A 56,570-nucleotide genomic window follows, 5' to 3' on the forward strand; every position below is an offset into this window, starting at 1 on the left:
TTGATAGGCCGGATGTGGAAGCCTGGTAACGGGTGGAGCTGACCGGTACTAATAGGCCGAGGGCTTGTCCTCAGTTGCTCGCGTCCACTGTGTTGGTTCTGAAACAACGAACCGCTGTTTGCTGGTTTTGATGTGTTTCATAGTGTTTCGGTGGTCATTGCGTTAGGGAAACGCCCGGTTACATTCCGAACCCGGAAGCTAAGCCTTTCAGCGCCGATGGTACTGCAGGGGGGACCCTGTGGGAGAGTAGGTCGCCGCCGAACAGTTTTTGTGGGGAAGCCCCGCACCCTTGTGGTGCGGGGCTTTCTCGCGTTCGGAGCGTCTAGTCTCGGACCATGCGCTACGAACTGGTCATCTTCGACAACGACGGGGTGCTCGTGGACAGCGAGCCGATCTCCAACACGATCCTGGCCGAGTACCTCACCGAACTCGGCCACCCCACCTCGTACCAGGAAAGCCTTCGGGACTACATGGGGGCCGCCGTGCACCGCGTGCACGATCTCGTCGAGGAGAGAACGGGCGGGAAGCTGCCCGACGACTTCGACGAGACGTTTCACTCGCGTGTTTTCGCGGCGTTCCGCCAGGAGTTGGTGCCGGTTCCGGGCGTCGAGGACGTGCTGGCGGGGCTCGTCGCCGACGGGGTGGCCTACTGCGTGGCGTCGTCCGGCAGCCACGAGCGGATCCGGGTCGGGCACCTCAAGACCGGGCTGGACCAGTGGTTCGAAGAGGACTGGATCTTCAGCGTGGACGACGTCGGGCGCGGCAAGCCGGCGCCGGACCTGTTCCTGTATGCCGCCGAACGGATGGGCGTCGCCCCCGAGCGGTGCGTCGTCATCGAGGACAGCCCGCTCGGTGTGCAGGCGGCGAGGGCCGCGGGGATGGACGTGTACGGGTTCACGTCGATGATGCCGGCGGACCGGCTCACCGGGGTGACGGGCCTCTTCTCCGACATGAGCCAACTGCGGGAAGTCCTCGCGTGATCTCTCTACCCACGGGTAGAGACTGGCCCTACGCTCGCCGCCATGACTGTGGCCATGACAGATGCGCGCCTGCGGCACGGCAGGGCCTCCCTCACGCTGAGCTTCTTCGCGCAGGGAGTGACGTTCGCTCTGCTCGTGACACGGATACCCGCGATCCAGGACCGGTACGGGATATCCGACGGACTGCTGCCGGCGTTTCTGGCCGCGGTGCCGATCCTCGCCGGTGTGGGCAGCGTGATCACCGAGAAGGTGGTCGCGCGGGTGCGGCCGGGCGTCGTACTCAGGTGGGCGCAACCCGTGGTGATGCTCGCGCTGGTCGCCGCCGGAGCCGGTGACGCGCTGTGGGAAGCGGCGCTCGCGCTCGGGGTGTTCGGGCTCGCCGTCGGGGCGCTCGACGCCTCCATGAACATGATCGGGGTGAGCCTCCAGCGGGCGTACGGGCGTTCCATCATGCTCGGGTTCCATGCCGCGTACAGCCTGGGCGGGATCGCCGGGGCGTCGATGGCGTGGGCCGGGGCGCACTGGGACCTCTCGCTGCTGATGTCGTACCTCCCGGCCGTCGTCGTGCTGCTGCCCGCCGCGTTCGTCGGCAGCCGGTGGTACGTCGAGGGCGGGGCGTCGGCCGCGGGACCGGGGGGAGAAGGGGCCAAGGACGCTGCCTCGGTCTCCTTCAAGCTGCTGATGCCGCTCTGTCTCGTCATGAGCTTCGCGTACATCGGGGACTCGACGGTCTCCAACTGGAGCGCGAAGTACCTCCATGACGTGCTGGGGAGTTCGGAGCAGCTGTCGACCGTCCCGTACAACGTCTACATGGTGACGACGCTGCTGGGACGGGCCGTCGGGGACTTCGGGGTGCGGCGGTTCGGGGCCGTGGCCGTGGTGCGGTTCGGGAGCGTGCTGGCGGCCGGCGGGTTCGCCGTGGTCGCGGCGGCCGGCGGGGCGTGGGTCGGGATGCTCGGGTTCACGATGCTGGGGTTCGGGCTGTGCGTGGTGATGCCGCAGACGTTCGTCGCCGCCGGGCGGATGTTCCCCGGCGCGAGCGAGACGGCCATCGCGCGGCTCAACGTCTTCAACTATGTGGGCTTCCTGATCGGTTCGCCGCTCGTGGGGGTGCTGGGGGACGCGTGGAGCTACCGCGGGGCGATGCTGGTGCCGATGGTGCTGGTGCTCGCGACGCTCGCGTACGCCAAGTCGTTCGACGCGCCGCCCGCCCGATACGGTGGCGGGCATGAGCGGCCGCACACAGCTGATGTGGGATGACGCAGTCACGGGATACGACTTCGGGGAAGGCCACCCGATGGACCCCGTGCGACTCGCCCTGACGATGGGGCTGGTGCGGGCGTTGGGACTCGACCGCGCCGTGGACGTGGTGGCGGGCAGGCCCGCCGGGGACTCGACCCTGCGCCTGGTGCATCGTGAGGACTACGTGGCGGCCGTGCGCGTGGCCTCCGCCGATCCGGAGCGGGCCGATCAGCGCTACGGGCTCGGGACGGTCGACGACCCCGCGTTCCGGGGGATGCACGAGGCGTCGGCGCTGATCGCCGGGCAGTCGGTGGCCGCGGCCGAGGCGGTGTGGCGCGGTGACACCGCGCACGCGGTGAACTTCACCGGCGGGCTGCACCACGCCATGCCAGGCGGCGCGGCCGGGTTCTGCGTCTACAACGACGCGGCGCTCGCCATCGCGCGGATGCTGGAACTGGGCGCCGAGCGGATCGCGTACGTCGACGTCGACGTGCACCACGGCGACGGGGTGCAGGCGGCGTTCGGGGAGGACCCGAGGGTCCTGACCGTGTCGCTGCACGAGCACCCCCGCACCCTCTTCCCACAGACCGGCTGGCCTCAGGAGACCGGCATCGGGGCGGGGGAGGGCAGCGCGGTGAACGTGGCGCTGCCCGCCGGCACGGGCGACGCGGGATGGCTGCGGGCGTTCCACGCGGTGGTGCCGGAACTGCTGGCGGACTTCCGGCCGCAGGTCCTGGTGACCCAGCACGGGGCCGACACGCACTTCGAGGACCCGCTCGCCCACTTCGCGGTGTCGCTGGACGCTCAGCGCGCCGTGATGACGGCCTGTCACGACCTCGCCCACGCCCATGCGGAGGGCGGGCGCTGGATCGCGCTCGGCGGTGGCGGGTACGAGGTGGTCGACGTGGTGCCGCGGTCCTGGGCGCATCTGGTGGGGATCGCCGCGCACACGCCGGTGGATCCCGAGTCGCTGATCCCGTCCTCGTGGCGGGACGAGGTCTACGCGCGGACACGGCGGTTGGGGCCGGCCCGGATGACGGACGGGCGTGCTCCCTCCTGGAAGCCGTGGGAGGAGGGGTACGACCCCGCGGACCGGCTCGACCAGGCGGTGCTGGCGACCCGGCGGGCGGCGTTCCCGCTGCGGGGGCTGCTGGCCTGAGTCCCCGTCGTTCCGTGTCGTGGGCGCGGGCGTTCTCGTACGCGTCGAGGCCCGTTACGCCAACCGTGGGGCATCACCCGGCTTTTGGCCCCCCGTTCGGGTGGTTGGGGAAGCATCGGCGGGGTGTTGAGCACCGGAGCGCTGCGTGCGCATCTGCTGAAGGCCCGGCTGGCCGGACCCGTGGCCACGACGCGGGAGGCGAGCCTGCGGAGCTATCGGCTCTTCGCGGCCCGCGATCCACGCATGACGCTCGGCCTTGCCCCCGAGGGGGACTGGGACGAGTCCGAGCTTCTTCGTCTGATGGCCGACAAGTGCGGGGTCTGTGACGACCCGGCCTTCGTCTCGGGCCCCGACGTGATCGATCCCGAACGGACTCTGGCGGGGCTGGAGGCGTTCGCCGGGCGGCTGTCGGAGGCCGCGTCGCGACGGTCGCCGGTGTTGTTCGGGACCGGGCACCCGCATCGGCTGCTCGGTTTCTACGCAGCGCTGGCAGACGCCGTGTCGGCGGCGGGATGTCCCGTCCTCACCCCTGCGCAGGGGCGATGTATCGACATGACGACCCGGTTCGGCGTACGTACGTGCCGCCTCGATTACGTACGAGGGGTCGCGATGGTGCGTGAGCCGGGCGCACGGAGTCCCGGTGACGGCACCGGCGCACACACCCACTCGCCGTTGCCGGTACGGGTCGCCCTGGAGGCGGCGGCGGTGGGCAGTGGGCGGCTTCCCGGACTGGTCGTCGGGGACCACGGATGGGTCTGCGGAGCAGGTCAGCTGGGCATCGAGGCGATCGGGCTGGCGGACACGGACGACCCCGCGCTGTTCGTCGGGGAGGCCGAGGGGCGGGTGTCGGTCGCCGTGCCGCTCGACGACGCCGTGCGGTCCGTCTCCTACCTGCCGCTCACTCGCTATGTACTCAATCGGGCGTGTCTGTCACAGTAGGCGGCCGGTCACCTCTCCTCTTCCCCACTCGCATCACCCGCCCCTAATCTGGGGAGTGAGCGCACAACGACGAAGAGTCACCGGAGGGGAAGCCGGTGCGCGTCTCGTGCGGAAGGTACAGGTGGGTCATGGCTGCTGGCAGCGAAAGGCCTCTCAACGAGGTCAAGTTTCTGACCGTGGCGGAAGTCGCCTCGGTCATGAGGGTGTCGAAGATGACCGTGTACCGTTTGGTGCACAGCGGTCATCTGCCGGCGATCCGGGTGGGCAGGTCCTTCCGGGTTCCGGAGCAAGCGGTTCACGAGTATCTCCGCGAGTCCTTCGTGGGGGTGGAATCCGCCTGATACCGGGGCGGAGTCCACCTGATATTCGCCTCGGATTACGTCCCTCACGCGGTGGCGGGTAGGCTAGGCCGACGTAGGTCGTGTGGGCCCAGACGCCCCGCACCGATCCCCGCTGGCGTGGGGATGTTCCGAGAAGTGAGCGAGGGTAGTCGTGGGCTCTGTTATCAAGAAGCGGCGTAAGCGGATGGCCAAGAAGAAGCACCGCAAGCTGCTCAAGCGCACGCGCGTTCAGCGTCGCAACAAGAAGTAAGCGAACGCGGTTCGTGATTCCGCAGCCCTTCCGCCGAAATGGCGGGAGGGCTGCGGCGCGTTGTCGAGAGGTGCCCGCATTCGGGCCAAGAGTCGTAGGAAGCCCGCCGCGAGGTCGTCGCGGGGCGACGTCCACCCGCTACGGTGACGGCCAGGTAGAACCTTTCGACGGAAGGCGCTGATCTTGGGGAAGGTCGTGCTGGTCACGGGAGCGGCCCGGCAGCTGGGCGGCCGTTTCGTGCGGCGCATCCAGCGTGATCCGGAGGTGGACCGGGTGATCGCCGTCGACGCCGTCGCGCCCCGGCACTCGCTGGGCGACGCCCGGTTCGTGGTGGCGGACATCCGTCGGCCCACCATCGCGAGGGTGCTCGCGGAGCACGCGGTCGACACGGTCGTCCATCTGGACGTCTCCGCGAAGTCGGCCGGTACGGGAGGCCGGACCGCGGTCAAGGAGACCAACGTCATCGGCACGATGCAGCTGCTGGGGGCCTGCCAGAAGGCCCCGCGCGTGCGGCGGCTGGTGGTCAAGTCCAGTACGAACGTGTACGGTTCCGCGCCCCGCGATCCGGCGGTCTTCAGCGAGACGACCCCGCCCAAGTCGCTGCCCAGCGGCGGGTTCGCGAAGGACGTGGTGGAGGTCGAGGGGTACGTACGGGGCTTCGCGCGCCGTCGGCCGGACGTCGCCGTGTGCGTGCTCAGGTTCGCGAACATCCTCGGGCCGGAGGCGGATTCGCCGCTCGCCGACTATCTGTCGCTGCCCGTCCTGCCGACGGTGTTCGGGTACGACCCGAGACTCCAGTTCGTGCACGAGGACGATGTCCTCGACGTCCTGGGCATCGCCTCGCGGGAGCCGACGCGCGGGACGCTGAACAGCGGCACCTTCAACATCGCCGGGGACGGGGTGCTGCTGCTCTCGCAGTGCGCGCGGCGGCTCGGACGGCCGACGATGCCGCTGCTGCTGCCCGCCGTCACCTGGGTCGGTCGGGCGCTGCGCCGGGTCGGCATGACGGACTTCTCGCCGGAGCAGATCCGGCTGCTGACCCACGGGCGGGTGGTGTCGACCGTCCAGATGCGCGAGACCCTGGGGTTCCACCCGGCGTTCACCACCGCGGAGACGTTCGCGGAGTTCGCGCGCGGTCAGGGCCCCGGTCTGCTCCCGCCGGAGGCGGTGGGACGGGCGGTCGACAGGCTGGCCGCCGCACCGTTCATCGGGGCGGCGGGCGGAGCGTCGCGGATCACCGGGGCGGGCGGCACGTCCCCGACCCCCAGCGCCGGCAGGCAGTAGAACCCCCGGCACCGGCAGGCAACAGAGGAGCGCATCGACGATGGCGGACGCCAAGGTCATTCCGTTCGACGACGACCGTTCGCGGGCGGGCGGCCCGCCGCGCTCCGCGCGGCGCAGGTCCACCGCGGGCCCCGGGGTCGGCACCGCGGCCGTCAGCGCCCTTCCGGGGCAGCAGGACGCCGAGTCGCCGCGGGAGGAGGATCCCGACGGATCCGAGCAGGCTCCGGAGACCGCGGACGGCTGGGAGCGGAGGGCCGCCGCCGGGCTCGCGTTCCTACGGCGGCGGGTCACCGGCGAGTACGAGGTCGACGAGTTCGGGTACGACGAGGAGTTGACCGACCAGGTCCTCATGTCGATGCTGCGGCCGTTGTACGAGAAGTACTTCCGGGTCGAGGTGCGGGGCATCGAGAACATCCCGTCGGACGGGGGCGCGCTCATCGTGTCCAACCACTCCGGCACGCTGCCGCTCGACGCGCTGATGCTCCAGGTGGCCGTGCACGACAACCACCCGGCGGGGCGGCATCTGCGGCTGCTCGCCGCCGATCTCGTCTTCGTGCTGCCCGTGGTGAGCGAGCTGGCCCGCAAGGCCGGTCACACGCTGGCGTGCACGGAGGACGCGGAGCGGCTGCTGGGCCGGGGCGAGATCGTCGGGGTGATGCCGGAGGGTTTCAAGGGCGTCGGCAAGCCGTTCGGCGAGCGGTACAAGCTTCAGCGCTTCGGCCGGGGCGGTTTCGTCTCCACGGCGTTGCGGGCGGGGGTGCCGATCATTCCGTGCTCGATCGTGGGCGCGGAGGAGATCTATCCGATGATCGGCAACTCCCGGACGCTGGCCCGGCTGCTCGGCTTCCCGTACTTCCCGATCACGCCGACGTTCCCCTGGCTGGGCCCCCTGGGGGCGGTTCCGCTGCCGACGAAGTGGACGATCCAGTTCGGGAAACCGATCTCCACGAGCGGGTATCCGATGGAGGCGGCGGACGACCCGATGCTGATGTTCAACCTGACCGATCAGGTGCGCGAGAAGATTCAGCACACCCTGTACAAGCTGCTGGTGCAGCGGAGGTCGGTGTTCTTCTGACGGGTTCTCCCGCCAGGTCCTTCGACAGGATGCCTTCGCCGGATCCTGACGAAGGGCCCATTCGGCGGCTCACCCCTCGATCTCCGGACCGGCTCGGGACGGCCGGCGATCGAGGGGTGAGGGACGGGTCACTCGTCCACGCGCTCGCTGTTGATGCCCAGACCCGGGAGCAGCCCGGGGAGGAGCGGGGGCAGCGTCACGTCCGGGGACGGCGGCGGGCTGATCCGGCCACCGGTGGACGGGTCGGTGCGCGGGGGCTGGGTGCCGAACAGTCCGTCCGTGCCACCGGAGAGCAGGCTCTCGGATGTGGCGCTGCCGGAACCGTCGGACGGGCCTGGCGTGGCGCCGTCGCTCGTCCGGTCGTGGGAGACGTCCGGCGCGGAGGGGGTGGTCCCGCCCGTATGGGACGGGGCCGTGTTCCGTTCCCCGGTGTCGGACCGCTTCGCGTCGTCGCTCCGGTCCGGGCCGCGGGGCAGCAGCGACTGCAGCGGCCCGACTTCCTCGTCTATGGCGTCGAACACCGAGCTGACCTGGTTGCCGACATCGGTCAGCTGGAGCGGCAGCTGGTCGCGCAGGCTGCTCCAGCTCCCGCGGTGCGAGCGGGAGAAGGAATCCAGGGTCTGGATCGGGCCGATGGCGCCGTCCCGTTGATAGGCCGCTCGGAGCAGGCGGTGGCCCTCGGTGGCGTCGTGCGTCATGCCGTTGAGCGTGCGCCGGATCTCACCGAGCTGTTCGTGGTCGAGGTCGCCGGAACGGGCGCGCTCCATCAGACGGCGGGCTTCGCCCAGCCGCGTCGACGCCTGGTCGAGGTAGACCTCGCCGCGGTCGGTGTCGCCGCTGGCCAGCCCGAGATGGATGTCCTCCATGCCGCGCTTGAGCCCGTACAGCGAATCACCTGGCAGGGCGTCGGAACTGGCAGCGGCCACTCCGCCGAAGGCCCCCGCCGCGACACCGACGGTGAGCCCGCCGGCCGCGAGCCCCTTCGACCAGCGCGAACGCGGACGCAGTTTCCGGAGCGCGGAGGCCCGATGGGCACCCTTCGTGCGCTGCTCGGGCACCGTAGGGCCCGCGGACGCGCCGCCTTCGGCGAACATGGCCTCCATGGCGGCGACGAGCTGGGCTCGCTGCACCACTTTGACTTCGGGATCCAATTCCGGCCGCGGTAGCTCACCGAGGCCGTTCGCCAGGGCCAACAGCGGCCCGTGGTCGGCCTGTTCGGCCGTTCCCTCGGGCTGTGCGGCCGCCTCGTCGCGGGGCGGCTGCTCCTCCAGGGCCTGGGCGAAGGCGTTCGCCCGCCGGTGCGCCGAAACGTTTGCGATCACTGGCGGCACCTCCTCTCGTCATGACGGTCGACTCCCCTGGGTGTCAGGAAGGTTGTACACCTTGAGCGCTTCCACACGAATGAGTGAGTGTCAGCGGACATGGGTGACGACAGGGGGCCTGCAACCGACACAACGAGGGGCGCGGCACATGGGTTACGCAAGAAGAGTGACCGGACTTTGTGTGAGGAAGGCATCGCCTGGCGTGATGTCGACGGGTCGGCCGGGCCGGGCGCGCGGCCGGACGAGGGGCTGATCGGGCCGGGACCCGCCGGGTGGGGCGGGATCGGTGATCGGGAGCGTGATCGGGAGGCTTCGTACGGGACAGGGGGGCCGAGGTGGTGCGGTGGGGACGGCCCGGTCGGGGCCGGGTGGTCGGATGGAAGGCTTCGGGAGGGAGGGTCAGCGGGCGTCGTCCGGCAGGAGCCGGGCCAGGGTGCGGACGGCGCGGTACTGCAGGGTCTTGATCGCGCCCTCGTTCTTCCCCATGACACGGGCGGTCTCGGCGACCGAGAGGCCCTGGAGGAAGCGCAGGGTCACGCACTCCTGCTGCTGGGGGTTGAGCCGCCGTACGGCCTGGAGCAGTGCGGCGTTGGAGAGGGATTCCAGGACGGAGTCCTCCGGGCTGCGCTCGACCTCGTTCGCGTCGAGCATCTCGCCGGTGGTCACCTCCAGGCGGAAGCGGCTGGACTTGAAGTGGTCGGCGACGAGGTTGCGGGCGATCGTGACCAGCCACGCGCCGAAGTCGCGGCCCTGCCAGGTGAACGTCGAGATGCGGCGCAGGGCACGCAGGAAGGTCTCGCTGGTGAGGTCCTCCGCCGTGGCCTTGCCGCCCACGCGGTAGTAGATGTAGCGATAGACGGTGTCGCTGTACTGGTCGTAGAGGCGGCCGAAGGCTTCGGCCTCGCCGGCCTGCGCACGCTCGACGAGCTCCATCATGCGCGCGCTGTCGCTGTCGGCGGTGGGACGGCGGACGGTGGACGTGGTTGTTGCGCCGCGGCTGCCGCGTCTTCCGACCGCCGCACCGCGTTCGGCCATGGCGTAGCACGGGCCGACTGGCGCAGGGGTGGCGAATGCGGGTACGGCGTACGCGGTGGGGACGAAGCCGCGCAAGCGGTTGACGACCGATGCGCGCAGCGTAGCCAGGCCCGAGGCGTCAACCCCGACGTGTGGGTACACGGGACTCCCAGAGGCAGAGCTTCCATCACGTGCAGTGCGAAACCCTCACTCGTCGTAGTGACTCGGGGGTTCCGGAATGCGTCTGAGGAGAATAACGCTTCGTACAGACAGTGCTACACCCAGTTGCTCAAATCATCGATTACGTCGCTTCTGTAGCGACTAATCGACGTATCAAGTAGCACATCGTGACCGGTTATTGATCGGATTACTTCGTGATTTGCCTGCGAGGGGAACCGGTTGTGGCCGAGTGGGGGTGTGTCGACTGGTCGGGGCGGTCGGCGGGCAGGGAGTCCCGATCGTGCCGCGGCCGGGCGCCGCCCGGCGGGGTGTCGCCCGATGACGGTGGCGGCTCGACGACTGACGAACGGTTGTGCGACCGGGCGGTTCGGTGAACGGCGGGGCGGCCGGCCGGGCGCGTCGGTGTCAGCGGCGGCGACGGTGCAGCGCGACGGCGGCGGCCGTGCCTCCCGCGAGGGCGCCGACCCCGGCCGCGGCGGGGATGCCGACCCTGGCCGCCTTGCGGCCCGTCCGGTAGTCCCGCAGTCGCCAGTCGTGGGCGCGGGCGTACTTGCGGAGCTTGGCGTCCGGATTGATCGCGTACGGGTGGCCGACCAGGGAGAGCATCGGGATGTCGTTGTGGGAGTCGCTGTACGCGGCGCAGCGGTCGAGGTCGAGGCCCTCGGCGGCGGCCAGGGCGCGGACCGCCTCGGCCTTCGCCGGTCCGTGCAGCGGTTCGCCGACCAGGCGGCCGGTGTAGACGCCGTCGACGGACTCGGCGACCGTGCCGAGTGCGCCGGTCAGGCCGAGGCGGCGGGCGATGATCGTGGCCGTCTCGACGGGGGCGGCGGTGACCAGCCAGACCCGTTGACCGGCGTCCAGGTGGGCCTGGGCGAGGGCGCGGGTGCCGGGCCAGATGCGGTCGGCCATGTATTCGTCGTAGATCTCCTCGCCGATCGCCATCAGCTCGGAGACGCGGTGGCCCTTGACGATGGACAGGGCGCTGTCGCGGGCGTCCTGCATGTGGTCCGGGTCCTCGACACCGGCCAGTCTGAACCATGCCTGCTGCCAGGCGAAGCGGGTCAGTTCGCGGCGCTGGAAGAACTTGCGCTTGTACAGGCCGCGCCCGAAGTGGAACAGGGCCGCGCCCTGCATGACGGTGTTGTCCAGGTCGAAGAAGGCTGCGGCCCGTTCGTCACCGGCGACGGGGAAGGGGGGTTCCTCGGGCTTCTTCTCCTTGCCCGTCCCTTTCTCCTTTTCCTTCTCCTTCCCCGGCTCCGCGTCCTTCTTCGGCTCGGCGGCCTTCGCGGCCTTCGTGGGCTTCGCCGTCTTCGCGCGGCCGGTTTCCTGGGCCTCGGGGGCCTCGACGGCCTCGCGGGCGGCGGTTGCGGAGGGCCGGTCGTCGTCGGGGTGTTCGCTGCGCAGGGCGGACTTCCGCGCAGCCTCGGCTGCGGCCTCGCCTGCCAGCACGCTCCGTGCTGTCGCGGGGCGTCTACGGGGTGTGAGCCATCCAAGAGCGGCCATGTCGTGAGCATAGCCATGTGCTCGGGCCCTTCCCGACCTGCCGGGATGCCGCGCCGTGAACTCTTGGTCGTTGCTTTGTCGAAGGAGGGGCGAAGAGGTGAAGGAGCCGGAAGGGGGTGTGGTCGGCGCACCGGACGTCTCGCGGGCGGGACAGGGGGCGGGCGCCGGACGGCATGCCGGGCGGGAGCGCGTCGTGGTGCGGCGCAGAATGAGGGCATGAGCGCCATGTTCCGACGTACGAAGAAGAACCCCGCCGAGCGGACGGTGACCCTCGTGGGCAAGCCGGGGTGTCACCTCTGCGACGACGCGAGGGAGGTGGTGCGGGAGGTGTGCGCGCAGACCGGCGCTTCCTGGGAGGAGAAGGACATCACGCAGGACGAGGCGCTGCACCGCGCGTACTGGGAGCAGATCCCGGTCGTCCTGATCGACGGCGAGCAGCACACGTTCTGGCGGGTGGACCCGGGGAGGCTGCGTGACGCGCTGGGTTCGTGAGTGAAACCCGGTTACCATCATGGGCGTTTTGAGTGGACTCGGGGGAGTGGTAGTGAGGAGTGTGTGCCGCTTTGCCCCCTTCGGGTCTGCAACGGTTTGACGCGGTCCCCGGTTCCGGGATTACGCGACGAAAGCGCGTGACCCCGGTCACGTTGACCGGACAAAACGGACACAATCTTTGTGCACACGTTCACAAAGACATAGCCTGCATTCGACGGGGCGGTCATGCGAAATACGGCCGCCTGCAGCCCCGCTCATACCGCAGGAGCACCGTGGCAACTGGCCGAACTCACCGACCGGCGACCCGTAGCCGAGGGATTCCCGAGGCCACCGTCGCCCGGCTTCCGCTGTATCTGCGCGCGTTGACCGCGCTCTCCGAGCGCTCGGTCCCCACGGTCTCGTCCGAGGAACTCGCCGCTGCGGCGGGGGTCAACTCCGCCAAGCTGCGCAAGGACTTCAGCTACCTCGGCTCCTACGGGACGCGCGGGGTCGGGTACGACGTCGAGTATCTCGTCTACCAGATCTCCCGTGAGCTCGGGCTGACCCAGGACTGGCCGGTCGTGATCGTCGGTATCGGTAACCTCGGCGCGGCGCTCGCCAACTACGGCGGTTTCGCCTCCCGCGGTTTCCGGGTCGCCGCCCTGATCGACGCCGATCCCGCGATGGCCGGGACGCCGGTCGCCGGGATTCCCGTGCAGCACGCCGACGACCTGGAGACGATCGTCCGGGACAACGGGGTGTCGATCGGCGTCATCTCGACCCCGGCCGGTGCCGCGCAGCAGGTCTGCGACCGGCTCGTCGCCGCGGGCGTCACCTCCATCCTGAACTTCGCGCCGACGGTGCTCTCCGTGCCCGACGGCGTCGACGTCCGCAAGGTGGACCTCTCCATCGAGCTCCAGATCCTCGCCTTCCACGAGCAGCGCAAGTCGGTCGAGGACACCGGTGAGGCCGGAGTCGGCCAGAGCACCGCCGGGGTCGCCCAGGACGTGTCCGTGCCGGCCGTGCCGGACGCGGAGGAGGCGCCGGTGCGTCCGGTCGCCGAAGGCCGTAAGGGACCTGACGGGGACATGCCCGCCGTGATGCCGGCATGAGTCTTCTCGTCGTAGGGCTGAGCCACCGCAGCGCCCCCGTCTCCGTACTGGAGCGGGCCTCGCTGGCGGGTGAGACGCAGGCCAAGCTCCTCCAGGACGCGCTCGCCGCCGAGCCCGCGGCCGAGGCCGCCGCGCTGGCCACCTGCAACCGCATCGAGCTGTACGCCGACGTGGACAAGTTCCACGCGGGCGTCGCCGAGCTGTCCACCCTCCTCGCCCAGCACAGCGGCGTGGGTCTGGACGAGCTCACTCCGTATCTCTATGTGCACTACGAGGACCGGGCCGTCCACCACCTCTTCTCGGTGGCGTGCGGGCTGGACTCGATGGTCGTCGGCGAGGGCCAGATCCTCGGCCAGATCAAGGACGCGCTGGCACGGGGCCAGGAGCTCCACACCGCGGGACGGCTGCTGAACGACCTGTTCCAGCAGGCGCTGCGGGTCGGCAAGCGTGCCCACAGCGAGACCGGGATCGACCGGGCCGGGCAGTCGCTCGTCACCTTCGGTCTCGAACAGCTCGCGGCGGGCGAGGACGTCGCCGAGTGGGCCCGGGGCAAGCGCGCCCTGGTGATCGGCGCCGGATCGATGTCCTCGCTGGCCGCCGCCACCCTGGCCCGTGCCGGTGTCGCCGAGATCGCCGTCGCCAACCGGACCCGGGCCCGTGCCGACCGGCTCGTCGAGATCCTGGGCCAGCCCGGCGGCACCGGAGTGGCCGCCCGCGCCGTGGAGATGGCCGCGGTCCCCGACGAACTGACACGTGCCGACATCGTCGTCTCGTGCACCGGTGCGACGGGCCTGGTGCTGACCGCCGAGGTCGTCGCCGGGGCGCTCGGCCTGCCCCACGAGCCGGTCCGCGCGGCGTCCGCCGGGGAGACCGCGCCCACCGGGAACGACGGCCCCGTCCGCCTCGCCCTGCTCGACCTCGCCATGCCGCGCGACATCGACGGCGCCGCCGGCCACCTCGACGGGGTGCGCCTCGTCGACATCGAGTCGCTCGCCGAGGCGTCCGCGGACGCCCCGATGGCCTCCGACGTGGACCAGGTGCGCACCATCGTCGCCGACGAGGTGGCCGCCTTCGGTGCCGCCCAGCGGGCCGCCCACATCACCCCGACCGTCGTCGCGCTGCGCGCGATGGCCGCCGACGTGGTCGCGGGCGAGATCGCCCGGCTCGACGGGCGCCTCCCCGGCCTGGACACGAAGCAGCGCGCCGAGATCACGCAGACCGTGCGCCGCGTCGTCGACAAGCTCCTGCACGCGCCCACCGTGCGGGTCAAGCAGCTCGCCAGCGAGCCCGGCGGCGCCGGGTACGCGGACGCGCTCCGAGAACTCTTCGACCTCGACCCGCAGACGGTCGCCGCCGTCTCCCGGGCAGACCTGAACGACCCGAATCGAGGGCGGTCATGACCGACAACTCACCCCTGGGCGCGGATGCCGCCAAGCCGCTGAGGCTGGGCACCCGGCGCAGCAAGCTCGCCATGGCGCAGTCCGGCCTGGTCGCCGACGCGGTCAGCGAGGTGACCGGGCGGGCCGTCGAGCTCGTCGAGGTCACCACGTACGGCGACGTCTCCCGCGAGCACCTCTCGCAGATCGGCGGCACCGGCGTGTTCGTCGCCGCGCTGCGCGAGGCGCTGCTCCGCGGCGACGTGGACTTCGCCGTCCACTCGCTCAAGGATCTGCCGACCACCCCGCACGAGGGCCTCGTCCTGGCCGCCGTACCGGTGCGCGAGGACCCGCGCGACGTACTGGTGGCGCGGGACGGGCTGACCCTCGGGCAGCTGCCGTCCGGTGCCCGCATCGGCACCGGCTCGCCGCGCCGCATGGCGCAGCTCAACGCGTACGCCCGCAGCCACGGCCTCGACATCGAGACGGTGCCGATCCGAGGCAACGTCGACACGCGTATCGGATTTGTACGAAGCGGGGAGCTGGACGCGGTGGTACTCGCCGCGGCCGGGCTCAGCCGCCTCGGCCGGACCGGTGAGGCGACCGACTTCCTGTCGCCCGACACCCTTCTGCCCGCTCCCGGCCAGGGAGCACTGGCGATCGAGTGCGCTGTCGGCAGCGCCGACCTCGTCGCCGCGCTCGGAGAGCTCGACGACCCGTACACCCGGGCCGCCGTGACCGCCGAGCGTGCCCTGCTCGCCGCCCTGGAGGCCGGCTGCTCCGCACCCGTGGGTGCGCTGGCGGACCTCCAGGCCGACGGACAGGCTGTCAACGAACTGCGCCTGCGCGGTGTCGTCGGTTCCACCGACGGTTCCTCGCTGGTGCAGATGTCCACCACCGGTCCCGTGCCCACGTCGCAGGACGACGCGGCGGCCCTCGGTCGCGAGCTCGCGGCCGAGATGCTCGCCAAGGGTGCGGCCGGTCTTATCGGGGAGCGAGCACTTTGAGCCCCACCGGCCCCGCCGCATCCGACTTTCCGGCCGTGTCCGCCCACGGGCACGTCACCTTCCTGGGTGCTGGTCCCGGCGATCCGGGACTGCTGACCCTGCGCGCCGTCGAGGCGCTTGCGAGCGCGGACGTCCTTGTCGCCGAGCCGGACGTTCTCGGTGTCGTTCGCTGCCATGCGCGGGCAGGCGTGAGCACACCCGAGCTGACGGTCATTGACGCGCAGTCAACCGCCGCCGGTGTCCCCGTTCTCAGGGATGCGGTCAATCTTGTCATGGAGGCAGCGAAGGGCGGCAAGCGGGTGGTCCGTGCGGTCCCGGGAGACCCGGGGCTGGACGCGGACGCCGGTGCCGAGATGCTGGCCTGCGCCGCCGCCGGTATCCCCTTCGAGGTCGTGCCGGGCATCGCCGAGGTCGTGGGTGTGCCCGCGTACGCCGGTGTGCCGCTTCGGGACGCGCAGGGCGCGGACGTCCGGTTCGTGGACGCGCGTACCGCCTCGGACCGCTGCTGGGGCGAGGTCGGCGCGAGCGACGCCACGGCCGTCATCTCGACGACGCTCGACTCGGTGGCCGCGGCCGCCGGTGAGCTGGTCGCGGCGGGCCGCAAGCCCGACACCCCGCTGACCGTGACGGTGGCCGGTACGACGACCCGCCAGCGCACCTGGACGGCGACCCTCGGCACGATCGCGCAGGTCCTGAAGCAGGCGAAGGTGTTGCCGTCGCCGGAGGGGCACCGCCCCGTCATAGCCGTGGTCGGTGAGCGCAGCTCCGCCGCCCAGCGCGACCAGCTCGCGTGGTTCGAGTCCAAGCCGCTGTTCGGCTGGAAGGTGCTCGTCCCGCGGACCAAGGAGCAGGCGGCGTCGCTCTCCGACCAGCTTCGTTCGTACGGTGCCGTGCCGCACGAGGTCCCGACGATCGCCGTCGAGCCGCCGCGCACCCCGCAGCAGATGGAGCGCGCGGTCAAGGGACTGGTCACGGGCCGGTACGAGTGGATCGCCTTCACCAGCGTCAACGCCGTGAAGGCCGTCCGGGAGAAGTTCGAGGAGTACGGGCTCGACGCCCGTGCCTTCGCCGGGATCAAGGTCGCGGCCGTCGGCGAGCAGACCGCCGCCGCGCTCGTCGACTTCGGTGTGAAGCCGGATCTGGTGCCCTCCGGTGAGCAGTCCGCCGCGGGTCTGCTGGAGGACTGGCCGCCGTACGACCCGGTCTTCGACCCGATCGACCGGGTCTTCCTGCCGCGCGCCGACATCGCCACCGAGACGCTGGTGGCGGGCCTCATCGAGCTGGGCTGGGAGGTCGACGACGTCACCGCGTACCGCACGGTCCGCGCCTCGCCGCCGCCGGCCGAGACGCGTGAGGCGATCAAGGGCGGCGGGTTCGACGCGGTCCTGTTCACCTCGTCGTCGACCGTCCGGAACCTCGTCGGCATCGCGGGCAAGCCGCACAACGTCACGGTCATCGCGTGCATCGGCCCGGCGACGGCGAAGACCGCGGAGGAGCACGGGCTCCGCGTCGACGTGCTGTCGCCGGAACCCTCGGTGCACAAGCTGGCCGAGGCCCTCGCCGAGTTCGGCGCGCGGCGCCGGGAGGCGGCGAAGGAGGCCGGTGACCCGGTGACGCGGCCGAGCGAGCGGCGTCCGGGGGCGCGGCGGCGCCGTTCGACGACGACCTGACGCGTACGAGTACCCGCTTTCGCGCCGACGCGTACGAGAACGCCTTTCGCGATGGCGCGGCAGGCGTACGGAACGGGCGGTCCGGCTGCTTCGGCGGTCGGGCCGCCCGTCGCCGTTCCCTGCGTTCGCGGCGTTTTTGGGGCGCTCCGCCCGGCGGGGCTGCCGCTGGTTTTTCCGGTACAGGTGTCGGTAAACCGGTGATGTGTACGGGTCTAGTCTCGAAGCATGACTGTGTACGGAAACTTCCCCGGCTCCCGCCCCCGGCGGCTGCGGACGACCCCGGCGATGCGGCGCATGGTCGCCGAGACACGGCTCGACGCGGCGGACCTGATCCTGCCCGCGTTCGTACGCGAGGGCGTCGACGCGCCCGTCCCGATCTCGGCCATGCCGGGGGTGTACCAGCACACCCTGGACACGCTGCGGAAGGCCGCCGCCGAGGCGGTGTCCGCGGGCGTCTCCGGGATCATGCTCTTCGGTGTTCCGGCGGACGAGAAGAAGGACGCCCGGGGCACGGCGGGCACCGACCCGGACGGCATCCTCCAGGCCGGTCTGCGGGCGGTGCGCGAGGAGGTCGGTGACGACCTCGTCGTCATGTCGGACCTGTGCCTGGACGAGTACACCGACCACGGTCACTGCGGTGTGCTGACCGCCGACGGCCGGGTCGACAACGATGCGACGCTGGAGCGGTACGCGGAGATGGCCCAGGTCCAGGCCGACGCGGGCGCCCACGTGGTCGGCCCCAGCGGCATGATGGACGGCCAGGTCGGGGTGATCCGGGACGCGCTGGACCAGACGGGCCACGAGGACGTGTCGATCCTCGCGTACACCGTGAAGTACTCCTCGGCGTTCTACGGGCCGTTCCGCGAGGCGGTCGGCTCGTCGCTGAAGGGCGACCGCAAGACGTACCAGCAGGACCCGGCGAACACCCGCGAGTCCCTGCGCGAGCTGGCGCTCGACCTCGAAGAGGGCGCCGACATGGTCATGGTCAAGCCGGCCGGTCCGTACCTCGACGTCCTGGCGAAGGTCGCCGACGCGGTGGACGTGCCGGTCGCCGCGTACCAGATCAGCGGCGAGTACGCGATGATCGAGGCCGCCGCCGAGAAGGGCTGGATCGACCGGGACGCGGCGATCCTGGAGAGCCTGACCGGCATCCGCAGGGCCGGTGCGCAGATGATCCTCACGTACTGGGCGACGGAGGTCGCGCAGCGGCTGGGCGGTCGCTGACGTTCCGCCCGGCGGGGGACGAGCGCCGCTGGGCACGGGCGCCTGCGCCGTGAACGAGCCCCTGGAGTACGAGGCGGGGGCGGGACCGGGCCGCGCCGCCTACGCCGGGTCGCCGGGGGTGCGGCCCCAGGCCGTGAGGACGCGGGCCGCCGAGCGGCCGAGTTCGGGGTCCCGGGCGAGGGCGCGCAGCACGTCGGCGCGGGCGTCGCTCGGGCCCGCCTCTTCGAGGGCGGCGAGGGCGTTGTAGCGGACCAGGACGTCTTCGCCGTCGTCGCCTGTGCCGTCGTCGCCCGCGCCGCTGTCCAGCATGGCGGCGGCCAGGGTCTTGTGCACGGCCGGGTCGTCGGCGTAGGAGCCGAGCGCATGAGCCGCGTACTGGCGGACCAGGTCCTCGTCCAGGTCGTCGAGCGCGGCCAACAGGGCCCGGGCGACCGTCCGGGCAGTGCCGGGATCGGACGGGGGCCACAGGCGCAGGACCGTGGCGGCCTCCACCCGGGCCAGGTCGTACTCGTGCGGGTCGGCGACGACGGATGCGAGGAAGGGCGCGGCCTGGACGGCGGTGTCGTCGGTGCCCAGTTCGGCGACGATCGCCCGTCGGCGGTCGTCGTCCGCGGGCAGGGCGCGGAACTCCTCGACGAGGCGGTGGAGATCGCTCGCGGGCTGCGGCATGGGCGGGGTCCTTCCGGGCTTCGGGAATCCGGCTCTGTCAGGGCCAGTCGACCATGGCCGTGAACACCAGCGTCGCGAGGAGCACGACACCGGGGGCGGCGAGGGCGAGGGCGAGACCGGCGGGCGGCCTGCGCCGCCGGAGGACCCAGCTCGCCACCAGGGTGATCAGAGCCAGCACCAGACCGCAGGTGAACACCGTCCACGCAGGCGCGAAGCTCGCGTCGAACCGGTGGGCCTCGGCCCCGTTGCAGGGATCGCAGGCCATGGGCGAGAGCCCGGCGTACATCAGCGCGACGCACGCCAGCGGAAGCGTCACGACCGTGGAGAGCAGCGAGGCGATCCAGGTGCGCGGCGGGCGGGGCGCGGTGATGTCGTCCATGAGGTTCTCGGTCATGTGTACGAGTCAACGCGGCTTCCTCGTGGGGCACATGAGTGCGGGTACTCATCGCGGCGCCCGGTGCCCGGCGTCCGGCGCCCGGTGGGGCGCCGGACGCACAGGACCTAAGGGCCTAAGACGGGTTCCGGCTCTGCGGGACGTCCTTGACGAAGACGATCCCGTCGCTGCCCGCCAGGTGGGCCGGGTCGAACGGGGCGTAGCCGAACCAGGGGGATACGCGGGGCGCGGGCCGTGTGTCGCCGAGGGCGGCGGCCAGCCGCGGGGCGTCGATGACGCAGCGGTCTTCCGGGAGTGCGTACAGGAGTCCTTCGACGGTGTCCGGGGGCGGGGTGCCCACGCCCTGGTGCCGGATCGTGCCGAGGGCCGTGGCCACGAAGGCGTACTCCTCGCCGAGCCGGGTGCTGACCAGTGCTCCGGCGCTCCACCACTCCACCGGCCCCTCCCACATCCGCATCGTGCTCTTCTCCCGCTGGAGATGGGAGTTGTGGGCGTGGACGAGTGCCGGGCCCCGAGCGGCGATGGCGAGGAGGTTGTGGGCCATCATCAGATCGCGCAGCGCGCACAGCCGGGTCATGCGGGCCGGGGAGGTGTCGGCCATCCAGTAGTGGTAGCGCAGCAGGCCGGTGGCGGTGCGCCCGTACAGGCGTGCTCGGTCCCAGTCGTCCCGCGAGGTCGCCGTGATCAGGTGCGGCGTCTGCGCGTCGAGCAGCGCCACCAGATCGTCGGCGAGCAGCCGCAGTCGACCGGCCTCGGTCGACTGCCCCACGGACTGGGCCGGGTCCGTCATCGCGGCGGGATCGGTCCACCGGTCGTCGGCGCCGAGCAGTCGGTCGAGCGTTTCCCCGGTGCAGGGGAGCAGGGCCGCGTCCACCCGGGCCGAGAGGTAGCCGTGGAGTGCGGTGAGGGCCTGCCGGGGGCTCGCGGCGCCGGTGATCTCCAACGGGCCGTCGAAACCGGCGAAGCGGAGCCGCTCGGACATGGGCCGGCCGTCGTTGTAGGCGCGCATCCAGCGCACGAGCTCGCGGTTGGCCGCGGAGGCCCCCCAGCCGTGGCTGAAGCCGTGCTCCATGACCTCGTCGAGGGTGCCCGTGCCCGAGGTGACGTAGTCGTCCACGACCAGGCCGCTCATGCAGTCGCTCTCGATCGTGATCGTCCGGTAGCCCTCCTCCTCGACGAACTGTCGGAAGAGCTCGTTGCGCAGGTCGAGCAGAGTGTCCTCACCGTGTGTGGGCTCGCCCAGCGCGAGCAGCCGGGGCCGGGTCGGGAGCAGCCTCATGACGGCGGCGGCCTCGACGGCATGGGCGGTGTCCTTGATGTCGGTAGCCATGCCTTAAACGGTATCGTTGAACCTTCGGTTGAAACTTTTCCGCGATATCGTCAGCATCATGGGGCGAAACCTTCAAAGCGGCGAACGACTCAGGCCGGTTGATCTGGCGCGCGGCCATGGTCTGTCCACGCAGGCGGTCAGGAATTACGAGGAGGCCGGCATCCTTCCGGCCGCCGGTCGCACCCCCCACGGCTACCGCACCTACACCTCGCTGCATGCGGGGGCCCTGCGCGCGTTTCTCGCCCTGGTGCCCGGCCACGGCCACCGGACGGCGACGTCGATCATGCGGGCCGTGAACCAGGGCGCGGTCGATGAGGCGTTCCGCCTCATCGACGAGAGCCATGCCCAGCTCCTCGACGACCGGCGGACCCTCCATGCCGTGGAGACCGCCCTGCGCGACCTGGAGCCCACCACGGGGCCCGAGCCCGGTGCCGGGACCGGGCCGGCCGAGGGGGCCGGGCCCGGCGGCACGTTCATCGGGCCGTTGGCGGGCAGGCTCGGGATCCGGCCCGCGACGCTGCGCAAATGGGAGCGCGCCGGGCTGGTGAGCCCGCGCCGCGACCCGCGGACCGGGTACCGCGTCTACGACGAGGCCGATGTACGGGACGCCCGGCTGGCCCACCAGCTCAGGCGGGGCGGATACCTGCTGGAGAAGATCGCCCCGCTGATCACCCAGGTGCGGGCGGCCGGTGGGCTGGAGCCGCTGGAGGCCGCCCTGAGCGACTGGCACGGTCGGCTGTCCGCTCGCGGGCGGGCGATGCTGACCGGGGCCGCCGAGCTGGAGGCGTACCTCCGCAAGCGCGGATGAGACTTCGGCCGCCGGCCCAAGAGGGGGCGTCGGCCGAAGAGGAGTCGCTGGTCGAAGGGAAGTCGCCGACCGAAGAGGGGCGTCGGCCGAGGAGAACGGGCGCGGACGAGACTTCGGCCGCCGGTCGAAGAGAACAGGCAAGCAGCACCCGCCGCACGCGCAGCCGCCCCACCGCCGCGTCGAACAGCGTCGTGTGACCCTCACCGGTCGTCCACGCCCGTGCCGTCATCCGACGGACACCCCGGCGAGGGGCGCCGACTACCCGGGACAGCACACGGCCGTCGGCCGGGCCGCGAAGCCGAGCCGGTCGGGCACCGGTGGTCGGCGCAGGAGCCGGGTCAGTCCCACCAGAACGACCAGGTGGACTGGTCGAGCAGATTGCTCCTGGCGTAGTCGTCGAGGTCGTAGGGCGGGCTCTGGTTGATGTTGTCCGGGCAGAACGCGAAGTGCTCGGCGGCGAGCGCCCGTGCCTCGTCCAGGGTGGTGGGCGGGCGGCCGACGGTGACGGTCAGGGTGTCGAAGCCGAGCATCAGCACCCGTATGTCGTAGCGGTCCTCCCAGGAGCGGAGCACCGCGCTGAGCCGGGCCACGTCGTTCTCGTAGTTGAGCGGGCCCGACCAGCCGATCGCCGTGAGGATGTCCGCGCTGCGCCGGGCCGGGACGAGCGCCGCCCGTACGCTCGGGAACCAGCCCTCCGGGCCGGTGCACATGTCGGCCGTCTCGGCGGCCAGGCCGTCCGGGGACCGGGTGGAGCCCGTGTCGGCAGGGGCGGGGGCCAGGCCCGGCCATTCGGCGTGTGCGGCGTCGAGTTCTTCGGGCGCGCACTCGGCCCAGTACTCGGCCAGCACCTCGGCGGCGTCGTGGTCGCCCGGGTACGAGGTGCCCTCCGGGTTGAGGTCCCAGTCCTCGAACCACTGGTCGTGCCGGCCGCCGTCGATCAGGACGGGCAGCAGCCCGAGGGGCCGCCCGGCCGCGCGCAGCCGGGACCAGTCCCCGGGGACCACGGGCGCGTCGGTGTACCAGAGCAGCGGTTCGTGCCAGGTGCCGTCGATCGTGGCATCCACCAGCGAGCCGGGCGGAAGCTGGAGCCCTGAAGCGGCCAGGGACGGGAGCGGGTTCGGGAGCGTCGCCATGGTGCCGAGCGTACGGGCGGCCACTGACATTGGCAGTGGTACGCGGTTCCGGAGCACGCCGCTCGACCGCGAGGGCCGGGGGCGGCGTGCGTCCGGTTCGGTAGCGCCGACTCGGTGTGCGTCCGGTCCGGCACACGTGCGTTCGGCGTGCGGTCTACGGGCGCGCGTGGCTCACGACGGCGAACAGGGCGCGTGCGGTCGTGCCGTCGGGCAGCGGCCAGCCAGCGGTGACGCGGCCCAGGGTCGCCTGTTCGTCGACCTCCTGGCCGGGCCGCAGAACGCGGTTGATGTGGATGGCCAGCCGATGGCCGTCGGCCGCCGTCGCGTCATCGGCCGCCGTCTCCACGTCCGCCGCCGTCTCCACGAGGAGGTCCGTGCCGTCCGGGGTGTCGGACACGGTCGTGGAGACGATCGCGGACGTGACGCGGACGGACTCCGCGAACGAGGCGGTGACGGACGGGTCGGGGGTGTGGCTCGTGCTCTGCATCTGTGCTTCGGCCTCGCCGATGACGAGCGCGAACAGCTGCGCGACGAGCACCGGGTCACGCGTGCCGTCGTAGACCCACCGAGTCCCCAGCTCTCCATGCTCGGTGGTGCCGATCAGGGCTTCGTCGGCGCCCGCGATCGGTGCGCCACGATAGCTGAACGGCACCTGGTACGTGACCGGTTGGTCCCCCGAGGTGTCGGTGACGGCCATGAACTCGATGCCGACCTCGCCCTCGGGGTCGTCCAGCCGGAACCCTCCGGCCTTCACCAGCTCGGGCTCGCCCTTGCCTCGGTACCAGGGCTGGGTGGGCAGCCAGGTGGTGAGGAGTTCCAGCTTGGTGGGCGTCAGCGTGGTGCGGTGGATGAATGCCATGGCCGGTGGGTCTCTCCTGCGGGATCAGTCGGTTCGCTGGTCGGAGGCGAAGTCGGCGAACGCCGCCCAGGTGGTGGGGGTGAGGGTGAGGATGGGGCCTTCGGGGTTCTTGGAGTCGCGGACGTGGATGGCGGCGGGGTGGGCGGCCACCTCGACGCAGGCACCGCCTTCGCTGCCGCTGTAGCTCGACTTGCGCCAGTCGTAGGCGACTTCGAGGCAGGCGCCGCCTTCGTCGCCGCTGTAGCTGGACTTGAACCACTCAAGTGTGCTGCTCATCGCTCTCCCAGCAGACGGTCCAACAGACCCACGGTGTCTTTGGGGTTGAGGGCCTGGGCTCGCAGCATCGCATATTTCTGAGCGAGGATGCTGGTCTCGTCGGGGTCGGAGACGAGCAGACTGCCGCGCGGGGTCTCGGAGTAGGCGATGTGCTGGAAGTCCGGGGTCTCCAGCAGAATGAAGGGGCCGTCGAGTCCCGCGTGGGTACGGCTGTTCAGTGGCAGCACCTGGAAGCAGATGCCGGGAAGTCCGGCGCAGGTCCGCAGATGGCGTAGCTGTTCCCTGTGCGCCTCGTCGTCGATGAGTTGGAGCGTCAGGACCGGTTCCCAGACGACGAAGCTGATGGTCGGGGGCGAGGAGCGGCGCAGGATCTCCTGGCGCTGGAGTCGCGCCTCCGTCTGGTTCGCGATCTCCTCCTCGCTGAAGACCGGGACGCGGTTGCGGAAGACCGCTTCGGCGTACGGGGCCGTCTGGAGCAGGCCCGGCAGTACCTGGTTGTCGTACCAGGACAGAGCGAGCGCGTCCTGCTCCAGGTCCACGTACTGCTCCGCCCACGCCGGGATCAGGTCCACCTCCGGCAGGTTGCCCACCGCCATCTCCAGCGCGCCCTTCGTGCCGAGCAACTGGTCGAGATGGCTTGCCAGATCGGGGAGGAGCGAGCGCCTGCCCTGCTCGATGGAGGCGATCGTGTCGACCTGATGGCCCACACGGTCCGCCAGTTGGGCTTGGGTCAGGCCGTTCGCGACGCGGTACAGACCGACGAGCTTGCCCACGAGTTTCATTGCCGACGCGTTCTTGCGCTGCCGCTTCCTGGGGTGCATACGAATCGAACTCCCACCGTTGTGCGTACGTCACGCGCGCACCGCCCGTACAAGGAAGGAGTACGAGTGTGCGTACTGTGGCAGCGTAGTCACAGGATGTGACTCTCGTTTCATGAATGAGACGATGCAACTCTCGTTGCTGCGCGAGCGGTTCTGTCGGCGGGAGCGCCGATCGGTGTCCGCCGCACGGGAGTTCGTGCGAGCCGCCGTGGCCGACTGGGGGTTCGGGGCGCGGCTGGACGACGTACTGCTGTGCGTGAGCGAGCTGGCCACCAACGCGCTGGTGCATGGAGTGCCGCCGGGGCGTGGGTACGTGGTGCGGTTGCTGCTGCGCGAGGGCGGGGCGGCCCTGCGGGTGGAAGTGCATGACAGCGGGGGCGGGGAGCCCGCGGTGCGGGAGCCGGGACCCGGACCGGCGGGGGAGTCGGGGCGGGGACTGCTGATCGTCGCGGCGGTGGCCGACCGGTGGGGAGTGGGGGAGCGTGACCCGGGCAAGGTCGTGTGGTGCGAGTTCGGGGTGTGAGCGCACCCGTGGTCTTGGGCCACGGGCAGGGTCGGCCTTTTTTGGGGAGAGGGGCGGACTTGTGGGCGCCCCTGGGGAAGCCACCCGATTTACCTTCGACAGGATTGAGTCGTCCGGGAGCATGGCGGTGCGAATTCAAGAATGTGAGTACAGATGTGTTGCAGTAGACAGTTGAGTTGCGTGAGGGGATCACGCCGAAATCTGCGGGAAAAGGATAGGGGTGCAGTGAATTATCTGCCCCGGGTGACCGTTGGGCGCAACGGTGACCGGCCCTCTCCCGTTCCCGCCGACGGGGCGACGACGGCGGGGCGGGAGAGGGCGGCGGTGTGTCAGCTCCTGGGCCGGGTGATCGACTGCGCGTGACGGAAGTGGTTCTTCGGGTCCCACTCCTGCTTGATCTGCTGGAGCCGGGCGTAGTTCTGGTGGTAGTAGAGACGTGCGTAGTCGGACTTTTCCCCGAGGCCGTTCGTGCCGAGGTCGATGTCGGGGTAGTTGACGTACGCTCCGTCGGTCGTTATGTCGTAGTGCTTGTCTTCCTTTCTGCTGGAGCTGACCTCCGGTATGCCGCCGGTCTCCTTGTAGACGTCGGTGTAGAGGCCGCGAAGGTAGCCGAGATGGGCCTCGTCCTTGCTCTCGTCCGTCCAGTAGGTCTGGTACTGGAGCTTCATGATCGAGTCGCGTTGCGGGACGGCCGTCTCGGCGGACTCGCGCGCGTTGATCCGGCAGCCGTACGAGTCGATCTGCACCAGGGTGTGTTCGAGATCGATACGGGGCTCATCCCGGGTCAGCCAGTCCCAGAAGGCCCTGATCTGCACCTTCGTGAAGGGCTTGCGGTGGTAGGCCGACTTGTACTTCCCGCGCTGGTTGGGCCCGGACCCGTTGAGCGTCATGGTGGCCTGGAACCACGGCATCTTGCGGTGCATGTCCGGGTAGGGCAGGAAGAAGCTGCCGACGGGGTGGAGCTGGGCCGTCGCCGAGGCCGTCATGCCGCTTTCGAGGTATTCGAGGAACTTCTTCAGGTCCGCCGGGTCGTCCTTGGTCCACTGGCAGGTCAGAGTGACGTTCTTGCTCGACTTGTGGGTGAGGCGGAACAGGACGAACAGGTGATTGAAGACGTTCTCGTCCTCGGCGCTGTGCTCCGCGAAGAACCTGCCGAAGTTGTCGACCAGCACATCGAAGTTCCGCCTGCCGTCCTCGGCCTTCTTGTGCAGGTCGTCCCAGCTCCAGGCCACGTTGCTGATCCAGACGTTTTCCGGCGGCTCGGGGAGGTTCGCGAAGTGGTAGCGCAGGATGATCCCGAAGTTCCCGCCGCCGCCTCCGGTGTGGGCCCAGAAGAGGTCCCGCTTCGCCTGGTCCCTGTCGTTCTTGTGAGCCTTCGTCACCTCGGCTTCCTTGCCGTTGCGCACGGTGACGACGTCGACCTGGACGAGGTGGTCGACCGTCAGGCCGTGCTCCCGGGACAACAGCCCGTACCCGCCGCCGCAGACGTGACCGCCCGCGCCGACCGAGTAGCAGGAGCCGCCCGGCACGGTGACCCCGAACTCGCGGAACAGGGTGGTGCAGATGTCCCAGTTGGTCGCGCCCGCCTCGACGACGTACGTGGGCTCGCCGAACACGTCCTTGCCCGCGTACACACGCCTCATGGGACTGAGGTCGAGGATGACGCCCCCGGTGTTGTCGACGAACCCCTCGTAGCAGTGCCCGCCGGCCCGGACGGTCGGCCGCAGGCCCTCGCCGAGCGCGCGGTTCAGTTGCACTACGGCGTCGTCCTCGTCCTGGATCAGCCGTATGTATTCCGGCCTGCTGCCGAATCGCTGGTTGAAACCCTGGCTCAGGGTCTCGTACCGGGTCTTGTCATCCGGGGTGATGCTCCCCGGAGGCGGAGTAGGCGTACTCCCGGCGGATGCAGCCGAGCCGATGTCCGCCCTGTCGGTCGAACCGGCGGATGCCGCGGTGGTCTCTCCGGCATTGCTTCCCGGATGCCCGCGACGAATTTTCTTTCCCCCCATGTTGCTACTCACTTCCTCGGTGTCGAAAAGCTGACATCCGCACGCTAACAACGGAGTGAGTGAGGGGACCTCGGTATGGATGAATACGGCAATGAGAGCAGCTTATTGTCCGGATCAGGTCGGTCGTACTGGCGAATCCCTTACTGTCGAGCCCGCTGCCAGAATTCTGCAATAAAGCTTCATTATCTGCGGTCGTTGAAACCCCCGGGCCGGATCCGCCCTGGGCAACTGCGTCAGCGGTGGAACCGAGGGGGGCTTTGGGCCCTACAGCTTCTTGCCGCACAGGACGCGCTCGTTCTTCAACTTGTCGGAGTCGATGAGCGGATTCTCGGTGAATACGGCGTCGGCCTTGTAGTCGCACGGATCGCTGAAGCCGCCCAGGATCTGGTCCTTGAGGATCTCGACGATCTTGTGGGTGGCGCCGTCCTTCCGGCCCTTGGTCCGGCACGCGGCCTCCGTGACCGCGTCCCCCTCCTTCGGGTCGCTGTGCACGCAGTCGCCGATCTCGATCCTGGGGCCGCCGCCTCCGCCCGGGTCGCCGGGGTGCGGCGGCTTCAGGTTGCGCATGCAGGCGTACCCCTCGCCGGTCGGCCGCGTGTGCTCCAGCGTGGCGAGGCTGACCGGTACGTCGATCACGAAGTCGGTGTTCCGGGCGCAGACCGTCTCCGAGAAGGGGAAGGCGCTGCCGCTCTCCAGCCGGAGGGTGACCTGTGCGGTGGCCTCGGGGGCGTCGCACGGGACCTCGCGGTACGCTCCCGACTCCTTGCCCTCGGGCGCCGCGCACTCCTCGTCGTCGAGGTACTGCGTGCCGTAGGACGGGTTCACGCTGGGGCTGGGGGTCGGGCTGCCGGACTCCCCGCCCGTGGCGTCGTGGTACCCGGTGGCCTTGCCACAGCCGGTGAGAAGTGCCAGCGACACGGTCATCACCGCTGCTGCCGCGATCGAAGTGGCCTTCGTGGCGCGCCTATGACGCGACGCCAGTGGTCCGTTGTTCGTTCCTGTATGCACGCCGTCCCCCTCGGGTCTCGATCCTTGGATCTTAGGATCTACTGCCCTTGGGGGAGCGGTGAGTTGTCGGCCCGGCCCTACGATTTTCGGCCCGGTGTGCGAGGGCTGCCCAGGAGGTGAGGGGCTGCGTCGCAGGCGAGCGGCTGGACCGCAGGTGAGTGCCTGCTCAGTAGGTGAGGGCGAGGTCCATCTCGCTCTGCCAGTAGGTGACGAAGCCGTTGTTGCCCCAGACGGTCTCGGCCGGGAGCTTCAGTTCCGCCGGGGAGCCCGTGGAGCCCGAGTTGCTCTTCCCGGTGAAGTACACCGTCAGGTGCGTGCTCTTGTTCAGGTCGGTGCCGTCGGACTCACCGAACAGCCCGATGGAGGCGTAGGCGGACTGGCCCGGCTCAAGGGCGACCACGGCCTGCGGGATGCTGTCGCGGAGGACCGGGAAGGCGGCCTGGGCGTCGTCGAAGCGGAGAGCCGGCGCGTGGTACGCGTAGCAGGGGCGGTTGCCCGTGTTGGTCGCGGTGAGCAGCAGGTGGTTGATGGGACGGCTCACCTTGCTGACGGTGACCTTGGTGTTGTCGCCGGTGCAGGTGACGGGGGTGCCGTTGGTGTTGCCCTTGGTGCCGCTGCTCGTCCCGCCGTTGCTCGTTCCGCTGCCGGAGTTGGAGCCGGAGCCGGAGCCCTTGGAGGTGCCGGCGGCGTTCTCGGCGGGGGCGTTGGGATTGCCGCCCGCGTCCTCCGCGTCGTCGTCGGCGGTCTTGCCGGTGTCCGTGCCGGTCGTCGAGGACTGCTGGTCGCTGCTGCTCGCTACCGGAGCGGCGGCGCCCGCCTTTTCGGCCGCGGCGTCGTCGTCGCCGGTGCAGGCGGTGAGGGACAGGGCGGCCAGGAGCGCGGTGGCGGCGAGGGCGGTGGTGCGGAAGCGGTTGCTGCGCATGGTGAAGGTACTCCCCGTGAGAATTGGTTCGAGCAGAGTCGAGTTGAGGTCTGTATGTGCGCTGAGGCCGTGTGCGGTGTGGTGGTGGGCCGCTCAGTGACGGCAGCTCAGGTACACCACGATCGCGGTCGTCACGATCAATACGCCGATGGCCACGGCATCGATGGGCTCGATGCGGAAGGGGGTTCGCATTGCGTCGTCCCGGTGGTTTCTGCGGTGTGGTCACAGATTGCGGGACGTCGGATTCCGGCCGCAACGCCGAATGGACCATTGGGGAAGCTGGAATGCCTGCGCGTACGCTGACCTGGGCAGATTCCACGTCCCTGGAACGGCGTTCCGGGACGGACGAGGAGGGGGAAGGCCGCAGTGGCGACGCCGGAGGCCGAGGATTTCGCGGCCCTGCTGAAGGAACTGAAGGGACGGTCGGGGCTCAGCTACGGGGTGCTCGCCGGAAGACTGCACGTCAGCACGTCGACGCTGCACCGGTACTGCAACGGGGACGCCGTTCCCAACGACTACGCGCCGGTGGAGCGGCTGGGGCGTCTGTGCGGGGCGAAGCCGGACGAACTGGTGGAGCTGCACCGGCGGTGGATCGTCGCCGATGCGGCGAGACGGCGCCCGGCACCGGCGGCCGAGTCCGCCTCCGCTCCCGTCTCGGCCCCTGCCTCGGCCTCGGCTTCCGGGACGGCTTCTGCTGTTGCTCCTGATCCGGCTCCTGCTTCCGGGCCCGTTTCCGGGTCCGCTTCCGGGCCGGGGACCGTTCCGGAGCGTGATGCTCCGGTGGTTGGTGGTACGGCTTCGGCCGAGGGGACCGACGCGCGGCCCGCCGAGAGCGGGGACCGGGACGGCGGCAGTGCGGGGGACGACGGGAGCGACATGGCCGCGACCGGGTCCGGGGCTGCGACCGGTACCGGTACGGCGGCCCGGTCCCGGCGGTTCCGGTCCTCGCCGCGCATGCGCGTCCTGCTCGCCGCGGCGGCCGTGGTCGCGCTCACCGTGCCGACCACGATGGTCGTCAGCAAGCTCTCCGGGACGGGAGACGGCGCGTTGAGCAACGCCCCTATGGTGGACGGGGTGAAGAACGACATGCCCGCGCCGCCCGCGGGGGAGGACAGGAAAGGGACGACCGCATCACCGGGTACGCCGAGTGCGTCGGCCACGTCCGGGGCCAAGCGGACCCCGTCCCTGAAGCCCGGGGGCGGGTCTTCCGGCTCCGCGTCGGCCGGGAGCGGCAGGGGGGCCGGGGCCGGTGGTACGCGGACGGGCGGGGGCCTGCCCGTGAGTGCCACGATCAGCTCGTACAACTGGGCGGCCCCCTGCGGGCAGTACTACGTCCTGGACCGGGAGCCGGAGAACGTGCCCCCGCCTCCCTCGCCGCAGGACGCCCGCGGCTGGGCGAGGGCGCTCGGCGGGGTGGACGGCGGGCACATGCAGCTCGAACTGACCCTGCAGGGGAAGTCGGGCGACGCGGTCGTGCTGGACGACCTGCATGTGCGGCAGGTCGCGAGGAAGGCTCCGCTGCCGTGGTCGGCGTACTCGATGGGGGAGGGGTGCGGGAGCGGCATCACGCCGCAGACCTTCGACGTCGATCTCGACGACAGCCGGCCGGTGCTCAGGCCGGTCGCGGGGGAGAAGGCCGGCAAGCCGGTGCCGCCGAAGGACTTCCCCTTCCGTGTGACGTCCACCGACGTGGAGGTCTTCGACCTCGACGTCCATGTCGAGGCGCACGACGTCAGCTGGTACCTGGAGCTGGACTGGAACAGCGGCGGCCGCAAGGGCACGTTGCGCATCGACGACGGCGGGAAGCCGTTCCGTACGAGCGCCATCGAGACCCGGCCGCTGTACAAATACCGGTACGACACGGTCCAGTGGGCGACCGAATGAACCACCGCGGCCGCCCACCGGGCTGGTGGGCGGCCGCGAGGCGGTTCGTTCCGCCGTACTGAGATTCGCGCCGGAAGCACTCGAAGACGCTCAGAAGCACTCGGCGACGCGTCGGAAGTGCTCGGAGACGCGTCGGAAGTGCTCGGAGACGCGTCGGAAGTACCCGGAGACGCCCGCGAGCGACGTGTCAGTGCTCGGAGACGCGTCAGAGGCGCTCGGGGGTCCTGATGCCGAGCAGTTCCATGCCCTGACGCAGGGTGCCGGCGGTGAGGTCCGAGAGGAAGAGGCGGTTCTCGGCCACGTCCTGCGGGACGTCGGACTTCAGCACCGGGCACTGGTCGTAGAACGTCGTGAACATCGACGACAGCTGGTAGAGGTACGCGGCCAGGCGGTGCGGCTCGTACGCTGCGGCGACCTCGGCCACGACCTCGCCGAACTGGTCCAGGTGCAGGCCCAGCGCGCGCTCGGCCGGGGCCAGCTCCAGCTCCGGGTGCGGCTGCGGCTTCAGCTCGCCCGCCTTGCGCTTGATGGAGCAGGAACGGGCGTGCGCGTACTGGATGTACACGCTGGTGTCGCCGTTCAGCGAGACCATCTGGTCCAGGTCGAACTTGTAGTCGCGGGCGGCCGACGTGGACAGGTCCGCGTACTTCACCGCGCCGATGCCGACCTGCGCGGCACGCTCCGCGATCTCCTCCTCGGTGAGGTCCTGGGCCTTCTCGCGCACGACGGCCGACGCCCGGTCGATCGCCTCGTCCAGCAGGTCCGCCAGCCGGACCGTCTCGCCCTCACGGGTCTTGAACGGCTTGCCGTCCTTGCCGAGCACCGTGCCGAACGCGAGGTGCACGGCCTTGACGTCCTCGTTCAGCCAGCCCGCCCGGCGGGCCGTCTCGAAGACCATCTTGAAGTGCAGGGCCTGCCGCGCGTCCACCACGTACAGCAGGGTGGACGCCTTGAGGTTCTGGACCCGGTCGCGGATCGCGGAGAGGTCCGTCGCCGCGTAGCCGAAACCGCCGTTCGACTTCTGCACGATCAGCGGCACCGGCTCGCCGTCGGTGCCCTTCACGTCGTCGAAGAACACGCAGAGCGCGCCCTCGGAGCGGACGGCGACGCCCGACTCCTCCAGCAGGCGGCAGGTCTCCGCCAGCATGTCGTTGTAGCCGGACTCACCGACGATGTCGGCGTCGCGGATCTCCATGTCGAGCTTGTTGAAGACCGAGTAGAAGTAGATCTTCGACTCGTCGACGAAACGCTGCCACATGGCGAGGGTCTCCTCGTCACCGGCCTGGAGCGCGACGACGCGGTCCCGGGAGCGGGCCTTGAACTCCTCGTCGGAGTCGAAGAGCGCGCGGGACGCCTTGTAGAGGCGGTTCAGGGAGGACATGGCGGCCTCGCCGTCGCCCTCGGCGCCCTCGTGGTTCAGCTCGCCCGGGTGCTCGATCAGGTACTGGATGAGCATGCCGAACTGGGTGCCCCAGTCACCGATGTGGTGCCTGCGGACCACCGTCTCGCCCGTGAACTCCAGGATCTGCGCCATCGCGTCGCCGATCACCGCGGAGCGGAGGTGGCCGACGTGCATCTCCTTGGCCACGTTCGGCTGGGCGTAGTCGATGACGGTGGTGCCCGCGGCGCTGTTGTACGGGACACCGAGGCGGCCGTCGTCGTCCGCGTCGCGCGCGGCGAGGGTCTCGATGATCGCCCGGTCGCTGAGCGTGATGTTGAGGAAGCCGGGGCCGGAGACCTCGATCTCCTTGACCGGGCCGCCCGCCGGGACGGCCGCGGTGACCTGGGCGGCCAGCTCGCGCGGGTTGCCCTTGAGCTTCTTGGCCAGGGCGAGGATGCCGTTGGCCTGGAAGTCGGCCCGGTCGCTTCGTCGCAGCAGCGGGTCCGCGGTGCCGGCGTCCGGCAGTGCTGCCGTCAGGGCGTCCGCGAGCTGCTGCCGGAGCGTGGAAGCGAGGGAATTGACCGAGGCCATGGGCTTGGATGCCGTTTCCGTAGGGGTACAGGGGCACAGTGACGCGGCACGATGGCTGCGAAGTATCACACCAGTATTCCACGGTGGGTGAACCCGTTTTCCGGCGTCGTGGCCGGGCGTCGTCGCCCGTTCGGCATCGGTCGCCGGTCCGGCGCCGGTCGGGCCCCGGACAGAGCCGTCCCCCGGCACCGGCCGGGCGCCGGGCAGGTCCGTGTTCCGGCTCGGGGCCGGGCGTCGGCAAAGCCGTTTTCGTGCTACTGGTGGGACCTGGGAGAATGGTGGACGTCCCGTACCGGTTCGACAGGGCCTTCCGGTCCCCGACCGGTCCCGTCCGTGCCGACCGGTTCCGAATGGCTCCGGCCGGTACTGACAGGTCACGGGTACTGGCAGGTCGTCGGCAGGTCGCTGGTACCGACCGGCCCCGGCAGACCTCGGCAAGTCCCGACAGGTCCCCCACAAGGGTCCCCGACAGGTTCCACAGAGGGTTTTGTCCCTACGAGTCCCACAAGAGAGAAGGACGTGCAGACCGTGGCTCAGAGTCAGAGCAGCACCGAGGCCGACTGGGTCTCCCGCTTCGCGGACGATGTCATCGCCGAGTCGGAGCGTCGTGCGCCTGGCAAACCGGTCGTCGTCGCGTCCGGTCTCTCCCCGTCGGGCCCGATCCACCTGGGCAACCTCCGCGAGGTCATGACCCCGCACCTGGTCGCCGACGAGATCCGCCGCCGCGGGTACACCGTGCGGCACCTGATCTCCTGGGACGACTACGACCGCTACCGCAAGGTCCCGAACGGCGTCCCCGGCATCGACGAGTCCTGGGCGGAGCACATCGGCAAGCCGCTGACCTCGGTGCCCGCCCCGGCCGGGTCCGCGTACCCGAACTGGGCCGAGCACTTCAAGGCCGCCATGACCGCCGCGCTGGGCGAGCTGGGCGTCGAGTTCGAGGGCATCAGCCAGACCGAGAAGTACACCTCGGGGGCGTACCGCGAGCAGATCCTGCACGCCATGAAGCACCGCGCCGCCATCGACGCCGTGCTCGACCGGTACCGGACGAAGAAGGACCCGGCGGACGCGGCGGCCAAGGGCGGCAAGGGCGGCAAGAAGCCGCAGCAGCAGAAGAAGGTCGACGAGGCGGAACTGGCGGCCGAGGCGGGTTCCGGCGCGGCCAGCGAGGACGACGGCAGCGGTGGCTCGGCCGGCTACTTCCCGTACAAGCCCTACTGCGGCAACTGCGAGAAGGACCTCACGACCGTCACGTCGTACGACGACGACAGCACCGAGCTGAACTACACCTGCACGTCCTGCGGCTTCGCCGAGACCGTCCGGCTGAACGAGTTCAACCGCGGCAAGCTGGTCTGGAAGGTCGACTGGCCGATGCGCTGGGCCTACGAGGGCGTGGTCTTCGAGCCGAGCGGCGTGGACCACTCATCGCCGGGCTCGTCGTTCGTCGTCGGCGGCCAGATCGTCCGCGAGGTGTTCGGCGGAGCGCAGCCGATCGGCCCGATGTACGCCTTCGTCGGCATCTCCGGCATGGCGAAGATGTCCTCCAGCAAGGGTGGCGTGCCGACCCCGGCCGACGCGCTGAAGATCATGGAGGCGCCGCTGCTGCGCTGGCTGTACGCGCGCCGCAAGCCGAACCAGTCCTTCAAGATCGCCTTCGACCAGGAGATCCAGCGGCTCTACGACGAGTGGGACTCGCTGGTGCGCAAGGTGGCCGACGGCTCCGTGCTCCCCGCCGACGCCGCCGCGTACAGCCGGGCCGTGGGCACGGCCGCCGGTGAACTGACGCGCACGCCGCGCCCGCTGTCGTACCGCACGCTCGCGTCGGTCGTCGACATCACGGGCGGGCACGACGAGCAGACGCTGCGCATCCTGAGCGAGCTGGACCCGGAGAACCCGCTGACCTCGCTGGACGAGGTCCGGCCGCGTCTCGACCGCGCCGAGAACTGGATCACCACGCAGGTCCCGGCCGAGGCCCGCACCATCGTCCGCGACGAGCCGGACAAGGAACTGCTCGGCTCGCTGGACGACCAGGGCCGGGAGTCGCTGCGACTGCTTCTGGAGGGACTGGAATCGCACTGGTCGCTGGACGGTCTCACCACGCTCGTCTACGGCGTGCCGAAGGTGCTGGCCGGTCTGGAGCCGGACGCCAAGCCGACGCCCGAGCTGAAGGTCGCGCAGCGGTCGTTCTTCGCGCTCCTGTACCGGCTGCTGGTCAGCCGGGACACCGGGCCGCGGCTGCCCACGCTGCTGCTGGCCGTGGGCGCGGACCGGGTGCGCAGGCTGCTGGGCGCGTAACCGTTTCGGGGTATCGCTGAACGCGGATCGCCGGGTGCTGAGGATTCAGCCCCGGCGATCGGCGTTCCCCGGCTGATCCGTGAGAACCGAGCGATCGCCGGAGTACGAGGCCGCCCGGTACGGGCGCACCTCCTATGTCAAGCGATGTGGTTCTCGGCCATCTCGTTGTCGAAGCGCTGCTTGAAGCCCGGCAGCATACGGCGGAGCAGGGCCGCGCCGCGGGGGTGATGGATGTTGTGCACGTCCGAGAGGTGTATGTCGAGGACCTCGGCACTGGGGTGGGCCTGGTGCGTGAGGGTGTACTCGGCGAAGACCTGGTACGCGACCGTTCCGAACTCGACCTCGGACTCGACCTCGGAGCCGGACTCGACCTCGGCCTCGGGCCGGGATCCGGTCTCAGGCCCGGACTCGACCTCGGGCCCGGATTCGGGTGCGGGTTCCTCCTGCTGCGCTTGGGCCGCTGCCTGCTGCTCTTCGGGGGCCGGTGCGGGCTGAGGAGCCTGCTGAGCTTGCTGGGTCTGCTGAGCTTGGTGGGTCTGCGGTGCCTGCTGGGTCTGCTGGGCCTGGTGGGTCTGCTGCGCGTGTTGGGCCTGCTGCGCCTGCTCGTCGTGCTCGGCCTGCGGCATCGGCCGGGAGGCCGCGGTGCGCGGCTCGGGCACGGCGCCGATCGTCCCCACGTTGCCCAGCGGACGGGTCCGGCCGCCGGGGCCGAGCGGGACCTGCACCGGCATGGGCTCCAGGCCCTCGACGTACGTCGGGTCGTACGCGCTCCGGTGCGCGTCGTTCGGCACCGGGGACGCCGCGAACCACGGGCTCTCGTGCGAGCCCGGGCCGTCCTGGGGCCACTCGCCGGCCGCCGCCTCGTCGCCGGGGCGAGCGTGCTGCGGTTGCTGCTGCTGCTCGTACTGCTGCGGGTGCCCGGGCTGCTGCCCGTACGCCTGCTGTTGCTGTTGCTGTTGCTCCGGGTGCCCCTGGTGCTCTTGGTGCTGCTGAGACGCGAGCGCCTGCGGGTGCGCCTGGGACTGGGGCCGCGTCTGCGGCCCGGTGTACGGCAGCTCGGGCGGGAACTCGTCCGGCCCGGCCGCGGACAGGGCGGGCGCCGGGGGCAGGAGCGCCGGTTCGATGCCCGCCGCGGCCAGCCCGGCCCCGGCGGTCTCGGCCAGCGGAACGCCGTACTTCGCCAGGCGCAGCGGCATCAGGGACTCGACGGGCGCCTTGCGGCGCCAGCTGCGGCCGAAGCGGGCCTGGAGCCGTGCCTGGTAGATCAGCCGGTCCTGTTCGAGCTTGATGACCTGTTCGTACGAGCGGAGCTCCCAGAGCTTCATCCGTCGCCACAGCCGGAAGGTCGGCACCGGGGAGAGCAGCCAGCGGGTGAGGCGCACCCCCTCCATGTGCTTGTCCGCCGTGATGTCGGCGATCCGGCCCACGGCGTGCCGGGCGGCCTCGACGGCGACCACGAACAGCACCGGGATGACCGCGTGCATGCCGACGCCGAGCGGGTCGGGCCAGGCGGCGGCGCCGTTGAAGGCGATTGTCGCGGCGGTCAGCAGCCAGGCCGTCTGGCGCAGCAGCGGGAACGGGATGCGCAGCCAGGTCAGCAGCAGGTCCAGGGCGAGCAGCACACAGATGCCCGCGTCGATGCCGATCGGGAAGACCAGCGAGAAGTCGCCGAAGCCCTTCTGCACGGCCAGCTCGCGCACCGCCGCGTACGAACCCGCGAAGCCGATCCCGGCGATGAGCACCGCACCGGCGATCACGAGCCCGATGAGTACCCGGTGGGTACGTGTCAGCTGCATCGCGGCCACCCGCGTTCCCCTCCCTGCTCGTTTGTTGAGAGCGACAGCCTGGCACACGCGTGCGAGAGGGCGTGGGGCGGGCACCGCGGAACGTGGTCAGGAGCCGGGGGCGGTTCCCGGCGCGCGGCCTCGGTGTCGGCCCCGGTGCCGTTCCAGGGATCAGACCTGTGAACGGGGCCGTTCAGCCCCATGACCGGGGCCGTTTCCCCATGAAGCGAGACCGCCCCTCCTGCGGCCCGGCCGTGTTCGGGCGGGCCGTACGGCCGAGCGGGCCCCATGGTCGGCCGGACCTCACGGCCGGACCTCACGGCCGGGCGGGTGGTAGCCGTGAGGTACGTCCGCCCACCCGCCGGCTTCACCGACTCCCTGTTCTACTGGCTCCGCTTCACTGGTGCCGCTCCCGGCACTAGCTCGGCTTCTTGGCCGTGTCCTTCTCGCCGGGCTCGACCGACTTCCCGGACCCCGGCTTCGCGTCCGGCTCACCGGACTTGTCCGGTGTGGTCGTTGCGTCCTGCTTCGCGTCAGCGGCGGCGACCGCCGCCACGGCCTCCTTGGCAGCCTTTTCGGCGCCCTTCAGGATGTCCTCGGCGGACGGCGTCTTCGAACCCGCGTAACCGGCACCGTTGTAGGTGAGGGTGACGACGACGTTCCCCGTACGCGCGACGACCGTCGCGTACTTGAAGTCCTCGCTCGTCTTGGTGAGGTCGTACGTGATCCTGGACGCCTGCTCGCCGATGCCGGTGACGGGCGCCTCGGCGACCTTCTTCGCACCCTCGGCCGCCTTGGCCTTGACGACCTGCTTCGTGAAGTCCTGCTGCGCGCGCTCGGCGCCGCTGCCCAGGGTCTGGTCCGAGTCGAAGCGGGTGAAGCCGACGTCGAGCCAGCGGTACTGGGACCCCTTCACACCCTTGTCGTCGAGACCGTTCCAGGAACAGCCCGCGCGGTAGGAGATGTCGCTGGACTTGGCCGCCGTGCCGTTCTTGGGCTTCGCCTCGGGAACCAGGGAGGTGATCGTCTTCTTGCCGACCGACGTGCACGGGTTGGGAAGCTGGGCGAACTTCGCCGGTTCGACGGTCGGTTCCGACTTGGGCGCGTCCGGTGCCGTGGACGACGACGGCGAACCCGAGTCCTTGGTGTCCTTGTCGCCGGAGTCCGACGAGCAGCCGGCGACGACGAGCATCACCGGAACGGCGGCGCAGGCGAGTATGCGGGTGAGTCGCGGGGCTGAACGGTGCATGGTTCCTTCACTCGGTGGCGCGGCGGGCAGGGGCCGCGCCGGGGTTCGGGCGCGGTCTGCCGGGTGGCCGTGCACGGTCGGTCGGCGGGTGCCGGGCGGGGTTCCGGAAGGCGTTCCGGACGGCCACCGTACGACGGACGGGGCTCGGGCGTGGCCCCGGACGGGGATCTCGGGAGTGCGGTCGGCGGCGTGGCGGGGCGCGGCGGGCGCGGCTACTCGCTGAACTTCTCGACCAGCTCCCGGGCCAGCGATCGGGCTCTGTCCTGCAGTTCCTTGCTGTCGGGGACCACGCTGGGGACGGTCGGCTGCTCGGTGTAGTCGACGGTCACGATGACGTTCGATGTGCGAAAGACCACGCTCACCACGCGGTTCTGGGCGGTGGAACCGGCGCGGACGAGACGGTCGTCCAGGAACGCGCTGTCCCCGAGGCCGTCGAGGGTGCGCGGCAGCAGGCTGTCCTCCGTGCCGTCGCCGTTCTCGCCCTCGTCACCCGTGTCGGTCCCGCCACCGCTGCTGCCGCCGTCGCTCGTGGGGGACGAGTTGGTGTGCGGGACGGTGCCCGAAGGGGGCGGGGTCCGCTGCTCCGTTTCACCGGGCGTGGCGGACGGCGCGGTGAGGCCGGTGGCGGTCACCTTCTTCGCATACACCTCGCGGGCTCGGTCGTCGTCGCTCACCGAGGGGTCGTAGGACACGACGCGCTCGAAGTCGACGGAGAGGGTGTGCGAGGAGCCGGGGGCCTCGGCCTTCCAGCGGCAGCCGACCCGGCGGTCCGTGTCGTACGTGACGTCGGCCGTGCCCTTGTACGCCTTCTTCTGCTGGTCCTCGGGCAGTTCGGCAGCGCCGGGGAGCAGGTCCTTCAGCGAGGACGAGGAGACGGCGCGGCAAGCGTCGAGAAGCGTGCGGTACTTGCCGGGGGCCGCCGTGGTGGCGGTCGCCTCGCCGGGCTTGCTGTCGGCGGCCGAGCCACCGGTTCCGGTGCCTGCACTGCAGCCGACGACAAGCGCTGCCAGCAGTGCGGTGCCGGGTACGTACGCCATTCGCCGCACGGTCCTGGGCTCCCTTCGCGCGAAAAACTGTTGCCGCTCTACGGCGGCCACTGGAGACAATGTGTATCGCACACGCCGCTGTGAACGCCGGTCGAGCGACTCATTTGCCGACCTTGGTGCCGGTTTTGCTCTTTCAGGCTTTTCGGGGGATTAGAGGAACTTATGTCGTATGTAGAGGTGCCGGGCGCCGAGGTCCCGATACGCATGTGGGCCGATCCCGCGTCGGTCGAGGACGTCGCGATGCGGCAGCTGCGCAACGTGGCCACCCTGCCCTGGATCAAGGGGCTCGCCGTCATGCCGGACGTCCATTTCGGCAAGGGCGCGACGGTCGGTTCGGTGATCGCGATGCACGGTGCGGTCTGTCCGGCGGCGGTGGGGGTGGACATCGGCTGCGGAATGTCCGCGGTGAAGACCTCTCTGACGGCCAATGACCTGCCAGGCGACCTGTCCCGGCTGCGCTCGAAGATCGAGCAGGCCATCCCGGTGGGGCGCGCGATGCATGACGACGCCGTGGCACCCGACGGGCTGTACGGCTTCCGCGCACCGGGCTGGGACGACTTCTGGGCGCGGTTCGACGGGGTCGCCGAAGCGGTCCGGTTCCGTCGGGAACGTGCCACGAAGCAGATGGGGACGCTCGGTTCGGGCAACCACTTCATCGAGTTCTGTCTGGACGAGTCGGGCTCGGTCTGGCTGATGCTGCACTCCGGCTCGCGGAACATCGGCAAGGAACTGGCCGACTTCCACATCGGGCAGGCGCAGAAGCTGCCGCACAACCAGGACCTGATCGACCGTGACCTGGCGGTGTTCATCGCCGACACCCCGCAGATGGCGGCCTACCGGAACGACCTGTTCTGGGCGCAGGAGTACGCGAAGCACAATCGCGCCATCATGATGGCGCTCTTCCAGAACGTGGTCCGCAAGGAATTCAAGAAGGCCAAGGTCACGTTCGAACCGGTCATCTCCTGCCACCACAACTACGTGGCGGAGGAGCGGTACGACGGCATGGACCTGCTGGTCACCCGAAAGGGCGCGATCCGCGCGGGCTCCGGCGACTACGGAATCATCCCGGGCTCGATGGGGACCGGTTCGTACATCGTGAAGGGCCTCGGGAACGAGAAGTCCTTCAACTCGGCCTCGCACGGCGCCGGCCGCAAGATGAGCCGGAACGCCGCGAAGCGACGCTTCTCGACGCGCGACCTGGAAGACCAGACGCGGGGCGTGGAGTGCCGCAAGGACTCCGGCGTCGTGGACGAGATCCCGGCGGCGTACAAGCCGATCGAGCAGGTCATCGAGCAGCAACGGGACCTGGTCGAGGTCGTGGCCAAGCTCAAGCAGGTGGTGTGCGTGAAGGGCTGACCCCCGCACCGCACGCCGAAGCCCGCCGCCACGGGGGAGCGGCGGGCTTCGGCGTGCGTGGGTGGGGGTGTTGAACGTCGTGTCCCGGGCGCGGGCGGCGTGCCGGAGCCCTTCGTCGTTCCGGCCGAGGGCCGGCCCGACCGTCGTTCGCGGTTCGGGCCAGGGACCGGCGCGGGCTCAGGCGGTGCGGTGGACCTTGGTGTTGGATGCCTGGGCGCGGGGGCGGACCACCAGGAGGTCGATGTTGACGTGGCTGGGGCGGGTGACGGCCCAGGTGATGGTGTCGGCCACGTCGTCGGCGGTGAGCGGGGCCTCGACGCCCGCGTACACCTTGTCCGCCTTCTCGGTGTCGCCGCGGAAACGGGTGGTGGCGAACTCCTCCGTCTTGACCATGCCGGGGGCCACCTCGATGACGCGGACCGGGGTGCCGACGATCTCCAGGCGGAGGGTCTCGGCCAGGACGTGTTCGCCGTGCTTGGCGGCCACGTAACCGCCGCCGCCCTCGTAGGTGGCGTGGCCCGCGGTGGAGGAGAGGATCACGATCGTGCCGTCGCCGCTCTCGGTGAGCGCGGGCAGCAGGGCCTGGGTGACGTTGAGTGTGCCGATGACGTTCGTCTCGTACATCTGGCGCCAGTCGGCGGGGTCGCCGGTTGCGACGGGGTCGGCGCCGAGCGCACCGCCCGCGTTGTTGACGAGGACGGCGAGGCGGCGGAACGCGGTGGCGAACTCGTCCACCGCGGCACGGTCGGTGACGTCCAGGGCGTAGGCCGTCGCCTGGTGGCCCGCCGCGTTGATCTCGGCGGCGAGCGCCTCGATGCGGTCCTTGCGGCGGGCGGTCAGAACCACGCGGTAGCCGGCGGCGGCCAGCTGCCGGGCGGTCGCGGCGCCGATGCCGCTGCTCGCTCCGGTGACGACGGCGATCGGGGTGGCGGCCATGACGGTCTCCTCGGGCAGCTGATCGGTACCGGGCCAGGATAGGCAGGCGCCGGGGCGGCGGTTGCGTGCGGTTGGTGGTCCTGCCCTTTCGGCGCCTGTGTCCGGCTGGTGGTCCTGCCCGGTCGGTGCTCGTACCCGGTCGGCCGTCTTGCCTGGTCGATGGTCGCTGTTCGCGTGTGGTCAGTGGCTGCGGGGGGCGTACATGATCACGGCCATGCCGGCCAGGCAGATCAGCGCGCCGATCACGTCCCACCGGTCGGGGCGGTAGCCGTCGGCGACCATGCCCCAGGCGAGCGAGCCCGCCACGAAGACGCCGCCGTACGCGGCGAGGATGCGGCCGAACTCCCCTTCCGGCTGGAGCGTGGCGGCGAAGCCGTAGGCGCCGAGCGCGATGACGCCCGCGCCGATCCAGATCCAGCCCCGGTGCTCGCGCACGCCTTGCCAGACCAGCCACGCACCGCCGATCTCGAAGAGCGCGGCGACGACGAACAGAACGACGGAACGGGCTACGGACATGGATGTCAGCGTGTCACGAGGGAGGGGAGGGGAGCGAAGGGGGGAGGGGCGGCAGGGAGGCGCGCCGAACTAGTGGGTAAATATGGATAATTTCGGGCAATCGGTATCTTCGGTGCATGGTGATGACACGTAGAGCCGCGCCCATGGTGTCCGGCGTCGGTGTGGCTGTGGTCGTGGCTCTGGCCGTGGCCGTGGTCCTGGGAACGGGGCGCGCGGCCGCGGCCGGGCGCGCGGGTGCATCGGTGGCGGATCCGGCGACGAAACAGGCGGGCGGGCCCATGGCTGGTGGTATCGCGCCCGAGGCGGACGTGTCGCACCACGGGCACGTCTCGCTGTGGGGAACGGGGCTCGGGGTCTGGGTGCAGAGCCGGAACCACGGGCCCTCCAACCTGGACGGCGTGACCCTGCGGGTACGCACATCCGTAGCACTCTCCGGGCGGCAGGAACTGTCGGAGGGCTGCCTCCAGGCCGACCGGCGGACCGTGCTGTGCCGGACGGCCGCGCTGCGCGCGGATGCCCGGGACGGGCGCCAACTGGCCCTGGAGCTCCAGCTGGCCGGGCGGCCGGACGAGGTCGTCGTGCGCATCGACACCCTGTGGAACGGAGGGGCGACCGACCGGAATCCGGAGAACAACGAGTACGAGGTGCTGGCTCCGGCCACCGGGGACGAGTACGTGTTCTGATGCCTGGTCGGGGGCGGGCTGGGGCGAGGGAGGGGTGAGGCGGAGGGTGGGGCGGGAGTCGATGTCGGTGCGGGTGTGTGCGGTCTCGGTGCTGTCGGGGGCGGGGCGGGGTCATCGGGTGAGTGCGGCCTGCAGCGCCGCCGGGTCGGGGCGCTCGCTCGCCCAGGCGATGTAGCCGTCGGGCCGGATGAGCAGGGTGGTGGTGCGGCCGTCCTTCCAGTGGGCGTGCGCCAGCGGGGTGGGTGTGGCCGGAGTCGGGGTGTCGGCGGGCGTGACGAGGGCGAAGGTGCCGCCGCGGAGCAACTGGTGGAGGCGGCCCTCCCGAAGGCTCAGGTCGGGGGCCCGTCGCGCGGTCAGGGGGTGGGCCCCGCGCGGGGCGGCGTAGGAGATCGCGAGCCCGGACACCATGCCGATGACCTTGCCGGAGGCCGGCCGGACGTGGGAGAGCACTGCCGTGGCGGCCGTCCGGGCCGCACGCTGGAGCGGGCCCTTCGCCATGGCGAGACGGATGAGTGCTCCGCTGGAGCGAAGCACCTGTGCGCCGACCGGGTGGCGTTCCTCGTGGTAGCTGTCGAGGAGCGCCTCCGGGGAGGCCGTGTGTCCTCGCAGGACCGCGGTGAGTTTCCAGGAGAGGTTGGCGGCGTCCTGAAGGCCCGTGTTCATGCCCTGACCGCCCGCGGGTGAGTGGACGTGGGCGGCGTCCCCGGCGAGGAAGACCCGGCCCGTGCGGTAGGTGGGCACCTGGCGTTCGTCGCTGTGGAAACGCGAGATCCAACGCGCGTCGTGCATGCCGTAGTCGGTGCCGAGGGCGCGGCGGACGACCCCGCGCAGTTCTTCCAGGTCTGCGGGTGCGCTGACGGCGGGCTGGTGCCCGCGGTCCCAGCCCATCACGCGGAACCAGCCGTCGCCGAAGGGGGCGATGAAGGCGAAGGCGTCCCCGTCCCCGTCGACGGTCAGGACACCAGGAGGCTCCTCCGCGAGCCGGACGTCCGCGAGGACGAGCGACCGGATCACGGAAACGCCGGGGAACGGCAGGCCGAGCACCTCGCGGACCTGGCTGCGCACACCGTCGGTGCCGACGAGATAGCGGGCGTCGATCGTGCTCGTGCCGCCGGCGGCCTCGCGCAGTTCGGCGGTGACCGTGTCGGACGCGGGGCTCTGGCGGAGCGAGGTCAGCCGCGTCTCGTGACGGAAGTGGACGCCCGCGGCGCGGGCGCGGCGCTCCAGCAGGCGTTCCACCTCGTACTGCGGGGCGATCAGCACGAAGGGGAAGCGCGTGCGCAGCCCGGAGAGATCGAGCGAGAGCCTGCCGAAGAAACGTATGGAGGAGAGGGGCGTGCCCGCGCCGACGAGTTCGTCGGCCAGGCCGCGGGCGTCGAGCAGTTCGAGCGTGCGGGCGTGCACGGCGAACGCCCGCGTCATGTTGCTGATCCCGTGCGGGCGGCGCTCCACGAGCGTGACGGAGAGGCCCTGGGCGGCCAGGTCGCCCGCGAGCAGCAGGCCGGTGGGGCCGGCGCCCACGACGAGGACGTCGACAGTGTCGGGTGAGGTGCTCGGGGTGGTGGTCATGGCTGCCTCCTGGGCCCGGTCGTCAGCGGTCACCTTGATGCCAACGCGCGTTGGTCAACGCTTGTTGGCAATGGTAGCCCTGTCGGGGCTGGAGTGTCAACGCTTGTTGGCCTACAGTTGTTGGTGTGAACAGCAAGCCCACCGCCCCCCGCCGTTCGGACACCACCAAGGCCGCGATCCTCGAAGCCGCGCGCGAGCGGTTCGCCGCCGACGGCTACGAGCGCGCCACCATCCGGGCCATCGCCCGCGACGCGAACATCGACCCGTCGATGGTGATGCGCTACTACGGGAACAAGGAGAGGCTGTTCGCGGCCGCCTCCGAGATCGATCTGCTCGTTCCGGAGCTGGGAGCGCTGCCGGGCATGCACGTCGGCGCCGTGCTCGTGACGCATTTCCTGGACCGGTGGGAGGGCGATGACGTGCTCACCGCCCTGCTCAGGGTCGCCGTCACCAATGACGCGGGGGCCGAGCGGATGAGAGAGGTCTTCGCCGAGCAGATCGGCCCGATAGCCGCCGGCGTGTGCCCCGACCCGGCCGATGCCCCGCGCCGGGCGGCTCTCGCCGCCTCGCAGATCCTGGGCATGGCCCTCACGCGCTATGTCCTGCGGATCGAGCCCGCCGTCGCTATGTCGCGCGAAGAAGTGATCGCCTGGCTCGCGCCCACCATTCAGCGCTACCTGACCGCCGAGCAGCCGTAGGCCCTGTCGTCGTGCCGCAAGGGGCCGAGGCGAGGAGCCGAGTGGCGGGGGCGGGGCAGAGGCAGGTCAGCGGCAGGGGCAGGGGAAGCGGCAGGGGGATGTGGGGACGGGGCCGTCAGCCGGTGGCTCCGGGAGTTCCGGAGACTTCGGAGGGGGCCGACGGCGCGCTGTCCTCGTCCTGCGGGGCATCGTCCCCCGTGGCGCTCCTCCGGTCGTTCCCCCCGTCGGGTCCCGCGTCGTCCTCCCGGCCGCCGTCCAGGGTCGCGGGCGCGAAGTCGCGGAGTGCCTTCGCGACGATCGCGTCGAGGTGGGAGTGGTGGGCCCCTCGCCAGTAGACCCGGTCGCATTCCGCGCACTGCGCGAAGACGTCGTAGGAGCGTCGGGTGCCGTGCTCCAGCAGGTCGCTGACGGAGTCCTTGTCGGCCTGCTTCAGCGGTCCGTTGCAGGCCGTGCACCTGGTCCAGGGGGCCAGGCGCGGGGCGAACCGTTGCAGCACATCGCGCAGTTGGTCCTCCGGCCGGTCGCTGTACACGTACGCCCCGGCCCAGATCTCCCGCCGGTGCAGGAGCCCGCGGTCCCGGGAGAGCAGTACGCGGCGCTCGTCCGCCGACCGGGCGGCCAGCGCGGCGTCGCCGATGTCCTCGCTCTCGTACGCGGCGTCGACCCCCAGCAGCCGCAGCCGCCGGGCGAGCGTGCCGAGGTGGACGTCGAGAAGGAAACGCAGGGGCGCCCCGGGGACGCGCTGGGGACGGTCCACGGCGCGTACCTGGACCGATTCGCCCGCGCCCGGGATGTGCGAGACGGACACCGGACGGCCGTCGACCAGGATCTGCCCGGCTTCGGTGAGCGGGATGCCGAGCGACTCCACGACATGGCCGAGTGTGGAGGAGCCGTCGGTGGTCACGGTCGAGCGTCCCCGGCGGCGATCGGGCGAGACGAAGGGGCGCAGCTCGGGGGCGACTTCGAATTGGATCTCGGGTCCGTTCACCTCGTCAGGATGTCATCGGACCGGCACCACAGCCAGGGAATTCGGCGCCGGGATCCAGCAGGTGCCGTGAACCGGTGACCGCCGTGGTCACAGGGTGGCGGAACCGTATCGGGGGCAGGTTCTCGGCGGTGCCGACGCGGCTGCGTGGGCGAGCCCGGTTGCCTACAGTGCCCCCATGACTTCGGCGACTGCGCATACGAATGCCCGTGTGAAGATCCTCGACCTCGGCCCCGATGACGCCCGGCTGCGTGACGACGTGCTTCCGGTCCTGCGCGAACTCCGGCCGCACCTCACCGTGGAACTCTTCCAGGAGGTGTACGAGAAGGGATACGCGCAGGGGCTGCGATTCAGCGCCGCCTATGACGACGAGGGTGTCTGCGTGGGAGCGGCCGGCTGGCGCGTCGTCGACAACACCAGCCTGATCCGCATGCTGTACGTCGACGATCTGGTCACCGCCGGGCACGCCCGCTCGACCGGTGTCGGCCGAGAGCTTCTCGCGTACCTCGAGGAGCGGGCGAAGCAGGCCGGTTGCCTGCACCTCAACCTCGACTCAGGCACGCACCGCACCGATGCTCACCGTTTCTACCTGCGGGAACGGCTGGACATCGTCGCGTTCCACTTCGACAAGGCGGTGGAGGCGGGCTGAGGCGTCAGGAGAAAGCTGAGGCGTCAGGAGGAACAGGAGCGGGCGCGTAGCCGGACGACGCTTTGTGGGCGTGGGCGTGGGCGTGGGCGTGGGCGAGTGAGTGCTCGTGGCGGGGTGCAGGGATACGGGCGTCCGAGGGCGGCGCGTGCTCAGGGGCGGGGCGTGCCCCGCCCGGCTGGTCGCGTCCCGTTCGACGGGCGGGGAGCCGGGGCATCGGGGACGGCGGCTCGGGCGAAGGCTGTCGGGGAGACGCCGACCGTCGCCGTGAAATCCCTGATCAGATGGGCCTGGTCGCTGTATCCGAGTTCCGCCGCGAGTGCCGCCCAGTCCACGGCCGGGTCCGACTCGGCTCGTTCCAGCGCCTCGTGGATGCGGTAGCGGAGGATGACCCACTTGGGGCCGACGCCGACGTACGCGGCGAAGAGCCGTTGCAGCGAGCGCGGCGACACCCCCTCGGCGCGGGCGAGTTCGTCGACCCGGCGCACCGTGCGATCCGTGCGCACCAGGTCGACCAGGGCCATCGCCCGGTCCGCCTGCGGGTCCGGTTCCGGGCCGAGTGCCAGCAGGTACGCGTCGAGCGCCGCGACCCGGGCGTCCTCGTCGGCGGGGTCCAGGACCGCCGACGGCGGGACGGGCGGGACGAACACCTCGTCGACGGGAGGACGCCGCCCCGTCCAGTCGGAGACCGGCCGGTCCGGTGCGAACGGGCGGAACCCGCCGGGCCTGAACTGCACGCCGCAGACCCGGCCGCGTCCCTCCAGCTTCTGTACGAAGAGCCCCGGAGCGATGCCGGAGACCTCGGCGTATCCGTTGCCGTGCGCCGGAGGCGCCGCGTAGCGCTGGAAGACCACGTTCACGGACGGGTGCGGTACCAGATGGGAGGCGTACGGCTCCGCCAGGTCCCAGTCGATGAGCCAGTAGTGCTCCAGGTACGGTCGCAGGGCGGGCGCGGGCTCGCGGCGCCGGAAACGTACCCGCGTGAAGAGTTCGGTGGCGTCGACGATGCCTCTGGTGTCGCGTCGAGGACCGGCCATGTCGGCGATCCTACGGCCGCGGCGGGCCGGGGCCGCGGGTGTCGTGTTCTTTCAAGCGTCGGGCCGTCGTGGCGTGCAGGCTCGACGCATGAAGAAGATCAGCGAGTTGCTCGAAGCGGCCGCCGACCGGGCCGTTCCCGTGCTGGACGGGATCGCCGACACAGGTCTCGGGGACCCCACGCCGTGTGCGGAGTACGACGTGCGGGCCTTGATCAACCACCTCTTCCAGGTCGTCGTCAATTTCCAGGTCCTAGCGGCCAAGGGGGAGACCGACTTCGGCGAGGTGCCGGAGGCCGTGACGGGCGACTGGCGGGCCTGTTTCCGTGAGGAGACCGCGAAGCTGGCGGCGGCGTGGGCCGCGCCCGGTGCCGAGGAAGGCACGACGGGGCAGATGGCGCTCCCGGCCAGGACCGTCGGGAACATGGTGCTGGGCGATCTGACCGTCCACGCCTGGGACCTGGCGCGGGCCACCGGCCAGGAGTTCGTCCCGGACGAGTCCGTGCTGGACGAGATCGGCCCGGCACTGGCCGCGATGGCGCCGATGGCCCGGGAGGCGAAGGTGTTCGGCGAGCCGCACCCGGTACCGGAAGGGGCCGGTCCGTTCGAGCGGGTGCTGGCGCTGACCGGCCGGGACCCGGGGTGGACGCCGCCCGGCGTGTGACATCGGCACCGGCTGACAGCGCGGCGCGTGCCCGGCCGGTGAGTGCCGGCCGGGCGGGCGTACGGCCAGACGCACGGCGCGTGCCCGGCCGGCTGTCCGAGTGGTGTGCCCGGTAAGCGGGGCGCGCGGGGGCGCGCCCCCGCGCGCCGGGGTGGTGTGCCGGAGCCGGGCGGTGTGTCAGGGGTGTGCGCGGTGAGGGCTCGGGCGACGCGGTCAACGGCTCCACACGTGCAGGGCGTCGCCGGTCTCCGAGACCGTGTACCACGTGCCGTCGCCGAGCGCCGTGGCACCGCCGGACGCCGGGAACGGGTACGTGATCCGCGCGTTCACCCGCATCCCCGCCGCGTCCGCGCGCACCAGCCAGTGGCGCTGCTCGCCGTACTCCCAGTCCCGTTCCGACGTTCCCGCGACGACGGTCTCCTCGTCGAGGAAGCCACCCGTGTAGTCCCAGAGGGTCACGTCGGCGTCGAGGTCGTCGGGATCGGCCTCCGGGTGGCGGGGGACGCCGTCCTGGGCGTCGAGTTCGCAGAGCACGGAACCGTCCTCGGTACGGTGCACGGCGAGCGTCTCCTCGTAGTGGGTGACCGTCAGGAACCGGTCGCCCGAGGGGCTCACCGCCATCAGGATCCGCTCGTCGTCGCAGAACCGCTCGACGGAGAGCCGTTGCCCGTCCCACCGGCCCCACAGCATCGGCACACCGTCCTGGCCCTCGCCGACGCACAGCCCCATACGAGCGGGGTCGGGGTGCGGGACGTGTTGCGAACCGACGGCCGCGGTCTCCGCGTCGACGCGGCCGAGCACCCGGCCGTCGGCGGCGTCGACGACCAGCCACTCGTCCTGCGCCTCGGGACCGGGATCGGGACCGGCCGCCGCGAGGGGACCGCGTATGTGGGCCCACACGAGCGTGCCGTCCGCCGAGAACACGGCGGAGCCCTTGTCCGCGTACCCGTGCGAATGGTCCGACGCGTACTCGTCGTACGTGGTGTGGAGCGTGTGGCAGGCGTCGTCCCAGCAGCCGTGCCGGATCTCCCAGCGCACCTCGCCCGCCGGATCCACGGCGCGCAGCGCGTGCACCCCGGCGAAGACCGCGAGACCGCCGTCCGGCGCCACCGCGCAGGTGCCGTAGCGGCTGGGCCAGGGCGCGGGGAAACGGATCACGGCGGCGCCCTCGGAGTCCGCACCGGCGGTGTCCGGACCGACAGGGCTGGGACGGGCGGGGCAGGGATCGACAGGGCTGGGATCGACAGGGCTGGGATCGGCAGGGCTGGGACGGGCGGAGTCCGGATCGACGGAGTTCGGACCGACAGAGTCGGGACGGGCGGTGTCCGGGTCGACGGCGACCAGCTCGGCGTCGCTTCGCTGGACGAGCAGGCGTTTGCCGGACCGACGCAGGAGCCGCGGGGCACCTGCCGCGTCCCGGCCGCGGCCGAGCGGCGCGGCCAGCGTGACGACAAGACGGGCGGCGACTTCGGCCATGGGACGGTCCCTTCGTGCGGCGGTGCTGTGGTGCTTCGGTGGGTCCGCGCACTGACGCCTGTGACGCGTCGTGGCATCGGTGCGTCGGTTATGGGGAGAACCGTACGGCCGGGTACTGACAGGCCGGGGTTCGGTCGAGGCGTCAGGCGCGGTAGGGGTACGCGTTCGGGACGACGGCGACCGGGCAGGGCGCGTAATGCAGCATCGCGTGGTTCACCGCGCCGAGGTGTTGTGCGTGCGGTGTGTGGTGCCCGTGCCGTCCGCCGGTCCGGCTCGCGCCGACGACCAGGAGTTCCGCGCCTCCGGCGGCCTCCAGCAGCTTCTGGTGCGTCGGCCCGCGCACCACCGACCGCTGGACGACGACACCGGAGGCACCGTTCGGGTCCAGCTTCGCGAGCACGGCTTCCAGGTGTTCCCGGGCCTGCCGGTGGTGGACGGCGGCGGGGGAGCCGAAGAGCAGCGGATGGCTCCTGACCTCATGGGCGGGGGCGCGCCAGGCCCGTACGGCGACCAGCTCGCCGTGCCGGGCCGCCGCGTGGGCGAGTGCGAAGAAGACGGCCGACGTCGGTTCCTCGGCGTCGCTGATCCCGACGACGACGCGACCGGGCCGCGGTGGTGTGTCCGGTGCCCGCGCCGGGACCACCACGACCGGGCAGTGGGACCGGTTGGCGAGCGCGAGACTGACGGACCCCAGGAGCATTTCGGCGATCCGGCCCCGGCCGCGGGAGCCGACGACCACCACGGCGGCCTCGTGGCTCTCCGCGACGAGCGCCGCCACCGGGTCCTCGGGCAGCACATCGGCCTCCAAGTCCACCTCGGGGCCGAGCCGTCGCGCGCGTTCCTGGGCCTCGGCGACCAGATGCTCGGCCAGGATCTCGTCGGTGGGGCGCTCGGGGTCGGAGGCGGCATGTGTCCCTTCGTAGTGTTCCCACAGCGAGGCGTGCACGACGCGCAGGGGGAGCCCCGCGCACGCCGCTTCCGCCGCCGCCCAGTCGAGGGCGCGGAGACTGCCCTCGGATCCGTCCACTCCGACGACCACGGGGCGTCGCATCGCTTCCACGGCCTTCCGCCCCTCTCTCGTCTCTCTTCCGCCTCTTCCGTCTCTTTTGCTTCTGGTTCTGCTTCTCCCGCTCTTCCGTTGCTTGTTTTTCGTCTGTCTGTTCGGCTTTCCGCTCGTTCCCGTCCGGTCGTTCGTCGGCGTGCCTGGTCCTACGGTTCGATCGTCAGCACCTGATTCGTCGGGCGCCGGGGCGTACGCGGTCCCGTGGGCCCGTATCCCAGACGGATGATCATCTGCGCGTGCCCCGAGCCGAAGACCGGGTCGCGCAGGATCCAGCGCAGGTCCGGCCACTCGATGGGCTGGGTCGAGAACGACGTGGAGACGCCGTGGAGGGTGGCCAGGAGCAGGACCCGTTCCAGGGCCTGACCGGCGCGCAGCCAGTCGACGGAGTGATCGCTCGACGTGGTCAGCAGGGCCAGCTGCGGTCGCTTCTCGAACGGCACACGGGCCCGGCCGGGCAGTACGCCGGTGCCCGCGAAGTCGCGGGTGGTCGCCTGCTCCTGGGCGTCGCCGGGGCCGAAGGCGTAGTCAGGGATCCCGTCGACGGGCGCCTCGGTCTTCGTGTTCCGGGTCCAGTGGTGCTGCTCCGCCTCCCGCCCGGGATCCCCGCGGTCGTACCCCTCGGCGTCCCGGATCAGCCCCAGCACGGTCTCCAGATGCGGCGAGGTCAGGAACGAGAAGTCGGCGCCCTCGGCGCGGGCCGCCGCGACGAGAAGCGCGCGGACGTCCTCCGGGACCAGCGTGTCGTCGAACGGGTAGCGGCTCGTGTGCCGCTCCTGGATCGCGGGATGGAGGGCGGCGAGTGCCTCGTCCTCGGTGAGCGCGCCCCCGGTCGGTGCCTCGCTCCCGGCCCGCGCTTCGTTCTCGGATGGCGCCTCGCCCCCGGCCCGCGCCTCGTTCTCGTGGGCCGGTCGGGCGACAGCGCGGACGCCGAGGCGTACGGAGGCCAGTACGGCGGGCGCCGACGGTTCGGGCAGCAGCGTGGTGACCGCTGCCAGGCCGTGGCGGGCGGCGGACACCCGCAGGTTGAGCAGGGCGGCACCGCAGCCCACGTGCAGCGCGCGGGTCGCCGGGTCCTCCTCCGGCAGCGCGCGGTCGAGGTCCGCGAGGAGGGTGAGCGTGTGGCCCGCGCGCGTGTAGCGGAACTGCCAGGGCTGGGCGTTGTGCATGGACGGGGCGGCGGTTGCATCGGCGACGAGGCCGGTCAGCGTCGCGTCGTCGAGTGACCTGGGCATCGTGACTCCCGGGTATCCGGAACGGTCGAGGGGTTCGGTCGGTGCTGTCGCGGTGTGGAGCGCTCGCCGCGCGGTGGGGCGGATGGCGGATGTGTTTCATCTGCCCGTTCGCTTCTCTGTTCGCACGGAAGGCGGAGGCCTGACGTCCGGCTCGGAACGAGCGCTCTGTCAATCCGCGTTAATCCGTTACGAGTATTTTTCTGCCCTTCTGTTACGAACTCTCCCACGTCCCGGGCGATCCCACGCCTTGGGCGGCCCCGTGCCTGGGGCGGCCCCGTGCCCGCTGCCGCGACCCCACGCCCGGCGGCCGGGCCCTTACCCGCCGGGACGATCTGGGGCGTGCTTTGTCCGTACGGAGGTCGCGGGCCGGGTCGGACCCGTGGTGCCCATGCGCCTGAACCGTGGTGCCATGGGAGGAGCCCCGGCGAAGAGACCCCCGGAAGCACCGGCGAAGGGACCGAAGAAGGGGGCTGACCCAAGGACTGACCGAGGGGCCGAAGGACTGACCGAGGGGCCGAGGGACCGACGAAGGGAACGTCCGCTCATGGCAGCCGCCCCGTCCCTGACGCCGCGCATGTGCTCCGTACGGGCCGTCGTCCTCGACACCGACGGAGTGATCACCGACTCCGCCCGTAGCCACGCCGCAGCCTGGAAGAAGGCGTTCGACGCCGTCCTCTCCGGCATCGAGGGACAGCGGCCCTTCGACGCCGTGGACGACTACCTGCGCCATGTCGACGGCCGGTCGCGACGGGACGGCGCGGCTGCGTTCCTGGCCTCCCGGGGGCTGGACCTGCCCGAGGGGGACCCCGACGACCCGCCGGGCACCGGAACGGTGTGGGCGGTCGCCGCCCGCAAGGACGAACTGTTCACACGGGCCCTGCGCACCGAACACGTCGACGTCTGGCCCGGCACGGTCCGGCTCCTCGGCGCGCTGCGCGACCGGGGGACGCCCTGCGCGGCCGTCTCCGCGTCCCGGCACGCGACCGAGCTGTTGACGAGGGCCGGGCTCATCGACCGGTTCGCCGCCGTGGTCGACGGGAACGAGGCGGGCCGGCTGCGGCTGCCGGGGAAGCCCGACCCGGCGCTCTTCGTGGAGGCGGCGCGGCGGCTGCGGGTCCCGGTCCGGAACACGGCGGTGGTGGAGGACGCGCTGGCCGGTGTCGAGGCCGGGCGACGCGGCGGTTTCGGACTCGTGATCGGCGTGGACCGTACCGGTGGGCCCGGCAGCGCCGCCGCGCTGCGCCGTCACGGCGCCGACCTCGTGGTGTCCGATCCCGGCGACCTGCTGACCACGGGAGCGACCGCGGGGGAAGCGACTGCCGGAGAAGGGGACGCGGCCGTCGGGGAAGCGGGTGCTGCGGCACCGGGCGCCGGGGAAGACCGATGAGCGATGTCTGGACCTGGTCGTACGAGGGATACGACCCGAGGGAGGAACGGCTCCGCGAGGCGCTGTGCACCCTCGGCAACGGCTACTTCGCCACCCGGGGCGCCGCGCCCGAGACGTCCGAGGGCCCCTGGCACTACCCCGGCACCTATGCGGCGGGCTGCTACAACCGGCTGACCTCCTCGGTGCGGGGCCGCAGAGTGGAGAACGAGGACCTGGTCAACCTGCCGAACTGGCTGCCGCTGCGCTACCGCATCCGCCCCGGGGACGCCGCGCCGGGGCCGTGGCTGACCCCGGACCACGAGCAGCTCGTGGAGCACGGTCAGTGGCTCGACCTGAGCGGGGGCACGCTGACGCGTCGGTCCGTGTACGAGGACGGGGCGGGACGACGCCTGCGCGTGGAACAGTGCCGACTGGTGCACATGGGGGACCCGCATCTCGCCGCGCTGCGCACGGTGTTCCGGGCCGAGGGGTGGGCGGGCGAGATCGAGGTGGAGTCGGGGATCGACGGCGACGTCCGCAACGCCGGGGTGGAGCGATACCGGGACCTGTCGAACCGGCACCTCACCGGCTGGGTGACCGGGACGCACGACGACGGCGTGGTCTCGCTGCGGTGCCGAACGGTGGAGTCGGACATCGGGATCGGGCTGGCGGCCCACACCTGGGCCGGGCACGGGGCGGCCCGCACCCCTGGTCCCGGCCCCGCGACCACGTCCGACCCCGGTTCCGACGCCGCAAACGCCCCCGGCCCGGTAACGACCCCCGGCCCGGTATCCGCCCTCGCCCCCGTAACCGCCTTCGACCCCGCGACCACCCCCGTCCCGCGGTTCCGGCAGACGCCTACGTCGGTCTTCCGGCGGCTGGTGCTGCCGCTCGACCCAGGGGCCGACACCGTCGTCGACAAGACGGTCGCCCTCCACACCACGCGCGACCCCGCGATCGGCGGCCCGCCGCGGGCGGCGTCGGCCGCCGTCCGTGCGGCTCCCGGCTTCCCGCGCCTGCTGGCGTCGCACCGACGGGCCTGGGCCGACCTGTGGCGGCAGGTCCGGCTGGAGGTCCCCGGCGAGTCGGGCCGCATTCTGCGGCTGCACCTCTTCCACGTACTGCAGACGCTCTCGCCGCACACCGCCGACCTCGACGTGGGGGTTCCGGCGCGAGGGCTGCACGGTGAGGCGTACCGGGGTCATGTCTTCTGGGACGAGCTGTTCGTCCTTCCGTTCCTGAACCTGCACCTCCCGGAGGTCTCCCGAGGTCTCCTCGACTACCGCCATCGGCGGTTGCCCGCAGCGTGCCGGGCGGCACGCGAGGCGGGCAGGGCCGGGGCGATGTACCCCTGGCAGAGCGCCGACACGGGACGCGAGGAGACGCAGGAGCTCCACCTCAACCCGCACTCGGGGCGCTGGCTGCCCGACCGCTCCCGGCTCCAGCACCACGTCGGCTCGGCCGTCGCGTACAACGTGTGGCAGTACTGCCAGGCCACCGGGGACGTGGACTATCTGCACTCCAAGGGCGCGGAGATGCTGCTGCAGATCGCCAGGTTCTGGGCGGCGAGTGCCGCGTGGGACGGCTCCCTGGGCCGGTACCGCATCCGCGGTGTCGTCGGCCCGGACGAGTACCACGACGCCTATCCGGGGTCCGGGACGGCCGGGCTCGACGACAACGCGTACACCAACGTGACGGCGGCCTGGGTCCTGTCGCGTGCGACGGAGCTGTACCGCGACCTCCCCGCGGGCATGCGGGGGCGGCTGCACGACCGTTTCCGGCTCGAACCCGACGAACCGGAACGCTGGGAGGACATCTCCCATCGTCTGCATGTGCCGTATCACCGGGGCGTCATCAGTCAGTTCGTCGGTTACGGGGAGCTGGCCGAGCTCGACTGGGGGCGGTACCGGAAGCGGTACGGGGACATCCGGCGGCTGGACCGGATCCTGGAGGCGGAGGGTGACACCGTCAACCGGTACCAGGCGTCCAAGCAGGCCGACGTGCTGATGCTCGGCTACCTCTTCTCGCCGCAGGAGCTCGCCGGCCTCTTCCAGCGGCTCGGGCACCCGCTGGACGACGACGTCTGGCGGGCCACCGTCGACTACTACCTCGCGCGCACCAGCCACGGATCCACGCTCAGCTCGCTGGTCCACGCCTGGGTGCTGGCCCGGGTGTGCCGCGACGAGGCATGGGCGTACTGCCAGGAGGCGTTGGTCGGGGACGTGGCCGACGTCCAGGGCGGCACCACCGAGGAGGGCATCCACCTGGGCGCGATGGCGGGCACCCTCGACTTCGTGCAGCGCGGAATGACCGGGCTGGAGACCCGTGACGACGCGTTATGGCTCGACCCGGCCGCGCTGCCCGAGCTCTCGGGATTCGGGATGCGCATCCGCTTCCGCCGACACTGGGACGTGGACCTGCGGTTCAGGGACGGACGCGTACGGATCGCCGTACCGGGCTCGCGGCATCCGGCGGTCCGGGTCGTTCTCGGCGGGCACACCCATGTGATCGCACCCGGCACGTCCCGATGGCTGGATCTGCCCCGGGATTTCCCGGGTCCCCCGGAGCCTCCGGCCTCCCCGGACCTCCCGGACGCCTCGCCCTCTGGTCCCGCGTGAGCGAGAAACCTCGGGTCCGAGAAGTCTCGGGTCCGAGAAACGTCGGGTCAGGGCCACACCAGGCAGTACGCCTGGTGCCCTGCGTCGTGCAGCCGGTGCGAGAAGTCCTGCCACTCGTGCAGCAGTCGGTAGACGTTGAACGCGTCGCGCGGGCCGCCGCGGTCGGGGACCGTGGACCAGATGAAGGCCGCGGCGCCGACCGACTCCTCGCCGACGCCGCGCAGCGGGTCGACGACCGTCATCGGGAGCTTGACCACCGCGTAGTCGGGGTGGAGGACGACCAGTTCCAGCGGCGGGACCCGGTGCAGGGGTATGCCCTGGATGCCGGTGAGGACCATCGCCGCCACCGTCTCCGGCTTGATCTTGGTGAACATGCCGCCCATGCCCAGCTCGTCGCCGCCGAGCTCCTCGGGGCGCATCGAAATGGGCACGCGCGCCGCGGTCGCCCCGTCCGGGGCGCCGAAGTACTTGTACGTCACCCCCACCCGGCCACCACTCCTGCTCCCGGCTCCGCCGCCCTGTGCACCACCGGGCCGCGCGCTCCGGCGGCGCTCCCCATCACGCCGGTGCCGACCCCGTCGGGCAGGCTCGGGCCCC

Annotated in this window: 51 protein-coding genes and 1 rRNA gene (1 of these 52 running past the window's edge); 26 read left to right on the forward strand and 26 right to left on the reverse strand. The window is 71.1% G+C overall.

Going from position 1 to position 56,570, the window contains the following annotated elements; all coding sequences use genetic code 11:
- Positions 1-146: 146 nt before the first annotated feature.
- From rrf to AB0E67_RS16065, 9 genes are all read left to right on the forward strand, one after another.
- Positions 147-263, forward strand: a 5S ribosomal RNA gene (gene rrf / locus AB0E67_RS16025).
- Between the two features lie 72 nt (positions 264-335).
- A complete protein-coding gene (locus AB0E67_RS16030) occupies positions 336-980 on the forward strand; it encodes an HAD family hydrolase (RefSeq protein ID WP_362026490.1) in 645 nt (214 codons plus the stop codon).
- Positions 981-1,034: 54 nt separating this feature from the next.
- Positions 1,035-2,240, forward strand: a complete 1,206-nt coding sequence (locus AB0E67_RS16035; RefSeq protein ID WP_362027058.1) for an MFS transporter — start codon at positions 1,035-1,037, stop codon at positions 2,238-2,240.
- The gene (locus AB0E67_RS16040) at positions 2,209-3,381 is read left to right on the forward strand and encodes an acetoin utilization protein AcuC (protein WP_362026493.1); all 1,173 of its coding nucleotides are present in this window, start codon (positions 2,209-2,211) and stop codon (positions 3,379-3,381) included. The genes AB0E67_RS16035 and AB0E67_RS16040 overlap by 32 nt, the downstream gene beginning before the upstream one ends.
- Before the next feature lie 123 nt (positions 3,382-3,504).
- Complete coding sequence (locus AB0E67_RS16045; RefSeq protein WP_362026496.1) at positions 3,505-4,320, forward strand: phosphatase; 816 nt, start codon at positions 3,505-3,507, stop codon at positions 4,318-4,320.
- A gap of 128 nt (positions 4,321-4,448) precedes the next feature.
- Positions 4,449-4,661, forward strand: a complete 213-nt coding sequence (locus tag AB0E67_RS16050) for a helix-turn-helix domain-containing protein (protein ID WP_014046653.1) — start codon at positions 4,449-4,451, stop codon at positions 4,659-4,661.
- Positions 4,662-4,812: 151 nt separating this feature from the next.
- A complete protein-coding gene (locus tag AB0E67_RS16055) occupies positions 4,813-4,911 on the forward strand; it encodes an AURKAIP1/COX24 domain-containing protein (protein WP_003948845.1) in 99 nt (32 codons plus the stop codon).
- A 183-nt stretch (positions 4,912-5,094) separates the two neighbouring features.
- Positions 5,095-6,195 (forward strand): NAD-dependent epimerase/dehydratase family protein, encoded by a 1,101-nt coding sequence (locus AB0E67_RS16060; protein ID WP_362026498.1) that lies wholly within the window; start codon positions 5,095-5,097, stop codon positions 6,193-6,195.
- 40 nt (positions 6,196-6,235) lie between these two features.
- On the forward strand, positions 6,236-7,270 hold the full coding sequence (locus tag AB0E67_RS16065) for a lysophospholipid acyltransferase family protein (RefSeq protein WP_362026501.1): 1,035 nt from the start codon (positions 6,236-6,238) through the stop codon (positions 7,268-7,270).
- 128 nt (positions 7,271-7,398) lie between these two features.
- On the opposite strand, the gene AB0E67_RS16070 is transcribed toward AB0E67_RS16065, so the two are convergent.
- The 3 genes from AB0E67_RS16070 to AB0E67_RS16080 form a co-directional block, all read right to left on the reverse strand.
- Complete coding sequence (locus tag AB0E67_RS16070; RefSeq protein WP_362026504.1) at positions 7,399-8,592, reverse strand: DUF5667 domain-containing protein; 1,194 nt, start codon at positions 8,590-8,592, stop codon at positions 7,399-7,401.
- 399 nt (positions 8,593-8,991) lie between these two features.
- Positions 8,992-9,768 carry an ECF subfamily RNA polymerase sigma factor, BldN family gene (locus AB0E67_RS16075; protein WP_362026506.1) on the reverse strand — a complete coding sequence of 259 codons (777 nt, stop codon included), beginning with the start codon at positions 9,766-9,768 and terminating at the stop codon, positions 8,992-8,994.
- A 423-nt stretch (positions 9,769-10,191) separates the two neighbouring features.
- On the reverse strand, positions 10,192-11,289 hold the full coding sequence (locus AB0E67_RS16080; protein ID WP_362026509.1) for an HAD-IB family hydrolase: 1,098 nt from the start codon (positions 11,287-11,289) through the stop codon (positions 10,192-10,194).
- Positions 11,290-11,505: 216 nt separating this feature from the next.
- Between AB0E67_RS16080 and AB0E67_RS16085 the strand changes: the two genes are divergently transcribed.
- The 6 genes from AB0E67_RS16085 to hemB all read left to right on the forward strand — a co-directional run bounded on the left by AB0E67_RS16085 (position 11,506) and on the right by hemB (position 18,149).
- Complete coding sequence (locus AB0E67_RS16085; RefSeq protein WP_362026512.1) at positions 11,506-11,781, forward strand: glutaredoxin family protein; 276 nt, start codon at positions 11,506-11,508, stop codon at positions 11,779-11,781.
- Between the two features lie 272 nt (positions 11,782-12,053).
- Positions 12,054-12,872, forward strand: a complete 819-nt coding sequence (locus AB0E67_RS16090) for a redox-sensing transcriptional repressor Rex (protein WP_073787228.1) — start codon at positions 12,054-12,056, stop codon at positions 12,870-12,872.
- A complete protein-coding gene (locus AB0E67_RS16095) occupies positions 12,869-14,272 on the forward strand; it encodes a glutamyl-tRNA reductase (RefSeq protein ID WP_362026516.1) in 1,404 nt (467 codons plus the stop codon). Before AB0E67_RS16090 ends, AB0E67_RS16095 begins: the two co-directional genes overlap by 4 nt.
- Positions 14,269-15,255 carry a hydroxymethylbilane synthase gene (gene hemC, locus AB0E67_RS16100; RefSeq protein ID WP_362026519.1) on the forward strand — a complete coding sequence of 329 codons (987 nt, stop codon included), beginning with the start codon at positions 14,269-14,271 and terminating at the stop codon, positions 15,253-15,255. Before AB0E67_RS16095 ends, hemC begins: the two co-directional genes overlap by 4 nt.
- On the forward strand, positions 15,252-16,925 hold the full coding sequence (locus tag AB0E67_RS16105; RefSeq protein ID WP_362026522.1) for a uroporphyrinogen-III synthase: 1,674 nt from the start codon (positions 15,252-15,254) through the stop codon (positions 16,923-16,925). Before hemC ends, AB0E67_RS16105 begins: the two co-directional genes overlap by 4 nt.
- 225 nt (positions 16,926-17,150) lie before the next feature.
- Positions 17,151-18,149, forward strand: coding sequence for a porphobilinogen synthase (gene hemB / locus AB0E67_RS16110; protein ID WP_362026525.1), 999 nt, complete (start codon positions 17,151-17,153; stop codon positions 18,147-18,149).
- 99 nt (positions 18,150-18,248) lie between these two features.
- On the opposite strand, the gene AB0E67_RS16115 is transcribed toward hemB, so the two are convergent.
- The 3 genes from AB0E67_RS16115 to AB0E67_RS16125 form a co-directional block, all read right to left on the reverse strand.
- Positions 18,249-18,818, reverse strand: coding sequence for a hypothetical protein (locus AB0E67_RS16115; RefSeq protein ID WP_362026528.1), 570 nt, complete (start codon positions 18,816-18,818; stop codon positions 18,249-18,251).
- Between the two features lie 37 nt (positions 18,819-18,855).
- Positions 18,856-19,212, reverse strand: a complete 357-nt coding sequence (locus tag AB0E67_RS16120; RefSeq protein ID WP_362026531.1) for a hypothetical protein — start codon at positions 19,210-19,212, stop codon at positions 18,856-18,858.
- Between the two features lie 115 nt (positions 19,213-19,327).
- Positions 19,328-20,542 (reverse strand): erythromycin esterase family protein, encoded by a 1,215-nt coding sequence (locus tag AB0E67_RS16125; protein WP_362026534.1) that lies wholly within the window; start codon positions 20,540-20,542, stop codon positions 19,328-19,330.
- A gap of 58 nt (positions 20,543-20,600) precedes the next feature.
- Between AB0E67_RS16125 and AB0E67_RS16130 the strand changes: the two genes are divergently transcribed.
- Positions 20,601-21,350 carry a TioE family transcriptional regulator gene (locus tag AB0E67_RS16130; protein WP_362026536.1) on the forward strand — a complete coding sequence of 250 codons (750 nt, stop codon included), beginning with the start codon at positions 20,601-20,603 and terminating at the stop codon, positions 21,348-21,350.
- A 338-nt stretch (positions 21,351-21,688) separates the two neighbouring features.
- Here the strand turns inward: AB0E67_RS16130 and AB0E67_RS16135 are convergent, their stop codons facing one another.
- From AB0E67_RS16135 to AB0E67_RS16150, 4 genes are all read right to left on the reverse strand, one after another.
- A complete protein-coding gene (locus tag AB0E67_RS16135) occupies positions 21,689-22,483 on the reverse strand; it encodes a DUF4253 domain-containing protein (protein WP_362026538.1) in 795 nt (264 codons plus the stop codon).
- Positions 22,484-22,637: 154 nt separating this feature from the next.
- Positions 22,638-23,342, reverse strand: a complete 705-nt coding sequence (locus AB0E67_RS16140) for a 1,4-alpha-glucan branching protein (protein WP_362026541.1) — start codon at positions 23,340-23,342, stop codon at positions 22,638-22,640.
- A gap of 24 nt (positions 23,343-23,366) precedes the next feature.
- Positions 23,367-23,618: a DUF397 domain-containing protein gene (locus AB0E67_RS16145; RefSeq protein WP_362026543.1), complete on the reverse strand. Its 252-nt coding sequence runs from the start codon at positions 23,616-23,618 to the stop codon at positions 23,367-23,369.
- Positions 23,615-24,400, reverse strand: a complete 786-nt coding sequence (locus AB0E67_RS16150; RefSeq protein WP_362027060.1) for a helix-turn-helix transcriptional regulator — start codon at positions 24,398-24,400, stop codon at positions 23,615-23,617. Before AB0E67_RS16150 ends, AB0E67_RS16145 begins: the two co-directional genes overlap by 4 nt.
- 151 nt (positions 24,401-24,551) lie before the next feature.
- On the opposite strand from AB0E67_RS16150, the gene AB0E67_RS16155 reads away from it, so the two are divergent.
- Positions 24,552-24,962, forward strand: coding sequence for an ATP-binding protein (locus AB0E67_RS16155; protein WP_362026546.1), 411 nt, complete (start codon positions 24,552-24,554; stop codon positions 24,960-24,962).
- 329 nt (positions 24,963-25,291) lie between these two features.
- Here the strand turns inward: AB0E67_RS16155 and AB0E67_RS16160 are convergent, their stop codons facing one another.
- The 3 genes from AB0E67_RS16160 to AB0E67_RS16170 all read right to left on the reverse strand — a co-directional run bounded on the left by AB0E67_RS16160 (position 25,292) and on the right by AB0E67_RS16170 (position 28,901).
- Positions 25,292-26,881 carry a BBE domain-containing protein gene (locus tag AB0E67_RS16160; RefSeq protein ID WP_362027062.1) on the reverse strand — a complete coding sequence of 530 codons (1,590 nt, stop codon included), beginning with the start codon at positions 26,879-26,881 and terminating at the stop codon, positions 25,292-25,294.
- Between the two features lie 354 nt (positions 26,882-27,235).
- A complete protein-coding gene (locus tag AB0E67_RS16165; RefSeq protein ID WP_362026549.1) occupies positions 27,236-27,979 on the reverse strand; it encodes a hypothetical protein in 744 nt (247 codons plus the stop codon).
- A 166-nt stretch (positions 27,980-28,145) separates the two neighbouring features.
- A complete protein-coding gene (locus AB0E67_RS16170) occupies positions 28,146-28,901 on the reverse strand; it encodes a DUF4232 domain-containing protein (protein ID WP_362026552.1) in 756 nt (251 codons plus the stop codon).
- Between the two features lie 366 nt (positions 28,902-29,267).
- Between AB0E67_RS16170 and AB0E67_RS16175 the strand changes: the two genes are divergently transcribed.
- Positions 29,268-30,785: a helix-turn-helix transcriptional regulator gene (locus AB0E67_RS16175; RefSeq protein ID WP_362026554.1), complete on the forward strand. Its 1,518-nt coding sequence runs from the start codon at positions 29,268-29,270 to the stop codon at positions 30,783-30,785.
- Positions 30,786-30,990: 205 nt separating this feature from the next.
- Here the strand turns inward: AB0E67_RS16175 and argS are convergent, their stop codons facing one another.
- A complete protein-coding gene (gene argS, locus AB0E67_RS16180) occupies positions 30,991-32,757 on the reverse strand; it encodes an arginine--tRNA ligase (RefSeq protein WP_362026557.1) in 1,767 nt (588 codons plus the stop codon).
- Positions 32,758-33,276: 519 nt separating this feature from the next.
- On the opposite strand from argS, the gene lysS reads away from it, so the two are divergent.
- Positions 33,277-35,052, forward strand: coding sequence for a lysine--tRNA ligase (lysS, locus tag AB0E67_RS16185; protein WP_362026560.1), 1,776 nt, complete (start codon positions 33,277-33,279; stop codon positions 35,050-35,052).
- Positions 35,053-35,189: 137 nt separating this feature from the next.
- On the opposite strand, the gene AB0E67_RS16190 is transcribed toward lysS, so the two are convergent.
- The 3 genes from AB0E67_RS16190 to AB0E67_RS16200 all read right to left on the reverse strand — a co-directional run bounded on the left by AB0E67_RS16190 (position 35,190) and on the right by AB0E67_RS16200 (position 39,122).
- Positions 35,190-36,857 (reverse strand): DUF2637 domain-containing protein, encoded by a 1,668-nt coding sequence (locus tag AB0E67_RS16190; protein WP_362026563.1) that lies wholly within the window; start codon positions 36,855-36,857, stop codon positions 35,190-35,192.
- Between the two features lie 397 nt (positions 36,858-37,254).
- On the reverse strand, positions 37,255-38,085 hold the full coding sequence (locus tag AB0E67_RS16195) for a DUF3558 domain-containing protein (protein WP_362026566.1): 831 nt from the start codon (positions 38,083-38,085) through the stop codon (positions 37,255-37,257).
- A 212-nt stretch (positions 38,086-38,297) separates the two neighbouring features.
- A complete protein-coding gene (locus tag AB0E67_RS16200) occupies positions 38,298-39,122 on the reverse strand; it encodes a DUF3558 domain-containing protein (protein ID WP_362026568.1) in 825 nt (274 codons plus the stop codon).
- Positions 39,123-39,293: 171 nt separating this feature from the next.
- Between AB0E67_RS16200 and AB0E67_RS16205 the strand changes: the two genes are divergently transcribed.
- On the forward strand, positions 39,294-40,487 hold the full coding sequence (locus tag AB0E67_RS16205) for an RtcB family protein (RefSeq protein ID WP_362026571.1): 1,194 nt from the start codon (positions 39,294-39,296) through the stop codon (positions 40,485-40,487).
- 177 nt (positions 40,488-40,664) lie between these two features.
- Here the strand turns inward: AB0E67_RS16205 and AB0E67_RS16210 are convergent, their stop codons facing one another.
- The gene (locus tag AB0E67_RS16210) at positions 40,665-41,423 is read right to left on the reverse strand and encodes an SDR family NAD(P)-dependent oxidoreductase (protein WP_351521346.1); all 759 of its coding nucleotides are present in this window, start codon (positions 41,421-41,423) and stop codon (positions 40,665-40,667) included.
- Positions 41,424-41,603: 180 nt separating this feature from the next.
- Entirely contained in the window at positions 41,604-41,939 is a 336-nt protein-coding gene (locus AB0E67_RS16215) for a YnfA family protein (RefSeq protein ID WP_362026574.1), read from the reverse strand.
- Between the two features lie 116 nt (positions 41,940-42,055).
- Here AB0E67_RS16215 and AB0E67_RS16220 point away from each other — a divergent pair, with 116 nt between their 5' ends.
- On the forward strand, positions 42,056-42,622 hold the full coding sequence (locus AB0E67_RS16220; RefSeq protein WP_362026577.1) for a hypothetical protein: 567 nt from the start codon (positions 42,056-42,058) through the stop codon (positions 42,620-42,622).
- Between the two features lie 111 nt (positions 42,623-42,733).
- Here AB0E67_RS16220 and AB0E67_RS16225 read toward each other — a convergent pair whose 3' ends face one another.
- Complete coding sequence (locus AB0E67_RS16225) at positions 42,734-44,191, reverse strand: FAD-dependent monooxygenase (RefSeq protein ID WP_362026579.1); 1,458 nt, start codon at positions 44,189-44,191, stop codon at positions 42,734-42,736.
- Between the two features lie 125 nt (positions 44,192-44,316).
- On the opposite strand from AB0E67_RS16225, the gene AB0E67_RS16230 reads away from it, so the two are divergent.
- Positions 44,317-44,889, forward strand: coding sequence for a TetR family transcriptional regulator (locus tag AB0E67_RS16230; RefSeq protein WP_362026581.1), 573 nt, complete (start codon positions 44,317-44,319; stop codon positions 44,887-44,889).
- Positions 44,890-45,004: 115 nt separating this feature from the next.
- Here AB0E67_RS16230 and AB0E67_RS16235 read toward each other — a convergent pair whose 3' ends face one another.
- Complete coding sequence (locus AB0E67_RS16235; protein WP_362026584.1) at positions 45,005-45,877, reverse strand: Mut7-C RNAse domain-containing protein; 873 nt, start codon at positions 45,875-45,877, stop codon at positions 45,005-45,007.
- Between the two features lie 208 nt (positions 45,878-46,085).
- Here AB0E67_RS16235 and AB0E67_RS16240 point away from each other — a divergent pair, with 208 nt between their 5' ends.
- The gene (locus tag AB0E67_RS16240) at positions 46,086-46,523 is read left to right on the forward strand and encodes a GNAT family N-acetyltransferase (RefSeq protein ID WP_362027065.1); all 438 of its coding nucleotides are present in this window, start codon (positions 46,086-46,088) and stop codon (positions 46,521-46,523) included.
- 149 nt (positions 46,524-46,672) lie between these two features.
- On the opposite strand, the gene AB0E67_RS16245 is transcribed toward AB0E67_RS16240, so the two are convergent.
- Positions 46,673-47,557, reverse strand: a complete 885-nt coding sequence (locus AB0E67_RS16245; RefSeq protein ID WP_362026587.1) for a helix-turn-helix domain-containing protein — start codon at positions 47,555-47,557, stop codon at positions 46,673-46,675.
- Positions 47,558-47,645: 88 nt separating this feature from the next.
- Here AB0E67_RS16245 and AB0E67_RS16250 point away from each other — a divergent pair, with 88 nt between their 5' ends.
- On the forward strand, positions 47,646-48,218 hold the full coding sequence (locus tag AB0E67_RS16250) for a TIGR03086 family metal-binding protein (protein WP_362026590.1): 573 nt from the start codon (positions 47,646-47,648) through the stop codon (positions 48,216-48,218).
- Positions 48,219-48,431: 213 nt separating this feature from the next.
- Here the strand turns inward: AB0E67_RS16250 and AB0E67_RS16255 are convergent, their stop codons facing one another.
- From AB0E67_RS16255 to AB0E67_RS16265, 3 genes are all read right to left on the reverse strand, one after another.
- Entirely contained in the window at positions 48,432-49,694 is a 1,263-nt protein-coding gene (locus tag AB0E67_RS16255) for a hypothetical protein (RefSeq protein ID WP_362026593.1), read from the reverse strand.
- 142 nt (positions 49,695-49,836) lie between these two features.
- Positions 49,837-50,745 (reverse strand): universal stress protein, encoded by a 909-nt coding sequence (locus AB0E67_RS16260; RefSeq protein ID WP_362026596.1) that lies wholly within the window; start codon positions 50,743-50,745, stop codon positions 49,837-49,839.
- Between the two features lie 158 nt (positions 50,746-50,903).
- Complete coding sequence (locus AB0E67_RS16265; protein WP_362026599.1) at positions 50,904-51,989, reverse strand: nitroreductase; 1,086 nt, start codon at positions 51,987-51,989, stop codon at positions 50,904-50,906.
- 544 nt (positions 51,990-52,533) lie between these two features.
- Between AB0E67_RS16265 and AB0E67_RS16270 the strand changes: the two genes are divergently transcribed.
- Positions 52,534-53,376 carry an HAD-IA family hydrolase gene (locus tag AB0E67_RS16270; protein WP_362026602.1) on the forward strand — a complete coding sequence of 281 codons (843 nt, stop codon included), beginning with the start codon at positions 52,534-52,536 and terminating at the stop codon, positions 53,374-53,376.
- Positions 53,373-55,973: a glycosyl hydrolase family 65 protein gene (locus AB0E67_RS16275; RefSeq protein WP_362026605.1), complete on the forward strand. Its 2,601-nt coding sequence runs from the start codon at positions 53,373-53,375 to the stop codon at positions 55,971-55,973. Before AB0E67_RS16270 ends, AB0E67_RS16275 begins: the two co-directional genes overlap by 4 nt.
- Before the next feature lie 47 nt (positions 55,974-56,020).
- Here AB0E67_RS16275 and AB0E67_RS16280 read toward each other — a convergent pair whose 3' ends face one another.
- Positions 56,021-56,570: the 3' portion of a hypothetical protein gene (locus AB0E67_RS16280; RefSeq protein WP_073787168.1), read on the reverse strand. Its footprint extends 41 nt past the window's final position; the window shows 550 of its 591 coding nt (coding positions 42-591); its start codon lies beyond the right edge, outside the window — the gene reads right to left on this strand; it ends in the stop codon at positions 56,021-56,023.

The sequence above is a fragment of the Streptomyces sp. NPDC032161 genome, assembly GCF_040636995.1.
In the GTDB taxonomy this organism is placed as follows: Bacteria; Actinomycetota; Actinomycetes; order Streptomycetales; family Streptomycetaceae; genus Streptomyces.

Coding starts and splice junctions, on each gene's coding strand:
- AB0E67_RS16095 (WP_362026516.1), top strand. CDS start 12,869: ATGAGTCTTCTCGTCGTAGGGCTGAGCCACCGCAGCGCCCCCGTCTCC.
- AB0E67_RS16215 (WP_362026574.1), bottom strand. CDS start 41,939: ATGTCCGTAGCCCGTTCCGTCGTTCTGTTCGTCGTCGCCGCGCTCTTC.
- argS (WP_362026557.1), bottom strand. CDS start 32,757: ATGGCCTCGGTCAATTCCCTCGCTTCCACGCTCCGGCAGCAGCTCGCG.
- AB0E67_RS16205 (WP_362026571.1), top strand. CDS start 39,294: ATGTCGTATGTAGAGGTGCCGGGCGCCGAGGTCCCGATACGCATGTGG.
- AB0E67_RS16155 (WP_362026546.1), top strand. CDS start 24,552: ATGAATGAGACGATGCAACTCTCGTTGCTGCGCGAGCGGTTCTGTCGG.
- AB0E67_RS16245 (WP_362026587.1), bottom strand. CDS start 47,557: ATGGCCGGTCCTCGACGCGACACCAGAGGCATCGTCGACGCCACCGAA.
- AB0E67_RS16145 (WP_362026543.1), bottom strand. CDS start 23,618: ATGAGCAGCACACTTGAGTGGTTCAAGTCCAGCTACAGCGGCGACGAA.
- AB0E67_RS16225 (WP_362026579.1), bottom strand. CDS start 44,191: ATGACCACCACCCCGAGCACCTCACCCGACACTGTCGACGTCCTCGTC.
- AB0E67_RS16260 (WP_362026596.1), bottom strand. CDS start 50,745: ATGCGACGCCCCGTGGTCGTCGGAGTGGACGGATCCGAGGGCAGTCTC.
- AB0E67_RS16275 (WP_362026605.1), top strand. CDS start 53,373: ATGAGCGATGTCTGGACCTGGTCGTACGAGGGATACGACCCGAGGGAG.
- AB0E67_RS16035 (WP_362027058.1), top strand. CDS start 1,035: ATGACAGATGCGCGCCTGCGGCACGGCAGGGCCTCCCTCACGCTGAGC.
- AB0E67_RS16030 (WP_362026490.1), top strand. CDS start 336: ATGCGCTACGAACTGGTCATCTTCGACAACGACGGGGTGCTCGTGGAC.
- AB0E67_RS16135 (WP_362026538.1), bottom strand. CDS start 22,483: ATGGCGACGCTCCCGAACCCGCTCCCGTCCCTGGCCGCTTCAGGGCTC.
- AB0E67_RS16040 (WP_362026493.1), top strand. CDS start 2,209: ATGAGCGGCCGCACACAGCTGATGTGGGATGACGCAGTCACGGGATAC.
- AB0E67_RS16130 (WP_362026536.1), top strand. CDS start 20,601: ATGGGGCGAAACCTTCAAAGCGGCGAACGACTCAGGCCGGTTGATCTG.
- hemB (WP_362026525.1), top strand. CDS start 17,151: ATGACTGTGTACGGAAACTTCCCCGGCTCCCGCCCCCGGCGGCTGCGG.
- AB0E67_RS16250 (WP_362026590.1), top strand. CDS start 47,646: ATGAAGAAGATCAGCGAGTTGCTCGAAGCGGCCGCCGACCGGGCCGTT.
- AB0E67_RS16115 (WP_362026528.1), bottom strand. CDS start 18,818: ATGCCGCAGCCCGCGAGCGATCTCCACCGCCTCGTCGAGGAGTTCCGC.
- AB0E67_RS16255 (WP_362026593.1), bottom strand. CDS start 49,694: ATGGCCGAAGTCGCCGCCCGTCTTGTCGTCACGCTGGCCGCGCCGCTC.
- AB0E67_RS16270 (WP_362026602.1), top strand. CDS start 52,534: ATGGCAGCCGCCCCGTCCCTGACGCCGCGCATGTGCTCCGTACGGGCC.
- AB0E67_RS16085 (WP_362026512.1), top strand. CDS start 11,506: ATGAGCGCCATGTTCCGACGTACGAAGAAGAACCCCGCCGAGCGGACG.
- AB0E67_RS16125 (WP_362026534.1), bottom strand. CDS start 20,542: ATGGCTACCGACATCAAGGACACCGCCCATGCCGTCGAGGCCGCCGCC.
- AB0E67_RS16050 (WP_014046653.1), top strand. CDS start 4,449: ATGGCTGCTGGCAGCGAAAGGCCTCTCAACGAGGTCAAGTTTCTGACC.
- AB0E67_RS16065 (WP_362026501.1), top strand. CDS start 6,236: ATGGCGGACGCCAAGGTCATTCCGTTCGACGACGACCGTTCGCGGGCG.
- AB0E67_RS16210 (WP_351521346.1), bottom strand. CDS start 41,423: ATGGCCGCCACCCCGATCGCCGTCGTCACCGGAGCGAGCAGCGGCATC.
- AB0E67_RS16220 (WP_362026577.1), top strand. CDS start 42,056: ATGGTGATGACACGTAGAGCCGCGCCCATGGTGTCCGGCGTCGGTGTG.
- AB0E67_RS16170 (WP_362026552.1), bottom strand. CDS start 28,901: ATGCGCAGCAACCGCTTCCGCACCACCGCCCTCGCCGCCACCGCGCTC.
- AB0E67_RS16120 (WP_362026531.1), bottom strand. CDS start 19,212: ATGACCGAGAACCTCATGGACGACATCACCGCGCCCCGCCCGCCGCGC.
- AB0E67_RS16200 (WP_362026568.1), bottom strand. CDS start 39,122: ATGGCGTACGTACCCGGCACCGCACTGCTGGCAGCGCTTGTCGTCGGC.
- AB0E67_RS16140 (WP_362026541.1), bottom strand. CDS start 23,342: ATGGCATTCATCCACCGCACCACGCTGACGCCCACCAAGCTGGAACTC.
- AB0E67_RS16195 (WP_362026566.1), bottom strand. CDS start 38,085: ATGCACCGTTCAGCCCCGCGACTCACCCGCATACTCGCCTGCGCCGCC.
- hemC (WP_362026519.1), top strand. CDS start 14,269: ATGACCGACAACTCACCCCTGGGCGCGGATGCCGCCAAGCCGCTGAGG.
- AB0E67_RS16080 (WP_362026509.1), bottom strand. CDS start 11,289: ATGGCCGCTCTTGGATGGCTCACACCCCGTAGACGCCCCGCGACAGCA.
- AB0E67_RS16265 (WP_362026599.1), bottom strand. CDS start 51,989: ATGCCCAGGTCACTCGACGACGCGACGCTGACCGGCCTCGTCGCCGAT.
- AB0E67_RS16150 (WP_362027060.1), bottom strand. CDS start 24,400: ATGAAACTCGTGGGCAAGCTCGTCGGTCTGTACCGCGTCGCGAACGGC.